This is a genomic window from Desulfonatronospira thiodismutans ASO3-1 (assembly GCF_000174435.1).
Classification (GTDB): Bacteria; Desulfobacterota; Desulfovibrionia; order Desulfovibrionales; family Desulfonatronovibrionaceae; genus Desulfonatronospira; species Desulfonatronospira thiodismutans.
Map to the genome: position 1 here is coordinate 171,584 of NZ_ACJN02000001.1, position 57,671 is coordinate 229,254.

Sequence of the window (57,671 nt, forward strand, 5' to 3'; positions counted from 1 at the left end):
GCCCTGGCCCACGTAATCAAGTGGGAAGAGGCCTGGGGATTCAGCTGGTGGACCCTGCCGGAAACAGCGGCCATAATTATGTCTTTTATCGTCTTGGGAGGACTGGTGTTTTTTGCGGCCCGGCGCATCAAGCTGCCTGAGGCCAGATACGTCACCAGGCCCCAGGATTTTCTGATTCTCGTGGTAGTGGCCCTGCCATATCTTACCGGGATCCTGGCCTATTACCAGATTTTTGATTATCAGACCATGATCATCCTGCATATCCTGTCCGGACATCTAATGCTCATAGCCATCCCCTTTACCTGGCTCAGCCACCTGCTGCTGTTCCCCATGGCCAGGGCTTATGTGGGTTCCGAATTCCAGGGTGTGCGCAACGTCAAGGACTGGTAAAATAAACCTGATACAGGAGTAGAAACCATGAGTGAAGCTGCAACGGCCAAAAGAATTGCAGATCCGGGACTGGACCAGAGCATTGAAAAGCTTACTCCCGATCGCATAGAGGCCACCATATTAAGAGTAATCAACCAGGAAAACAGCGCCCGTCTCAAGACCTTTGTGGACACCTGCGTGCATTGCGCCCTTTGTTCCGAGGCCTGCCACTACTTCATGTCCTACGACCGTAATCCCCGGTATGCACCGGTGGGCAAGGTCAAGAACACCCTGTGGGAGATGATCCGCTGTAAAGGAAAAGTGTCCAAGGAATTTATCAGGGACGCCGCCCAGATCGCCTACACCGAGTGCAACCTGTGCAAGCGCTGTGTGCATTTCTGCCCCTTTGGAATCGACACTGCCTACCTCATGACCATTGTCCGCCGCATCTGCCACTTGCTGGGCGTAACCCCGCAGTACCTGCAGGACACCAGTCACAGTCACTCCGCCACTTTCAACCAGATGTGGGTCAAGGATGACGAGTGGATGGATACCCTGCAGTGGCAGGAGGAAGAAGCCAGGGACGAGTTCCCCGGACTGCGCATCCCTCTGGACAAGGAAGGCGCGGACATAATGTATTCGGTCATTGCCCCGGAGCCCAAGTTCAGGGCCCAGCTGATCTATCAGGCGGCAGCCATATTCCATGAGGCCGGATCAGACTGGACCATGCCCGCCTCTCCTGGATGGGACAACAGCGACATGGCCATGTTCAGTGGTGACGCGGAAATGATGGGCCGGCTCAAAAGAAAGCATTTTGATACAGCCAGGCGTCTGCGGGTGAAAAAGATAGTCATGGGCGAGTGCGGACACGCTTACCGCTCTGTATACGACATGGGCAACCGCTGGCTGGGGTACAAGGAAATGCCCATCCCCATCATCCACGCCATCCAGTTCTACTGTGAGCTGCTGCGGGCCGGTAAGATAAAGGTGGGCTCAAAGATAAAGGAACTCTGCACCTTTCATGATCCCTGCAACACGGTCCGCGGAATGGGCCTGCACGAAATGGGCCGGGAAGTAGCCCGGGCATTCTGCCCCAACATGGTGGAGATGCATCCCAACCGGGAGCACAACTACTGCTGCTGCGCCGGAGGCGGAGTCATCAACTGCGGTCCCCCGCACAAGATGACCAGGGTGCACGGCAACAGCATCAAGGCCGAGCAGCTCAAAGCCACCGGGGCCAAGATAGTCATCGCCCCCTGCCACAACTGTCACGGCGGGCTTGAGGATATTATCCACCATTACAAGCTGGATATGAAGCTCATGTTTCTTGGCGATATTATATTTGAACATATGCAGAAGCCCGGTGCTGTAGAGTAAAGGCAGACAAAGGAGAAAACCATGTCAAAAAAAATAATCTACCTGTTGGGAACCATCGCTGTTGCGGTCTTTTTCCTTGCGCCGGCTTTGTATTCTTACACAGGCATGACCCATATCTACGAGGATGCGTTCCCCACGAAAGAAAGACCGGCTTCAGTATTTCCCCATGACGAACATACTGATGTCTATGCCCAGGAATACGACCTGGACGAGCTCAAGGATTGCTACCATTGCCATCATTTCGACGGCCCCGACCAGGAGCACACTGATGACAGTGTAGGTATTCCCTGCTCTGACTGCCATCCGGTAGAAACCGATGATCCGGATACCACTCCACTTATGCAGGCCTACCACATCCAGTGCAAGTCCTGCCACCAGGATGAAAAGGCAGGACCAGTGGCCTGCGGGGAATGTCACGTAAGATAAAACAAAAAAAGGGCGCTTGAAGCGCCCTTTTTTTGTTCTTCCGGCTCAAACGTTAGCAGTCGGAAAAAAGGCTCAAAACCATACTATCCGTTCGTTTAGGCCAAAGCGTAAGAAATTTTTTGTCTCTCGCCCGCTCGAAGACTCGCTAGAGGCACAGAGCCTGGGAGAAGAGAGAAGTCATTTTTTCATTGCCCTGAGCCGGGGCAATGAAAAAGGTTCTCCGCCCCGGGCGGGGAGCTTGTTATTCATAGCCACCGGCTCGGTGGATATGAATATTGAAACTCTTACTCCTGCCTTGCTCTGCGGCTCTAGGGCCGCTTCGGCCCGGGCGTGAGATATTTCTTTGTTTTATTGGAAAAACTCCATTGCGGCCTTTTTTATTCCGTTTTTGCAAAGGCCCAGGTTTTGCCTTAATTCCTGGGGTGGACCGTGTTCCACGAAAAAATCCCCTATTCCCAGGCGCTTGACCCGGACTCCCTGAAGCAGGTCCTCATCCGCCAGAAATTCCAGAACTGCAGACCCGAATCCCCCGGCCAGTGCGTTTTCCTCCACCACCAGGAGACCTTTATAGTTTGCAGCCGCCTCTCTTAATTCCTGTAGGGGCAAAGGCTTGACAAAGCGGGCATTGACCACTCTCAGGGAAAGCCCGTCTTTCTCCATTTCTAACGCCGCCTCCAGGGCCGGGTACACCCGGCTGCCGATTGCCAGAATCACGCCATGGGTGCCTTCCTTCATCACTTCTGAACTGCCCATGTCCAGGGGGGCTGTTTCTCCGAGGTCCGCTCCTGTACCCACGCCTCTGGGGTACCTGACCGATACCGGCCCTGGATGCACCAGGGCGGTGGCCAGCATTCTCTGCAGTTCGGCCTCGTCTTTGGGGGCCATACAGATCATGTTGGGGATATGCCTGAGATATGAAAAATCAAAATTGCCGTGATGCGTAGGCCCGTCCTCTCCGACAATACCGCCACGGTCCAGGCAGAAAGTTACCGGCAGGTTCTGCAGGCACACGTCGTGCACCACCTGATCATAAGAGCGCTGCAGAAAAGTGGAATAAATGGCCACTACGGGCTTGAGGCCCTGGGTGGCCATGCCGGCCGCAAAAGTGACCGCATGCTGTTCGCAGATGCCCACGTCGAAAAACCTTTCCGGAAACCTCTCCGCAAATGCGCCCAGCCCTGTTCCCTCGGGCATGGCAGCGGTTATGGCCACGATACTGTCATCTTTTTCCCCGAGTTCGCAAAGGGTCCGGCCGAAGACATCAGTGTAGCTGGGCAGGCATTCGCCGTCCGGTTTCTTCCTGGCCAGGCCGGTTTCAGGCTCAAAGCAGCCCACCCCGTGATAGAAGGTGGGGTTCTCCTCTGCCGGTTTGTAGCCCTTTCCCTTCCTGGTCATTACGTGCACCAAGACTGGTCCCTGCAGGGTCTTAGTCTGTTCCAGTATCCGGGAAAGAGAAGTTATGTTGTGCCCGTCCACCGGTCCTATATAGTTGAATTTGAGGGCTTCAAACAAAATGCCTGGAGTGAAAAAGTTTTTCAGGGATTCTTCGCTCTTTCGGGCGTAATTGAGGATGTCGTCCCCGATTCTGGGAATCTGGCGCATGAAACTTTCAAAGTCCTTTTTGAAGCGTACCATCCACCTGGAGGAAAGATTACTGCTCAAGAATGACGACAGGGCTCCGACATTCTTGGCTATGGACATCTCATTGTCGTTTAAAACCACCACCAGGTCCCTGTCCAGGTCCCCGGCCTGGTTCAGACCTTCAAAAGCCAGACCAGCGGTCATGGATCCATCACCGATTATGGATAATACTTTCTGATCCTTATCCAGTATGTCCCCGGCAACGGCCATGCCCAGCCCTGCGGAAATGGAGGTGCTGGAGTGCCCCACGGCAAAATGATCAAAACTGCTTTCCACGGGTCTTGGAAAGCCGCTGATCCCCCCCCGGGCGCGAAGCGTATGAAAGCTGTCCCGCCTGCCGGTGAGTATCTTGTAGGCGTAGGCCTGATGTCCCACATCCCAGATGATTTTATCCTTTGAAGGATCAAAGACCTTGAGCAGGGCCAGGGTCAGCTCCACCGTACCCAGGGAAGGAGCCAGGTGGCCTCCATTGGTGGATACGACGCTTATGATAAGCTCTCTGACTTCCCGGGCCAGCCTGTTGAGCTGTGTCAGGGAAAGCCCCCGGATATCTTCAGGGGATGCCAGTCCCGCCAGTATAGGTTCTTCTTGAGAGGTCATATCTGTACTTGATGCTGGAATGTTTAAAGGCCGGATACGCCCGAAATTCTGAGACGTATCCGGCCCTGTTGTCTGAAGCAGCCTGACCTATATGCCCAGCTTCTGTGATACTTGCGCCATGGCCTGCTCCTGTTCCTCATAAGTGGCGAAGCCCGCCTGGTGCAGGGCGTCGTCAATGGTAACCTGCCAGTCCCAGTTGGCATAAATCACCGGCTTGTGGAAGATATTGCGGAATTTGTAGAGTTCCTGGCGGTAAAAATCCTCCTTTCTGGAGCCCAGGTGAGAGTAAAGCTGCTCGTGCAGCCTGGCAGCTTCTCCCTCGTACCATTCCATGAGATCCTTGCTGGAGGAGTATTTTTTGAGGATATGCTCGTAGTTGTTCTCTTTAAGCAGTTCGTAGAGCCTTTCCAGGTGCTGTTTCTGCAGCCAGGCCCCCATGTCCTTGAGCTTGATGTTTTCCTTTTCCGTCTTGGCGAATTCTTCCTTGGTCTGGGCATAAGTATCCGGAACCACCGAAGCAGAGATAATTCCCGAGATGCAGACCAGGCCGCGGATGATCTTGCTGTTGGAAACGCCCTGTCCGCAGAAGCCGACTTTCTTGCCGAACTTCTGCCCGGTGAAGATGGTCACCAGGATGGACCAGACCACTGCCGGGTCCTCTTCGTCGTAGATGTGCCCCAGCCTGGAATTGTCCCGGTCCGTACCCAGAACCAGCTGGGTCATGTCGTTGGAACCGATGGAAAAACCGTCGAATTCCTTGATGAACTCCTTGGCGATGATGGCGTTGCTTGGAATCTCGGACATCTGGATGATCTTGAGCCCGTCTTCACCTGAACGCAGCTTGTGTACATCCGAAAGGTAGCGCTTCATGCTCCTGGCCTCTTCAAAGGTGCGCACAAAGGGCAGCATGAGCTGAAGATTGCTGCCTCCAAAGGCACCCCGGGCCAGCTTGAAGGCTTCCAGCTCCCAGTCATGGATATCCCTGGATACTCCGCGGTAGCCAAGCATGGGGTTGTCTTCGTAATGCTCGAAAAGCATGCCCCCCATGAGGTTGCGGTACTCGTTGGTCTTGTAGTCAGTGGTGCGGTAGATGATTTCCCTGCCGTAAAAGGCCATGGCAAAAAGGGCCAGTCCCTGGGACAGGGTCTGGACATAAAGCTCCTTGCCGGTTCTAAAGCCGCGGCTGGTGATGTGGTCATGGATGTTTTGGGGCAGGTCGCGCACTGTATCCATTTCGTTTTTGAGCCCCACCTTCTGGGCCACGTCTGTTCTAAGGTCCTGTATGTTCTTGAGGTGCTCCTGAACCACGGGATCATGCTTCACCCGCTTTTCAATGCGGCTGATATCCTCTTCAAGCTCCTCTTTTTTCTGTACTGTTTCCGGGTCATCTCCCACAAGAAGCATAAGCTGGTCCGCATAACCCATGATTATGGCAATATGTTCCTTCAGGTCCAGGGATGTCTTGAGTACTTCCAGTCTTTTGGTGGCCAGATCAATATGTTCGTCCAGCTTTTTGTCCAGCTCCCTGAGCTGCCTGTGCATGGCCAGGACTTCGTCAGTGCCCTTGGCCCCCTTCTGATCGGTCATCTGGCTCATGCGCTCTTCAAGCCCGGATATTATCCCTACATACCTTCTAAGGTTGAGATCCAGGCTCACCAGCCCTGCGGTGAGCTGGTCCCGGACCACCTTGGTAAGCTCGTTTTCCATCTCCTTGAACTTCTTGTTCACCACCGAGTCCAGATAGCCCTTGTCATAGGCGTCGAGAGCCTGGGGATGGACCCCGATGTTGGCCAGCATGAATTCCGCCCGCAGAAGCCCCACTTCAAAATCAGGCATGCGGCGCAGCCTGGACAAAAACAGGGCCTGACCCACATCGGCAAGAATAAGGCCTACCTTGGTCTTGGTGGCCGGCAACTTGCCCACGTCTATCTCGCCGCCCACCTCTTCCAGGGGTACCAGGCCGCGGTAGACAAGCCCCCTTGAGCCGTCTACGGTCACCTCCTGGCCGTCCAGGGCCCGCAGGGCCTCCAGCCTCTTGATGCCGATAATAGCCGGAATACCCAGCTCCCTGGATGTGATGGCTGCGTGACTTGTGTCTCCTCCGGCATCAGCCAGAATCCCAGATGCAACACGCATGCCGGGGACCATATCCGGATCGGTACGTTCCGCAGCCAGGATATCGCCCTTGTTTATCTTGTTCAGTTCCAGAGCGGAGCGCAGAAACTTGACAGTGCCCTGTCCAGCCCCCCTGGAAGCGCCGTTGCCTTCGAGGATTATCTCTGCATTGGCGATGGCATTTTTATTCGCCTCCATGCGCCGCATGAAGATGGTATTGGGATGCTTTTCCAGTTCTTCGTTCCACCTGGTCTCTGGCCTGGCCTGCACGAACCACAGGCGGTCCCAGGCGTCGATGCAGAACTCGGTGTCCATGATCATGCCTTCGTAGGCCTTGCTGATGGCCCGCACTCCCTTGGCCACGATTTCGGCCTGGGCCAGGGACAGGGACCAGCGGGTGACCAGGTCTTCTGGGACCTTCTGCACCACGGTCCCTACTCCGGTCTCATCATAAACTATCTTTTTGTCCTTGAAGCCCATATGCCGGATAACGACCTCTTCTCCGTCGTCGCGCTGGAACACGTAAAATTTGTCCGGGGTGACCATGCCGCTTACCACCGCTTCCCCCAGCCCGTAACTGGCATCAATGGATACCAGGTCCTTGCGGTCTGTTCCCTGACAGCCGGTGGCGGTGTCTGCGCTGAAGGCTGTACCGGATATGACGGGATTGATCATGCGCATGATGCAAACGGACAGGGAAGTGTTTTCTATGGACCACTCTTCCTTGGCCTTGGAGGCTATGGAATCATCGCCGGTGGATTCAGCCTTGGCCACTGCATCCAGGATGGCTTCCCTGCGGTAGGTCATGCTGCGCAGATTGTAGGCCGAGGCGCAGTCCCAGTGATATGCTTCCACGGCACTGCTTTCACTGACAATATTTAAATAGGTGTCCTGCAGACCGGCAAAGGCCTTTTTGCGGCTGTCTTCCCCTGCAGCAGAAGACCTTACAGCCACCGGCACGTTATCCTGTCCCACTTCCTTGCAGATCCCTGTGTATGCCTGCCGGACAGCCTCTTCAACCTCTTTGGGCAGATCCACGCTCAAGATGGCTGTCTGTACCAGGACAGACCTCTTGCGCAGCTGGTCAATACCTTCGGGAGAGACGGCAAAACCCTCCACGACATTATTTATAAAGGTACGCAGCCTGATAAAAGTGCTGTCTTTCTTCTGCGGGGTTCTTTTCACCTGGACGGCAAGCTTTCGAACCAGCTTTTTCAAAAAGTCCGGATCATCGTTGATGGCCTGGTCCTTCCAGTCGATGACATCGTACTCCTTGTCCACCGAGGCCCTGATTGCCGCTGCGTTAACCTTGGTTTCATCAAGAAGTTTGTGAAAGGCTGTGGCCGATATGGCCCTGAACTGAGGAGCCCGTATGTTTTCGATGGTGTTGATGATGGCGGTATTAAAGTTCTTTCCGCCCACAAGAAGTTCGGCCTCAACACCCATCTCCATGATTTCGCTGGCCTTCAGGACCAGTTTGGATTTGAGGGAATCAAACCTGCTCTTCTGCTTGGAAGCTTTGGCTTCCTGTTTGCTTTCCTGGGCCTCTTCGCCGGGCTTTTGCTCTTTACCGGTTTTTGCCATTCCTTGATCTCCTTTGAAATAATGCTTTCTTGCGGGATCAACCAGCTGGAAAAACGGACAATTGATCAAACATCCGCTTTACCGGCCCATGGTCTTTTCGCCGCAATTTTATAAAAAAAGAACCTGCCAGGTCCGACTTGGACAAAAATACAGAAAAACAGGAACTTGAAGGCTGAATTATATTACAAAAAACAGCAGCTCTTGACCATGAGTAACTATGCACCATGGTCAGCGGACTTTGCAGCTTGACGCTTGGATTGTTCAGCTTCTGCAGATAGTGAACAGTTAAGGCCATGAAACTGATTTGACCTGCACTTGAGCATTGAACTCATACTGCTTGCTATCTTGTTCCAAGCCTCCAAGTCAACCAGCAAGTTTACACCCGGAAAGACGGGCTTTCCAGGTGGATGCCAGCTACAGCCTCTGGCCGCATTCAGGGCAGAACTTGCAATCATCCAGCATAATATGATCACCGCACCCGGGGCAGGTGGAGGGTACAGGCCCCAGTTCCACCAGCAGCTCGCCTTCCTTTACCGGAACCATCTTCTTGTCCCCCTGAAAATCAGCGAACTTGAGCACTCTCTTGACCACCCCGTCCACAGGCGAGAGAACAGCCTTTTCCTGCTTCATGATGGAGATATTGAACAGTTCTTCACCTTTTTTGACCTTGTCTCCGGGCTTGACGTGCATCACCCACAAATCGCCGGTACTGGGAGACCCCACCTGGTTTGGATCCCTTGAATCAGCCATTTCCAGAGCATCCAGGGCTGCTCCCATGCCTTCCTTGACCTTTACCTGGTGGGAGAAAAACTCCGAATCCAGTGAATAACGCACCACGCTCATACCGTTGATGTCCGGCGCGGAAATGTCCAGAACAGCCAGAAAATGCGGCATGCCGTTGGTATCTTCGAAGAAGATCTCATTCCCCGGAAGCAGGCCTTCAAACCAGACATCCAGGGGCAGCTGGTTGGGGTCGCCGTATTCGCATTTGAGCTGGATGTTCTTCAGGGCATCTCCAGGGTGGTTCAGGTAAAGTACAAGCTCTTCCCGGGTTGGTATACGCCCGATATTGGTGTACAGGTTGTTTTCCTCCTTAGAAACGTCAATGTCTTCCAGGTTTGCCAGAGGGGAGTCCTCGGTCCTGGAGGCGATGGCATCGCGGTAGTTTTCCCCGAAAGCGCTCTCATACACCCAGTCCGGTGGAAATCCCTGGGGCAGTCGCCCGAATTTGCCCAGGAGCAGGTTTCTAAAGGCATCGTTGGAATGTTTGTATATCTCCAGCCTGTCTTCTTTTGTCTGTTCATCGAGCTCCTTCTCCGGGGTGCTGACCACCTTGTCCAGGACCTCAAGCAGATGCCTGACCCCTTTGTCCCCTTTCTCCTTGTATACATTGGAAATACTCAAAAAAGCCGTATTCCAGGTAATCTGCGATCCCGGGGTAACGTCGTGATAGCGCACTATCTTGCGGATCCCGGCCAGGAAACGAAGCATATAGGGCAGAAGGTGAATATAGCCCTGCTTCATGGCCCCTTCCTGGGACGAGGACGTGGCTCCTCCGGGCATGCCGTGCTCGACAACATCGTAGTCTATTCCCTGGAAATAAGGGGCTGTATATTTGTCGTAATAGGGCATGATCTGCTTTAAGACAAAGCCGCACTGACGGATCATATCCTTGTTCAGGTTGGTTTTCATGCCCAGCTCTTCGATATAGGCTGCAGTGGACAGAACTTCGCCCTGGCCGTACCAGCGAACCGATGCCCCTATACCTGTATCCACTATATGCGCCCCAGCCCTGGCTGCTTCGGCCACAGCAGGCACAAACAGTCCGTCCGTGTAATGGCGGTGGTAGTGTACAATAAGCTCGGGATATTTGGTGCGTATCTTGCTTACCAGTTCCCTGATGAACCAGGGGGGACAGACACCGGCCATGTCTTTTAGTCCCAGGATGAATTTCTTGAGGACCTTGTCATGGGCCATGGCCGTAGCCCTGCTCATGAGGTTTACTATCTCGTCCACCACTCCCATGTAGTGCTTGATGTCGAATCCCTGGGCATAGGAAAGGGAGATGGCCGGTTCAAATATATTTTTCTTATGACTCATGGCCACCTGGGCAAAGGGCAGCATATTGTCGATGTGGTTCAGAAAATCAAAGCAGCGGATAACGTCGTAGTCTTCGCAGATCATCTCTCCTGTGAGGCGCATGATATTCTTGGGCTGGGGCTTGTATCCCAGGACGTTGGTGGAACGGATAAGTATCTGCTTCAGGGTGTTGGGGGCGAAATGGTTCCACTCCCTGGCCTCGCTGAAAGGATAGGTCATGTTGGCCATCATGGCCACGTGAAAGTGCGCTCCTCCCCCGTTTTCCAGGGAAAAGAACCCGCACCTGTCCAGGTAGGGACCGATGAGCCTGTCCTCGGCCAGGCGGAACCTGTTGCCTGAATTGGACTGGGTTATATCCCTGGTGGTGGTATCAGTGAAATGAATATGATCGCTGTCCCGGATATAGTCCAGAACCGCATCCCTGTCTCCCCTGGGGTATGGATACTGGTAGTCGTCGTGTTTTAGAGACGGCAGCACCGGTTGTATACGCCCCAGTCTCTTGTCATGTACTCCCCGGTACTCCCCCAGTTCCACGTGGGGATTGTATCCCCTGGCGGATATCTCCGCCACCAGCTTGGACAGGCGCAGGGCCTCCGGCTCCCGGTCCCGGTAAACCATAAGTTCCGGGGTCTGGCCCACAAAGTTGGTATCATACTCGCCGCTTCGAAACTGGGCATTGGCCATAACCCGGCGATGAAAAGGAATGGTGGTTTTAAGTCCCCCTACTATGTATTCATTGAGAGCTCTTTCCATGGTGCCCACGATTTTGTTCCAGGTCCTGCCGTAGACAATGAGCAGTGCTGCTGCTGAATCATACTGAGAAGGGAAGTGATACCCGGCACTTATGCATGAATCCACGCGCACGCCCTGTCCGCCGGGGGACTGGTATCTGGTAATGAGCCCGGCATTGGGAGCAAAATCCTGCTGGGGATCCTCGCAGTTGATGCGCACCTGCATGGAGTGGTTGTTGGGCAGGGTGTCCTTGTCGTTGAAGCGAAGCTCCGAGCCGAAGGCCATGGCTATCTGCTCTTCCACCAGATCCACGCCGTAACGGCATTCGGTGATGCCGTGCTCCACCTGCAGCCGGGTATTGACCTCGATGAGATAGGGATTACCCTCGCGGTCCACCAGAAATTCCACTGTACACAGGGAATGATATCCAACTTCGCTAACCAGCCTGCGGGAATACTCCTTGAGCTTTGCCCTCAGATCCTCATTCATCACCGGCCAGGGCGAAGGGGTGATCTCCACCAGCTTCTGATGGTTGCGCTGCAGGGTGCAATCACGTTCGTCAAAGGCAAACACATTGCCGTGCCTGTCTGCAGCCACCTGGATCTCGATATGGCGCACAGAGGTCAAAAGCTTTTCCACGTACAGCCGGGGATTGCCGAATGAAGCCTGGGCCAGGGCCGAGGCCTTGGCATAGGCCCTTTCCAGCTCTTCTTCCCTGAAGACCTCGTAAATTCCGCGGCCCCCGCCGCCGCCTTCGGCCTTGAGCATCACCGGAAAACCGATCTCATAAGCCATATCCAGGGCCTGTTCCACGGTGACGGCACCTTCTGAGCCGGGCACCACGGGCACGTCCACCCTTTTGGCCAGATCCCGCACCGCCACCTTGTTGCCCAGGATTTCCATGGGTCTGTCTTCGGGTCCGATGAATACCAGCCCGGACTTGCGGCACTGAGAAGGAAAGGAGAAATCCTCGGAAATAAATCCCCAGCCTGGATGTATGGCTATTACCCCCATGGCCTTGGCCTTGGAGATAATCTTTTTCATATCCAGGTAGGCCCTGGAATCTTCTCCCAGCAGAAGCAGTTCCTGCGCTCCCGAGGTAAACGGTGCAGTCTTGTCCACGTCAGTTGCGGTCATCACAGGAACGGCGTTGAAAACCTCCCGTATGGACCTGGCAATGCGCCTGGCCGGAATACCCCGGTTGGCCACCAGGATTTTCTGGCCTTCCAGCTCCTTGACTACTTGCTCAAAACTCTTAATTTCCATAACTCTGTTTTCCTTTATTTGCTTGGATATATATCCGTTAACAGATGACAGTCACGAAAGGAGAGTGCCTGTCTGGATATGCTTATGATGCCCTGCACAGTCCAGGATGATGCCTCCGCTTTCATCTATCCCCTTCAGGCGGCCTTCCAGGACGATCTGGTCCTGTTCCACCCTGACCATTTGATTCACAAGCCACAAATATGGCTTAACTTCACTAATAAAGTCAATTAATGAATAATTGCACAATATATTATCATACCAGAATTGTCCCAGATACACAAGCTCGGCCCAGGCCGTGCGGGGATCTGCTTCCGGCCAGGCCCCGGACAGGTGCACAGGATCCATAAGCCTGCCTGTCCTCAGCTCTCTGGAGTCCGGCAGTGACTTCAGATTCAGGCCTATCCCGGCCAGTATGCCGCCGCGTTTTTCCTCAATGAGTATCCCCCCGGCCTTGCCTGAATTTACCACCAGGTCGTTGGGCCACTTGAGAAAGACCTCAATGCCCCGGGCCATGAGCGCCCGCTGAAACGAATAGCCGGTAATAATACTGAGCATCCTGTTCATTTCCGTAGAATCAGGGACGGGCAGCTTAAGGGCGGCATAAATGTTGCCCCTTGGGGAAGACCAGCGTCTGCGCATCCGCCCCCTGCCGCCGGTCTGCTCCAGGCAAAGGACACTGTCCCCGGCAAGCATTCCGCCTTGGTCCATGAGCTCCCAGGCCGTGTCTAAGCTGGAGGCACATGTCTCAAGATCAAAGACCCTGAATTCCCTCCAGCTGCGCTGAAAACAGGCACTGAAGTCCGGCATTCCGGCAAAGGAACCAGCGACTTTGGAAGGCAAAATATCTTTTAGTTTAAAAACCTGCATAAACCTGGAATGAGAATTGTGGATTATGGATTAAGGCTTATTTGATTCCCTGCCCTCAAACCTCTGCCCTCTGACTTCTGACGCCTGATCTCTGACTTCTGACCTCTGGCTACTGACCTCTGACTTCTGACCTCTGACTTCTGCAAGATTGACTAGTCTGAATCTTTCCATTAAACAGGCAAAATATAATCGGCCAATGGTTGAAATGAGAACTTTTTGGGGGAATACATGCGTACATTAGTAGTTGAAGACGATATCACCAGCAGGATGATCCTGGTCAAAATTCTGTCCCATTACAGCCAGTGCGATACTGCTGAAAACGGCCACGAGGCCCTGGACCTGTTCGCAGGGGCTATTAAACAGGGACAGCCTTACGACATGGTTTTTATGGATATAATGATGCCTGTTATGGATGGACAAAGTGCCCTGAAAAAAATCCGTGAGATTGAATCCGAACAGCAGGTTCCCATCGGCCAGGAAGTAAAGGCGGTCATGACCACTGCCCTTTCAGACACCAAAAATGTAACCACTGCATTTTTCCAGGGCCAGGCTGATGCCTACCTTTCAAAACCCATTTCCAGAGAAAAAGTTGAAAAAGCCCTTCAGGAAATAGGCGTACTTGAAAAATAAATCCCGGAAGTTAACCATTCAGGGGATGCCGGAATCACGCCTCTGGCGTGACCGGGGAACAGTCCCCGCGACACCTTTTACGCACAATTACAAAAATTACAGACGCGAAGTTTTGTGTACCAGCACAGCCGGTACTTAGCGAGGGACAGTCCCCAGGCCTTGTGCCAGTAATCACCACCGAGGACCCCCTGAATGGTTACTCCCGGAAGGTTCAGGCCAGGGCGGGACTTTACGCCGGGTTCTCGTCTTCCAGAGAATCTACTATGCCCAGGGGACGGATAACTCTGTCCATCACCTGGTTTCCGGCCCGTTCCTGGTCCTCCTGCCTGCAGTGCTCATAAACATCCATCAGGTTCAGGGCCAGCTCCCGGCCGCGCTTGTAGCCGGCTGTTCGCACCTCTTCAATTTTTTCCCACCTGGGATTTTGCATAAAATCCTGCACAGCCGGGACAATCTCGGGATAAAGAATCCTGGAAAGCGGCCTGGTCAAAGCAGCATAAAATCCCAGGGAAGAACTCCTGCGCTCTTTAATGACATGATCCAGCAGACCTCCCCGGCAGGTATCAGCCAATATATCCCGCACTGTACGGGCGAAAAACTCTACCAGAGTCCCGGCCTGCTCCGAGACGATACGCTGCCATAAATCCCCGGGAAAAACATCCACTAAGGATTCGCCTATTTCGTGATAGACCCAGGTTTGCAGTTCTGCATCGCAGACCCTTAAAAAACCGTCCTGATAACTCCCCGGCTGCCTGCGCAGCCTGTGCAGGTTGATCCCGTGGCAGTCAAAGGCAAAGGCCAGCGCCCTGGCCGAAGAAGCCCGAAGCTCCAGAATTTCGTCCCAGAGAAGAGTGGCCATGGACCGTCTTCTGCCGATTATCAGGTTTCCCTGGCGCATGAGGGGCACGCTGAAAATATCCCTGGCCAGCTCCTGGTCCACAATACATACGGTCATGCCTTCCTGTTCGTGCTTTCTGGCCACACGTCCCAGGAAATAGCTCGGCTTCATCCCGGTCACCAGACCCGCGCCGTAGTGCAGGTCAGAACCTGCAAGCAGGGCATTGACCTGTGAGGGTTCCAGGCTGTCCAGGTTCTCTCCCTCTACCATCAAAGGTTCAGGGGATCTGCCTTCCAGGTCCAGCCACATGTTTTCGCGGTCTTCCACCCATTGCAGAAGATCTCCCTGATGCGGCTCCTGCCAGGGAGGCATATCCACTTCCCATTTATACAGGTTACGCAGGCGCAAAAGGAGCATGCACAGGGAAAAAGTACCGCTGTAATTGGCATCCGATATATGACAGTTGAGTTGTACCTGATTTTTAAGAGATGTAATATCTAATGGCATGCTGTTCATGTTATCTGCACGAATATATAAAGTAAAGATGCGGGCAAGAATCCTTAGGAATCAGTCTTCTGCAGCACCATAACCGCCGCCGCCCGGAGTGCTGATAATCAACTCATCACCTGTGCTTAATACTTCTCTGAACTTGCCCGGCCGGGAATGCCACTGGCCATCCAGCCGGACCCGGTTTTCCCCGGGCATTCCCTGCCGGCCATCCTTGAGTCCGTAAGGACCAGTCCTTCTTCTGTCCGAAAGCACCGTGACCTCGCAGGGGACAAGCACCTGCATATGCCTGTAAATGCCCTGACCTCCGCAGAATCTGCCCCTTCCGCCAGAGCCCGTGCGCAGACCATATGCAAGCACCCGGAACGGATAAGTATGTTCCAGGGCCTCTACCGGGGTGTTCAGGGTGTTGGTCATGTGCGAATGCACCCCGCTTTCCCCGTGATGCCTGCAGGAGGCCCCCATTCCGCCGGCCAGGGTCTCGTAATAGGTAAAGGCCCTGCCCGAGCGGGGGTCCACTCCGCCTATGGTCACGTTGTTCATGGTGCCCTGGGAAGCAGCAGGAATCCTTTCCGGGATTGCCCTGGACAAGGCTCCCAGGATAACGTCCACGATGCGCTGGGAAGTCTCCACATTGCCCCCGGCCACCGCCCCCGGGTGCAGCGCATCTAAGACTGATCCCGGCCTGGTATGCACCTTAACCGGCCTCAAGCACCCGCTGTTGGCCAAGATATCCTCGTTGACCAGGCAACGAAGCACGTACAGGGCACAGGACATGGTGATGGCCCGGACCGCATTCACCGAGCCTGTGACCTGGTCCGCACTGGCGGTAAAATCCAGGCCGGCGGTGCTGCCTTGAACACTTAGTTCCAGTCTTAAAGGAATCCCGGCAGCGCCCTGCCCGTCATCGTCCAGACAATCCTCAAACCGGTAAGTACCGTCAGGAATGGAGGAAATGGTCTCCTGCATCATTCTTTCCGAGTAATCAATAAGGGCCTGGCCATAGTTGTGCACCAGTTCCGGCCCGTACCTGTCAATGATCTCTTCCAGCCTGGCGATGCCGGTAAAATTGGCCATGACCTGGGCGGAAAGGTCTCCCTCCCGCTCCCCTGGAGTGCGCACGTTTTTCAAAAGCAGCCTGAAGATTTGTTTTTCCATCCTGCCCCGGCGCATGATCTTCACCGGAGGGATAATCACGCCTTCCTGGTACAGAGAGGTTGAAAGGGGCATGGAGCCCGGGGACATGCCGCCTATATCACTGTGATGCGCCCTGTTGGCCACGAAGAAAAGAGGCCTGTCCCCCCCGGCGAACACCGGAGCCACCAGGGTTATATCCGGCAGGTGGGTTCCACCCTGGAAGGGGTCGTTCAGCATGACCATATCGCCTTGTTGAATCTCGTCCAGCTCTGTGTCCTGAACTGCCGCCTGCACGGACAGGGGCATGGACCCCAGATGCACAGGTATATGCGCGGCCTGGGCTATCATCTCCGCCTGCGGGGAAAACACCGCACAGGACAGGTCCCTGCGTTCCTTGATGTTGGAGGAAAAGGCCGTCCGGGTCAAAACCATGCCCATCTCCTCGCAGATGGAGGAGAAGCGGTTCTTGAAGACCTCCAGAAGTATGGGGTTTATGGTCATGGTAATAATCTGAATTTTTTCATGGGGTTAATCTGCATCCAGGATATCAAGAACTATGTTGCCCCAGTTATCCACCCTTGCCCGGGCAAAGGGCGGGACAAACACTGTAGAAGTGTACTCGGTGATCACTGCCGGGCCTGCAAATCCATTGCCCGGCAAAAGTTCATTCCGGTCCAGGACAGGGGCGGAAATAAATCCACCTTCAAAATAGAGCTGGGTCTGTCCATAAAAAGCCTTGTCCGAAACCTGCTCATCCCCTGGGGTAGAGGGCTGCAGGGCGGGCTTTGCAGGAGTTCCGGCGGCCCTTAGTCTCAAACTTACAACCTCCATATCCCTTCCCTGATGGATATAGCCATACTTCTGCCGGTGCAGCTCTTCAAATCCATCCCCGGGGTCCTGCCCCATACGCCAGGGCACCATTATTTCAAAAGACTGTCCCTGGTAGCGCATATCCAGGGACCTGTGCAGACTTAAGCTGTCTTCATTAAAACCCTCCTGCAGCATTTCCTCCCGGGCCTGCTCTTCCAGGGGGCCGAAGAGTTTCTGCAGGCGGCCGTGGGTAGCCTTCCCGTGTCCCAGCATCACTGTCCGGGAATAATCCCTGATGACGTCAGCCAGGACCATGCCCATGGCCGAGAGCACCCCGGGGTTGGCCGGTACAAGCACCCTGGGCATGGACAGCATGCGGGCCAGCTCTGCGCAGTGCAGCCCCCCTGCTCCGCCAAAGGATACCAGGGTGAATTCCCTGGGATCAAATCCCTTTTCCACGGAAATGACCCTTATGGCCCGTTCCATACTGGTGTCCGCCACTGACAGAACCCCCTGAGCCAGATCCATGGGCTCCAGCCCGGCCCGGCCGGAAAGTTCTTCAAAGGCCGCGTCCAGGCTTTTTCTGTCCAGGGTCATCCCCCCACCCAGAAATCTGTCCGCCTGAAGACGCCCCAGAAACAGGTGCGCATCCGTCACCGTGATCTCACTTCCACGGCCGTAACATATGGGGCCTGGGTCCGACCCGGCGCTTTCAGGCCCCACCTTCAGGGCCCCGCCGGCATCCAGCCTGGCTATGGAACCGCCCCCTGCCCCCACGGTATGAATATCCAGCATGGGCACCTTCAGGGGAAAACCTGAAAGGCAGGTTTCCGTGGAAAGGGGCAGGGCCTTGTCCATGAGGCATACATCCGTGGAAGTACCGCCCATGTCCAGGGTGATGATTTTCTCCAAGCCGGCCCTTTTTGCTGTCTCCACTGCTCCCACCACTCCCCCGGCCGGTCCCGAAAGGATGGTCCGCACGGGCTCCTGCATGGCCTGAGCCGCAGAAATACTGCCTCCGTTGGACTGCATGATACGCAGAGGAGCCGGGTGCAGCCTGTCCTGTATGCGCTGCAGATACCCGGACATCTTCGGTGCCACGTAGGCATTGACAACTGTTGTGGACAGGCGCTCAAATTCTCTGAATTCCGGGAGTATGCAGTGAGACAGGGAAACAGGTATGTTCAGGTCAGCCAGTTCCCGGTAAACCATCTGCTCATGCTCCGGGTTGAGATAGGAAAAAAGCAAACAGACAGCCACGGACTGTACCTGCAATTCTTTGAGGCGTTTCTTGATGCTGGACAAAACCTCCAGGTCCATGGGCTGGATTTCTTTTCCTGATGCATCCATGCGGGCGGGGAGGCCGAACCTGAGGCCTGGGGGAACCACGGTCTGTGGTCTGCGGTAAAAGAGATTGTAGAGCTGGTCCCTGTTCTGGCGACCGATTTCTATTACGTCTTCAAAGCCGGCATTGGTGATTATGGCGGTCCTGACCCCTTTTCGCTCCAGGACAGCATTGGTGGCCACGGTGGAGCCGTGCACTACCTTTACCCGGCCCAATGCCGCCCCAGGCGGCCCCACAGAGTGGGATTCAACCGGGCGGGTCCTGCCCTCAGGGGCAATGTGCTCCAGTCCCTCAAGTACAGCCCTTGAAGGATCATCCGGGGTGGACAGGGTCTTGTGCACTACCCAGGCACCGCCTAAATGATATATAAAATCCGTAAAAGTCCCCCCGGTATCAACTCCGATAATTACTGGATCACAAGACTGCATTGCGATAGAAATGTTTCCTTTGGGTATCAATTGCTGGATAAATTTTGTCTTTTTTGCAGGTGTATCCGGCAGGGCTGAAAACAGCTTGAGCTCAAGACGGCTGATCTTCCCGGCGGTACTGTGCGGAAACATCGATGGCTATGCCGCCCCTGGCCTTGAAGCGGCCCACAACTTTCATCTGCCTGGGGCTGCAGGCCTGAACCAGGTCATCCAGGATGCGATTGACCACAGTCTCCATAAAAGTAGGTTCCTGACGGTAGCTGAAAAGATAATATTTGAGGGATTTGGACTCGATGCACTCCTTTCCCGGCACGTATCTGAGTTCAATGGTCCCGTAGTCCGGCTGTCCTGTAACCGGGCAAAGGGAAGTGAACTCATCCGTGACCATAACCACTTCGTAGTCCCTTTCCGCAAATTTATTGGCAAAGGTCTCCAGAACTCCGGGATCAACCCTGGAAGGATATTCGGGCCTCGTTTTACCCAGCAGAGTCAAACCGGAAGTATCATCACGCATTTCTTTTATCCCCCAATTCTTCAATCCCTGAACTTCCCAATTCCCCAATCCCTAAATTCCCATTCAGCATTGATCCTTTCTTCTCTCCATGCTCCATGCTCCATGCTCCATGCCCTATGCTCTATGCTCCATGCCCTATGCTCCATGCCCTATGCCCCATGCCCCATGCCCCATGCCCCATGCTCCATGCTCCCCAATTCCCCAATCCCGAAAATCAACCATATATCTCATCCAGGACATCTTTTATCTCTTTCTTGTACCTGGAATAAATATCTTTGGCCAGGGCATCCACTTTCTGCATGGACTGACGGTCTGTGGAAAGTTCCGGATACTTTGCCAGGCCCAGGTCATCAATGCTCAGCTCCTTGAAGCACAGATCCTGGTCAAAGTTATAAGTCAGGTCACTGCCTGCCAGCTTTCTCTTCTGGCCGCCTTCCACATCCATACTCCTGGCAAAGGCCATGACATCGTCCGGACGATTGCAGGCGTTTATCTCTCTAATGGCTGCATTGATGCTCTCGGCAAAATCCGTGACCGATTTCAGATTGGTGGTAAGCTGTTTTTTGCCCGCTACTTCCTTGTCCTCGACATATCGGCCATGGGTGTAGACGTCTATTCTCTCTGCAAGCTGCATATACAGACTGCGCACTAAGCCGAGAAACCTGCCCCTTCTGGTCCAGGCCCGTGGCAGGGCCACATCATGCTCCCAGTCTGCCGGGACCCCGGCCAGTTCACTGCTGTCCAGGCCGGTCCAGAACTCTTGGGCAGCACTGCCTCGACCAAGGACATGGTTCAGACGGGTAACAATGCCTTCAATGCCCCTGGCCTGTCTCTGCAGCTCCTCTGCCTGCTGCTGCAGAAACTCCAGGTCGTCTTCCAGTTCCCTGCGTTTCCCGAAAAAGGTCTCCGCCGCCTCTTTCAGGGTTTCATCCATGAGATTTTCTGCAAACTTGTCCATATTTTTCATAATGTTACAGCATCCTTATAGTTCTAACTGCAACACAGACGGTTGACCGCATTAAACCTTGGATATATGTATTGCGCTTGCTTCAAGAACCACCTCAACCTAAAGGATAAGTTATGGATTCCAGTTTCAAGGTCAAGTCCATCTGCAGCCACGGTCCTGAAAACTACCGTATAAAGCGCACTTGAACCAGGATTTATCTCTATTGCCGGGTGTGCAATAGTTGTTTCAATTTAAACGAAGCAGCCCAGAACATCGACGACCGTATGGAGGAAGACCTGGGCAACATACGCTGCGACAGGCTCTGATTCAAAACTTTTGTCGCAAAAAGAACAGGCAATAAATGTGCTGGGATAACCACCAGAAAACATCTTGCATCTGCCCAACCTGATTTACATGAGTTGTTGTCCGCCCTGACGCGACTGACGGATTTAAAGAAGCGGCAGGTACTTTTTCAGCTCATACTCAGTCACCTGTATGCGGTAGTTATTCCATTCGATTTTCTTGTTGGCGATGAAATTGTTGAATATGTGCTCGCCCAGGGCCTGCCTGACCACTGCGCTTTTTTCCAGAACCTCCACCGCCTCGAAAAGGCTTCCGGGCAGGCTGGGGATGTTGTGCTTCTTTCTTTCTTCCTCGTTCATCTCAAAGATATCTTCTTCCACCGCCTCGGGCAGGGGATACTTCTTTTCCATACCCTTGAGCCCCGAGGCCAGCATGCAGGCGAAGGCCAGGTAAGGATTGCAGGCCGGGTCCGGAGATCTGAGCTCCACCCGGGTGGCCTTTTCCTTGCCCGGCTTGTACATGGGTACCCGCACCAGGGATGAGCGGTTACGCCTGGCCCAGGCCACGTAAACAGGAGCCTCATATCCCGGCACCAGCCTCTTGTAGGAATTGACCCACTGATTGCACACAGCTGTTATCTCGTTGGCATGCTCCAGAAGACCGCTGATGTAATTTCTGCATTCCTTGCTCAGATTGTCCGGGGCATCAGGATCGTAAAACACGTTTCTGCCATTCTTGAAAAGGGACTGGTGCACATGCATGCCGCTGCCGTTTTCCCCGAAAAGGGGCTTGGGCATAAAGGTGGCGTAGCAGCCGTGACGTCTGGCCACTTCCTTGGCGATGACCCGGTAGGTGACCGCGGTATCAGCCATCTTCAGAGCTTCCTGGTAGCGCAGATCGATCTCGTGCTGGCTGGGGGCCACCTCGTGGTGACTGTACTCTACAACAATGCCCATGTTTATCAGGGCATTTATGATATCCCTGCGGATGTCATTGGCCAGGTCCAGAGGCGGTGCATCAAAGTAGCCACCGAAGTCCAGGGTCTTGGGCTCCCTGGAGCTCTCAAAAAGAAAGAATTCCAGTTCCGGGCCTACGTAAAAGCTGTACCCGTCTTCAGCAGCTTTACCCAGGATCCTCTTGAGGACGTACCTGCTGTCGCCTTCATAGGGGCTGCCGTCGGGGTTCTTTATGTCGCAGAACATGCGGGCCACAGGTCGTTCCATGGGACGCCAGGAAACAATCTGAAAAGTTGTCGGATCTGGATAAGCCAGCATGTCGCTTTCATGGATCCTGGAGAACCCCTCGATGGAAGAGCCGTCAAAACCCATACCTTCTTCAAAGGCCTCATCCAGCTCGCTGGGGGTAACCTGAAAACTTTTGAGATTGCCCAGAACATCCACGAACCAGAACTGCACAAAACTGATGTCGTGTTCTTTAACCGCCCTGGTAACATCATCTGCATTTCGACAATCAAACACCACCGGCTTTTGCATGCATAACCTCCAGAACTTGAGAGTTAAAAGTTGTCAGTTAATTGTTGATATTTGAAAAACCCGCCTACTCCCCGGTGACATCCCTTACCCAGCTCATGGCAGAAGCCACAGTGGGAAAACCCGTGGTGGAAGTCAGCACTATCAGGGTCTGGCGAAGCTCCTCCGGGGTGGCCCCGGCCTTAAGAGCCCTGCGGGCATGACTGTGTACCGCGCCTTCAAGCTTCAGGGCTGCTGCAGCAGACAACTGAATAAGTTCAACACTTTTTTCATCCAAAGGTCCCTCCTGGCGTACGGCATTACCCAGCTCTGCCACGGCCTTGATAAATCCGGGATGCTGTTCCTGCATCATCTGATAATTTTTAGGCAACTGATCTTTACTCATGACTTTTCTCCGTTTTTAAGTTGTATGATGTAACTTACTGCAACTATGCAGCATACTTTGTCTTTGCTCTTACTCTCTGACTAAACGCCCCAAGCACCTACCATCCAGCCATAAACTCCCGGGGGCTTTTGCCCTCATCCAGATGATTGATCAGGGCGCTGCCGAAAACCACGGCATCCACGTGTTCCTCAATGGATTCCAACTGATCCTTGGAACTGATGCCGAAGCCCAGGGCCACAGGACATTCAAAAGTGTCCTGCACCTGACGCAGCTTATCACCCAGAACCTGCATTGAACCGGACTTTGTCCCGGTAATACCCATAACAGACACCACGTAGACAAAAGCCGGACACAGTCTGGCGTATTCCTGAAGCCTCTCTATTGATGTATTCAGCCCCACCAGGGGTATGTAGGCCAGGTTGTTTTCTTCCAGAACTTCCTTGTAAGGCCTTGCTTCCTCCAGAATCAGATCCGGTATAATCAGCCCGCTCACCCCGGCTTCTTTGCAGGCACCAGACAGCCTTTCGACTCCGTACTGCAGAAAAGGATTAAAGTATCCCATGAAAACCAGCCCGGCCTGAATGTCTTTTCTATGCCTGGCCAGACCTTCGAAAATCCAGTCCAGGTTCACCCCCTGCTCCAGGCAACGGATGGAGGCCTTTTCAACCACCGGACCGTCTGCCACAGGATCTGAAAAAGGCACTCCTATTTCTATGACATCCGCGCCCTGATCGTCCAGTTCCAGAATCACATCCCAGAACCTTTCCCTGCTGGGAAAACCGGCCGGCACAAACGGTATCAGGGCCTTTCGACCACTGTCCACAGCCCCCTGTATCTTTCTGGTCAATATATTGTCATGATGCATTGTACTACTTCCTCGTAATTAGGTTCCTACACCTGAAAAACTGTCCTGCAGCGTTCTTCCGCCTTCAGCACTTCTTCAATTCCTGAATTCCTAAATTCCTCAATCCCTCAATCCCCAAATCCCTTATATCCCTGAATCCCTGACAATATCCAGATCCTTGTCCCCTCTTCCCGAAAGGTTGATCAGGACCTTGCTGCCCTGCTTGATGGACTCTTTGTTTTCCACTGCCCAGGCCACGGCGTGGGCGCTTTCCAGGGCCGGGATGATGCCTTCCTTGCGGGACAGAAGATTAAAAGCCTTCAGGGCCTCGCGGTCATGAATAACTTCGTACCTGGCCCTGCTGCTGTCCTTTAAAAAGGAGTGCTCCGGTCCTACCCCGGGATAATCCAGCCCGGGAGCCACGGAGTGCGAGGGCAGGATCTGGCCCTCTGTGCTTTGCAGCAGAAAAGTATGCGTGCCGTGCAGCACCCCGGGGGTACCCCTGGAAATCGTTGCGGAGTGATAATCCTCAGGACCACCCCTGCCCCCGGCTTCCACGCCCACCAGCTCTACCTGCCGGTCTTCCACAAAAGGGTGAAACATGCCGATGGCGTTGGACCCGCCGCCCACACAGGCCACAACAGTATCCGGCAGGTTTCCGGTCTGCTCCAGCATCTGCTGCCTAGATTCCCGGCCGATTACTGACTGCAGCTTACGCACCAGCAGCGGAAAAGGATGCGGACCCACAGCAGAGCCCAGGCAGTAGTGTGTATCCGACTGATGCGCTATCCAGTACCGAAGGGCCGCGTTGATGGCGTCCTTGAGGGTCCTGGTGCCGCTTTCCACGGGCTCCACTTTGGCCCCCATGAGCTCCATGCGGTGCACGTTGATGCTCTGGCGCTGTACATCCAAGGCACCCATGAAGACTATGCAGTCCAGACCCAGCATGGCCGCTGCCGTAGCTGTGGCCACCCCGTGCTGTCCGGCCCCGGTCTCCGCCAGCAGGCACCTCTTGCCCATATGCCTGGCCAGCAGGGCCTGTCCCACGGTGTTGTTGATCTTGTGCGCCCCGGTATGGGCCAGATCCTCTCTTTTCAGATACACATCAAAGCCCAGCTCCCCTGAGAGGTTGCGGCAGGGATAAAGAGGCGTGGGGCGTCCCACGAATTCCCGGCCCACCCGGTCCATATCCTTTACAAAGGCCTCACTGGGCAGAATATTGTCCACAGCCTCCTCCAGTTCCGCCAGGGGCGGCACCAGCAGTTCCGGAACAAATCTGCCGCCGAAAGCACCGAAATAACCCTTTCTCATTTTATTCCTCGCAATTTATTGACTGCTTTTTTTATCTTTTCATGATCTTTCTCACCCGGGGCTTTTTCTACACCGGAATTGAGATCAACGCCTGCGGCCTGTGTCTTGAGCACCGGGTCCAGATTGTCCGGCCCAAGCCCCCCGGCCATAAGAAACGGCACAGGACTATTTACTCCCTCAAGCCAGCTGCAGGCTATACTCCGGCCATGCCCCCCCATGCTCCGACCTGCGTCCAGCAGGAAATACCTGCAGGCCTTGGTGAATTTCTGAAGTTCTTCCTCAAAAGCACTGCTGCTCTGGAAGCGTTCCGGCCAGAAAGTCCTGATGACCATGTCCGCTCCAAGCTCACGGCAAAAACCAGGATCCTGTCCGCCATGCAGCTGCACCATATCCAGCCCGGCCCTGCTGGTTGCATCCAGCACTTCCCGGACTGTTGCATCTACAAATACTCCCACCCGGAGCTCATTTTCTTTGCTCCACTCCCCGACTTTTTCAGGGGATACGTACCTGGGACTGCCGGGATGAAAGATAAAGCCGGTAAAATCTATCCTTAGTTCCTGACAGAGCCTGAGATCCTCTGGATCAGTCAGCCCGCAGATTTTGATTTTGAACTCCCGGTTCATGGGAAAAGCTCCTTTAGTTTCTCCCCGGGCTGGTCACAGGACATGATGCTGGTGCCTATGAGAAAGGCATCAAAGCCAAGCCCGTAAAGTTCGTCCACCTGAGCTGAATTGTCAATACCGCTGGCACAGATCCAGACCTCTTGAGGCTTTTTCTGCGGCACAAGGTTTCTGGACATGTCCAGGTCCACTGTGAGCCTGTCTAAGTCCCTGTTGTTGACCATGATGATATCTGCGCCGGCCTGTCTGACCATGTCCAGTTCTCTGGGGGCGAATATCTCCACCACAGGCTCCAGGTTGTGGATACGGCTCACGCGGATCAAATCCGACAACAGCCCCAGGTCCTTTACCACCCTGGCAATTAGCAGCAGGGCCGAGGCCGGTGTGGCAGCGGTCTGCTCCACCTGCAGATAATCGAATATAAAGTCCTTTCTGAGGACCGGGACACCGTGTCCGGCAAATTCCTCCAGATACTCTATCCTGCCCCCGAAATATTCTTCCTCCGTCAGCACGGAAAAAGCCGCGGCACCCCCGGACATAAACTCCTGCACAGCTTTTTGGGGAGACAGCTCCTCGTTTATAACCCCTCTGGAAGGCGAGGACCTCTTGTATTCAGCAATAATGGCCGGGCCGGGACCGGCAACAGCCTCGCGAAAGCCCGGTCTTGGGCCTTGATACTCTTCCAGAGTTCCACCTCCGGCCTTAAGCTCTCTTAAAGCCTTCAACTCCCCGGCCTTGGCCTGCATAAACTTATCCAGCATGACTCTACCCTGAAAAGTTAAGGGTTTTAAGACCGCCCCTGACAATAGATGCCGCCTCGTGCATACATTCCTCAAGACCCACATCCGGGTTTAGCAGGTGCAGGCCCAGGCCCAGGTTCAGGGCCACCATGTCCTGCATTGGTCCCGGCCCTTCACCGGCCAGTATCTCGCGCTGCCTGGCCAGGGCACTTTCCTTGTCCGCACAGGCCAGATCCTCGGGACTGCAGGCCTCAAATCCCAGGGGCTCGGGGTCCAGAAGCATATCCTCCTGCCTGCCCTCGCGGACCATAATCACCTGGTTCACCCCGCAGGGGGTCAGCTCGTCAAACCCCATGGCCCCGTGCACCACTGCCGCGGACTGCACACCGCTTTCAGCCAGCACCCCGGACATAAGGGGCATAAATCCGGCGTGGGGCACACCCAGTATCTGGTGTGTGGGCCTAGCCGGATTCAAAAGCGGTCCCATGAGATTGAACAGGCTTCTTATGCCCAGCTCCTGGCGCAGAGGGGCGATGCTTGCAAAACTTGGATGAAAATGCGGGGCAAAAAGAAAAGCAAAGTTCCTGGCCGCCAGTTCACCTGCCACAAGATCAGGGTTGTCCAGGAGCTGCAGCCCCAGGGCCTCCACTACGTCAGCGCTGCCGCAGGAACTGGACACGGCCCGGTTGCCGTGCTTCACCACCTGGATGCCCTGGTCGGCCAGAAAAAAGGCCACCGCAGTGGAGCAGTTGAAGCTCTGGCGCGAGTCCCCGCCTGTACCGCAGGTATCTATAGTTTTCCCGGTCAATCCATGCACTAACCTGGCCCGCTGCAGGGCCACACTCACGGCAGCAGCCAGTTCAGAGGCACTTTCGCCCTTGGTGCGAAGGCCCATGAGCAGCGCCCCGCTCTGGGCCGGGGATATCTCCCCTTCAAACAGGGCCTGAAAAACATCCCGGCCCTCACTGTAATCCAGGTCCTGCCCGGAGCATATTTTATTCAGTACTTGTTTTATCTGCATTTTTTTCTCCTGTCTCTACTACCCAAATCCTCAATCCCTGAATTTTTAAATTCCTAAGGCGGGCTATGCCCGCAACCCAAGATAAAGACGTGCTTTTACCTCAATTGGGACAGTCCCCGCGACAACATCTTTTTGGTTACTAAAATCTCTCATTGGCAAAATGGTCTGCCTTTAACCTGATGGGTTCATAACGGGGACAGTCCCAGTGCCAAGCGCTCAAGCCTCGTTTTTTTACTCAAACTGTTCTTGTTTATTCTGACAGGGTTTCAGGAGTAAGTCACTGAATCCCCCAATCCCCCAATCCCTGAATCCCTGAATCCCTTCCTGAATCCCAAAATTCCCTAATTTACACCGCATAGTTCAAGAAAATTCTGCATAACTTTAGGCCCCCAGGGTGTGAGAATGGATTCCGGGTGAAATTGCACCCCCATCCAGGGCCGATCTGTATATTCCAGCCCCATGACCTCGTCATCCTTGGTCCTGGCGGTGATGCGGAAGGCATTGTCGGTGACAGCCCGCACCAGCAGGGAGTGGTAGCGGCAGACTTCAAAGGGATTGGGGATATCCTTGAAAAGTCCTGTCTCCCGGTGATAAACTTTGGAGGTTTTGCCGTGCATAATCCGGTCCGCCACCTCCACCCTGGCCCCGGCGAAATGCCCCAGAACCTGATGTCCCAGGCACACCCCCAGCACAGGCACCTCTGGACTGAGCTTTTTTAGAAAATCTAAGCAAAGACCGGTGTTTTCAGGGCGGCTGGGTCCTGGGGAGATGATTACAGCCTGCAGATCCTGCTTTAGGGTGTCGAATATCTCTTCCTGGTTGTTTCTAAGCACAACCGGGTCCACATCCAACTTTTGCAGCACCTGAACCAGGTTGAAAGTAAAGGAATCAAAGTTGTCTATGAGCAAAATCATCCGGTCCTCCGGTAAATGTTAGAGCTTTGCGTATGGCCATGGCCTTGTTCTGACATTCCTCCCATTCCTTTTCCGGCACGGAATCAAAAACCACACCGGCCCCTGCCTGCCAGTGTATTTTTCCATCCCTGATCCACAGGCTCCTGATGGTTATGCCCGTATCCAGATTCACGCTGTCCTTGTCTAAGCCTATCCAGCCTATGGCCCCGGCATAGGGTCCCCTGGGAGCGGGCTCGTGCTCACCTATTATTTCCATGGCCCTTATCTTGGGCGCACCGGACACGGTTCCGGCGGGAAATGAAGCCCGGATGACCTCTAAGGCGTCCAGCCCCTCCTTGAGCCTGGCGGATAGATAAGAGGTCATGTGCATGACATGGGAAAATCTCTCCACCCGCATGAATTTGTCCACTTCCACACTTCCGCCCACAGCCATGCGGCCCAGGTCATTGCGGCCCAGATCCACCAGCATGACGTGTTCGGCCCTTTCCTTTTCATCGGACAAAAGATCCTCGGCCAGGCGCTCGTCCTCTTTTTCGCTCTCAGCCCGGTGCCTGGTTCCGGCAATGGGCCTTAGCTGCAGCACGTCCTGGCCGCACTTGACCATCAATTCAGGTGAAGACCCCATCAGGGTAATATCTTCCATATTCAGATAAAAAGTATATGGCGAGGGATTTATACGCCGCAAATGGCGGTAAACCAGAAACGGATCTCCCCGGAAGTCAGCACTGAACCGGGTGGAAAGAACCACCTGGATGGCTTCGCCCTGTCTTATAAGCTCCTTGATATCACTTACCCTGGCCTGGTACTCTTCCTGGGAGGGAGTGGTGCTGACACTGCCCACCTTGAATTCGCTTCTGGCCTTGCAGGGTTTGGGTTTGGGCAGGGCTATCTCCTTGTCTAAGCAGATGTAATAGCAGTTGTGATGCAGGTGATCGAAAAGCAGTATCCGCCCCGGCAGTACCAGCTGGGCTTCGGCTTCTTCAGGGGGCAGCACTTCTGCCAGTCTGGGCTCCAGAAGCCCTCCAAGACCGAATCCCAGATATCCGTAAACCGCCCTGGTCACAGGGGGCAACTGGAAAGCGGGATCCGGCTGAACTTTTAGTTCAGCCAGCACAGAGCGCACACCCTGGATAAAGTCCATGCCCTGCATCTCTTTGAGCCCGTCCAAGCGATCATCTAAGGTCTTGACCCTTAGTTTACCCTCGCTGCAACTAAGCTGCAGCCTGAAATCCCAGGCCAGCAGGCTGTACCTTCCCAGACGCCCGTCCACCTCGGAACTCTCCAGCATTATTCCCTTTTCTTTGCCGATGAGGCTCAGATAAAGGGACACCGGCGTCTGCGTATCCGCGGGCAGACAGGTGGCCTTCTGCTGCAGGTTGATCATATGTTTCTCCTTTTGCTTAAATTAGCGTAACTATACACCATCTGCTTCAGCTGGATAAACTTAGCTTCTATGCAGATTCATGGTCCGGGGGCTTTGCAAACTGGGCGTAAACTGTCTGAACGACGTAGGAAGCGTTGATCAAAACCGTAAAACACCGAACCTGATTCAAAGCATGTTATAGAATATATCCTGACTTTCAAACCAGTGTGTAGGTTTTGATTTACGCTTCCTTGGAGTGAGTTTTTACGTCCTTTTTGCAAAGTCCCCGGACCATGGTGAAGAGCTACAAGTTAGCAATCGTTGCTTCTCCCAAATATAAACAAAAAGGCCACGTTCTCCCGGCAGGGAGGACGCGGCCTTTTATAATGGATCACAATCAAAAAACACGGCTATCCCCCCTGCCTGTCACTGAAATTGCGCCACCACCACAGAGCCTTGTCGGTCAACAGTTCGAATTCGCCTGCAGCGCTCAGGTTCAGAAAAGATTTGAAACGACGGATCATCTGGCCGGTGTAGGGATTGTCCTCTGCCAGGGAAGAAAAAAGCACGGCATCCTCATTGAGCATCTTGCGGGCTGCTGTGGCCCTGCGCCTGAAGGAAGGGGTGGCAAAGGTGTCCAGGTCTATATCCTGGGGCAGACTGGCGAAATAGGAGATGGTGGTGACGAAATTAAGGCCCTGAATACAGGCCATGGCCTGGTCGTGCTCCCGACAGGAACTAATAAAGGTAAGCATTCCCCCCCGGTCAAAGACTTCACTGACAGCCTGGACATGGTGATCCTGAAGGTTGTGACCGGGGCAGAGGGCCACTTTGAGCTCATCATCCTCAGAAGGACTGGGACCGAAAAGCGGATGAGTGCCCATAACCGGTCCCTGGTGAAAGTGCTGCATCTTGTTCACCGGCAGGGTCTTGACGGAACTGATATCCGCCACAATCAGGGCAGATGAAAAATAAGGGCTCATAAGCTCCAGAACTTCATCCATTCCAGCCACCGGCACTGCCAGCAGGAGCATATCCGCCCTGCCCAGGATATCCGGCAGTTCTTCTTCAGGAAAGGGCCTGTCCAAGGGCAGAACATTTACTCCACCGGCTGAGAGCTTATTCTTGATCAAAGTCCCCATTTGCCCCTTGGAGCCCACCAGGACCAGCTCATTGACCATATGCATCAATCAGTCCCCTTTGCCTGCGTAAGCCCGGCGGATATTTTCCCACTCTTCCCAGAAGCCGGGAAAGGACTTGTTGACGCAGGCAGGATTGTCCAGGGCCGTCTGGATTCCGGCCAGTTCATAAAGGGAAAGGCTCATGGCCATGCGGTGATCCCCGTAGGTCTTGAACTGAACCTGGCTTCCCCGGAGCAGTTCTGCCGGCTCGATTTCCAGTCCGTCCTCCTTGAGCCCGCATCTGCAGCCGGCCCGGCTTACTTCCTGCTGCACCCCGGCCAGCCTGTCGCTTTCCTTGATCCTCAAGTGGGCCACATTGCTTATCCTGGTGGTGCCTGTGGCCATGGAGGCCACAACAGCCACAGTAGGCACCAGGTCCGGACAGGTGCCCATGTCCAGGTCCACACCGTGCAGCCTGGCCGGGGAAACCATCACACCGTTTTTCGTTTCTGAAATCTTTGCCCCCATGAGTTCCAGAATCTCCAGGATGCGGCGGTCTCCCTGCCTGGACTCAAGATCCAGCCCGGAAACCTCCACCGGGAATTCTCCCACTGCACCTGCTGCCAGCAGATAGGAGGCATTGCTGTAATCCCCCTCCACCCTGTATCTGACAGGGTTCAGTACACCCGGATGCACCACGAAACGAATTTTGCCCGGCTCCACGCGCTGGACCTGGTCCGGATCTGCATGCCTCCAATGACCTTCCTGGAGGGTCTGCAGCCGGGCAGGATTGCCGAAACGCTGCATGGTCTGCAGGGTCAGGTGAACGTAGGGCCAGGATACAACCTTTTTGCCTCCGATGTTTATTACCAGAGAAGTGGTGGCCATGGTGGAGGCCAGAAGGATACCGGACAGGTACTGGCTGCTCTCATCCAGGCCCACGGTGACCACACCTCCAGGCAGACCGGAACTCTCTATGCGTACCGGAGGGCATCCGTCAAGACCCAGGTACTTAAACCGTACTCCCTGGCCCTCCAGGCTCTGCCCCAGGCTTTTGATGGGGCGTTCGTGCATACGCCCGGCCCCGGAAATCTCGAAACTGCCCTGCCCTGCCGAGACAATGGCCGCCAGCAGCCTGCAGGTGGTGCCGGACTCGCCCACGTCCAGCTTCACCGGATCCAGCGACGGGGCTTTGATCCGTCCTCCAAGCCCCTGAACCACGGGGGTTGAATCATCTCCTGAAAACTTGGCCCCCAGGGCCGCCAGGCAGTCCCGGGTACGCAGTATATCCTCGCTCACCAGGACGTTTTCCAGTACCGAGGTTCCCCCGGCCAGCCCCGCCGCCAGCAGCGCCCGGTGGGATACAGATTTGGACGGGGGTGCCTTTAGTGTGATTGTTTTATGCATAAGGTATATCTTCTGGTTGATATTTATGTGATCCAGCCCTGTTAAGCCAGAATCTGCGGACCGTGGGGATAACTGCCCAGCACCCGCATGTAGTAGCAGTTGTCCTCCAGGTCTTTGAGTACGCTGGCATAATCACCTGCTGTCAGATCGCATTCCACGTCGGCGAAAAACACGTATCTCCACTTCTCGGCCCGCAGAGGCCTGGATTCCAGCTTGCGCATATTGATGCCCTTGCGCGAGAGCACCTCCAGGGCGCTCACTAGAGAACCCGGCCTGTCCAGCACGGAAAAAAGCAGGGACGTCTTCTCACGGTTGCCGGCCTCCGGGGGGTGAGCGCTTATCACCAGAAACCTGGTCCAGTTGTCCGGAATATCCTCAATGGAATTGCCCAGGACATTGAGCTCGTAAAACTTGGTCAGCTTCTGATGTCCCACTGCGGCTGTACCTGGCTCCGTGGACGCCCTGGAAGCGGCCCGGGCCGTACTCTCATCCGGAATCACTTCCACTCCGGGCAGATTGGCCCGAAGCCAGGTGGAGCACTGCTGCAGTGCCAGGGGATGGGAATATATCTTTTTAATTGCCCCCATCTCCGTTTCCCGGCTGAGCAGAAAATGACTGATGCGGAAAAACACCTCGGCGTGAATAAAGACCTCGAACTTTAAAAACATGTCTAAGCTCTGGCCTACGCTGCCCTGCATGGAGTTTTCCAGTGGGATTATCCCCAGCTCCGCTTCCCGGGTGTCCACCGCCCGGAACACATCCTCCAGGCTGTTTTTGGGAGTAAACTTAGCACTGTGTCCCAGATACTCCACCCCGGCAAAGTAGGAGAAAGTCCCTTCCGGTCCCAGGTAGACCACTTTCTGGGGCTGCTGAAGGCTGCGCGACGATGAAAGAATCTCCCGGTAGATGCTCCTTAAATGCTCATCCGGCAAAGGACCGGGGTTTTTCTGCGCCAGACCGTTTAAGACCTCTTTTTCCCGAAAGGGCTTGAAAACATTGTCCTTAGACTGGGACTTGATGCTGCCCACTTCTAAGCTGAGCCCCGCCCGGCGGTTTAGAATCTGCAGAAGTTCCTGGTCCAGCCGGCTTATTTCACTTCTTATTCTTTTGAGATTTGTTTCCTGGTCCATGGCTATTTTTCCCTGATATCTTCCTGGATGCGCATTCCAAAATGCCGTCCTGCCTCGTCGGCCCGGCACATGACCTGATCCCCCACCTTGAGATTGACCACGCTTACCGGCCTGTTGTCCGCACCCACCAGGCGGATGGTCTCGGCATTCTGCAGGATCACGCTGCCCTGATGACCCTCGAACTCGGCACTGATGAGCAGCATGGGCCGGACCTCGGTCTTGATGCGGCCCACTACGGCAGATCTGGCCTCGCCCTGGCCGGAAACAATGAGCACCTGACTGCCTGGAGCCAGTTCTTCTAAGTAAGTGGTTTTGTCTCCTGGAAGACAGGTGTAGGAATGCACTGCTCCGGCATTGATCCTGAAGGGTCTGGGGGCCACGTACGGGTTGGACTCGGTTTCAGCATTCACCAGGAAGGTAAATGCGCTGGAGTTGCCCACCAGCATGCCCTCCGCTGTATTTAAAAGGGAAATAGTGTCCACACACACCCTGTGCCCCAGACCCACAGGGGATATATGAGTTATCCTGCCTGGTATGAGCTCCAGCCTGCCCTGGTCCTGCTTGACCCTGGCGGCGATTTTTTTGAGTTCCCCGGCGGACTCTGCATCCACCACCACGTAGTCCACGCCTTTTTCCAGGATGCCCAGGGCGGTATCCACCTCCTGCAGAGTGGCTGCTTCCATACCCACCTGAGGTGTCTGGGCCACAATGTTTTCCACGGGAATTATCTCCACCCCCCTGGCCAGGACTACGTTCTCACCTGCCTTGAGGCGCTGGACAGCGTTTTCCTCGTCTTCCTTGCTGTCTATGCTCATGATGTTGAAATCCTGCACATCCAGGGCCTGAGTCCGGCCCAGTGCCTGGATCTTTTCCAGATCGTTCTTCTCGGCCAGGATTCCGTCCACACCTGATTCCAGGGCCAGAGTGACCAGACTTTTATCAAAAGGAACCGCTTTGAAGTATATTTTTTTGGTCATGGTGTTCCTGCAGTCGGTTATCGGTTATCAATCATTCGCCGCCGTTGGACAGAACATCCATGGCCTCGTCCACATCCATATCGTCATGAACCACATGGTGCAGGGTCTTGACTAAGGATGTCACATCACTGTGCTGAAAAACGTTTCGGCCCACGGAAAGCCCGGCAGCTCCGGCAGCAACAGAATCGTGCACCATTTTCACCAGGTCCCGGTCATTATCCAGCTTGGGACCACCGGCAATGACCACCGGTATGCAGCAGGCCTCCACCACCTTGGCGAAGCTGTCCGCCTCACCTGTGTAGGCCACCTTTACCACATCCGCGCCCAGTTCTTCCCCTACCCGGGCGCAGTGCCGGACCATGTTCATATCGAACTCGTCCTTGACCTTGGGGCCGCGGGCGTAAACCATGGCCAGCAGAGGCATACCCCATTCATTAGCCTTGGAAGCCACCTGGCCCATATCCCGGAGCATTTCCCGCTCGGATTCGTCCCCCAGGTTTACATGGACGGAAATGCCGTCAGCCCCCAGTTTGATGGCGTCCTCTACACTGGCCACCAGAGTCTTGGCATTGGGATAGGGAGAAATTGAAGTGCTTGCTGAAAGATGAACGATAAGGCCGACGTCGTGTCCCTTGCCCCGGTGTCCGCACCGGGCCAGGCCCTTGTGCATGAGCACGGCATTGGCTCCGCCCTCGGCCACCTTGTCTACGGTGACCCTCATGTCGATGATCCCGTCAATGGGACCCACGGTCACCCCGTGATCCACAGGAACAATAATGGCCCGGCCTGTGTTGCGGTTGAAAATCCTCTCCATTCTGATGCTCTTTCCCAGGTGCATGACAATACCTCCTGATGGTTTGGGGCGGCAGGTTCAGGCGGACCTTCTTCAGAAACAAAAAAAGGGCCGCCGGCTTTTGCCTGCGGCCCTTGGGTTTATGAATCTTCTACTCTTCTGTTAGGCTAAACTCCTCCCTTCGGACCACAGGCCTGTATAAAATAAAAATACCAAAAATAAAAAGAAGTATGGCTGGGTCTAAGGGATTCGCTTAACATGGGAAGCCTTATAAACATGGTTTTTAAACTTTGTCAACAAAAAAATCTATGGTAATTAAATTTAGCTGGATCCTTAAATTTCAGGTTGTTACATGGTCAGGCAACGCTATACTTAAACAAGTAATTGTAATAATTATAAACCATCTCTTCAACCAATGATTAAAATTCAACACGCCGTTAACTTTCAAACTACGCTTACCCGGAGATCTTTTCATGCCCAAAAAGAATATTTTTATTGTCGGCCTGGATGAATTCAACAAAAAGCTTCTGCAGCAGCTCCCCCAGGCGGCGGAATGCGAGTTTCACGCCGCCCTGGATATATCAGACATCAGAAATGTCCAGTCATATGATATGCAGCACCTCATAGACAAAGCCGTGGGCAGAATGGAATCTTTCAAGGGTTCCATTGACGGAGTGGCTACATACTACGATTTTCCAGGCACGGTTCTGGTTCCGATTCTGGCCAGGCGCTTCGGCCTCCCCGGTCCCGACCTGGAGAGCGTTCTCAGATGCGAACACAAATACTGGAGCCGCGTGGAGCAAAAAGAGGTCATCCCTGAGCATATCCCTATGTTTCAGCCTTTTGATCCCTTTGACGCACAGGGCTTTGAAAAGCTCCGCCTCCTGCCTCCTTTCTGGATCAAGCCCATTAAGTCATTCAAGTCCTTTCTGTCCTTCAGGATAAATGACGAACTGGAGTACTGGGAGGCTACGAACAAGATCAGAAAAAGCATAGCCCTTATTGATGAGCCCTTCAGGTATCTTTTGCAGAACTATGCCCAGGTGCCTTATGAAATAGCCCATATGCATGAGAGCTGCCTGGCTGAATCCCCCATTGGAGGCCTGCAGTGCACCCTGGAAGGCTACAGCTTTAAAGGAGAAATAGTGGGCTACGGCATCGTGGACTCAGTGCAGGAAAAAATCAGTTCTTCCTTTGCAAGATACCAGTACCCTTCCATACTCCCCCTGGAAATCCAGCACAGGATAATGGACACGGCCAGAAAAGCCATAGCCCGTATCGGAATGGACAACTCGGCCTTCAATATCGAGTTCTTCTATGACCAGACCGCCCAACAGGTATACCTCCTGGAAATAAATCCCAGGATCTCCCAAGCGCATACGGACCTTTTCGCCAAGGTGCACGGTCATTCCCATCTGTCCGTAATGGTGGATCTCTGTCTGGGCAGAAAGCCCCGGATACTGGAAAGAAACGGACCCTTCAGCGTTGCCGGACACTTCATGCTCAGAACCTTTGAAGATGGACGGGTGGTTCAGGTGCCCGCCCAGGAACAGCTTGAAAAGGTCCGGGAAAAATTCCCCGGGACACAGATGAAGATTCTGGTCAGACAGGGCGACAGACTCTCGGAGCTTCTGGCCCTGCAGGACAGCTACAGTTACGAACTGGCCAATATCATCATCGGAGGCATGGACGGATCGAACCTGTTGGAAAAATACAACCATGTACTTGATCTTTTGAGTTTTAAAATCGATAAGGAAGAATATATAGCAGAAATATAGCACCGCATAACAACCAGCAGGGACAAACTTGTTTCGAGTACAGTCGTACTTTTGTCAACTTGCCCCGAAGGATGTTTAAATCTCATGGACAAGCATGATTCCATAGATCTTTTCGTATTGGGACTGGACGATTTCAACCGGTCCAAACTGGAGACCATTGACCAGGACCTGGCTGTAAATATTTATCCCCTGCTGGACATGGACGCTGTGACCTCCAGTGAGGATTATGATGTTCATGCTGTGCTCAACACTGCAGAAAACCAGCTGCGCGCCCATCCCCGCCCCATAGGGGGAATAATCGGCTACTGGGACTTTCCCGTGAGCCTGATGGTCCCTATCCTGGCCAGAAGACTGGGATTGACCGCACCTTCGGTGCAGGGGGTGGTGGGCTGTGAACACAAATACTGGAGCCGGCTGCTGCAGAAGAAAGTAGCCCCGGCACATGTTCCTTCCTTTCAAAGCGTGGATCCCTTTGATGATCAGGATTTAAATGAGATTATGGTAAACTATCCCTTCTGGATCAAACCGGTCAAATCACACTCCTCCCACCTGGGTTTCAAAGTGCGCAATCATAAGGATCTGGCCCGGGCAGTGCGGAAAATACGTTCCGGCATTGCAGGCATGGGCAATGCCTTCAATGAGTTCCTGGAATATGCCCATCTACCTGAAGAAATTGCCCGCATCGGGGGCAATCATTGCGTGGTGGAGGGACTCATCCGGGGCAGGCAGTGCACCCTGGAAGGCTTTGTGCATAAAGGGGAGATCCAGGTGTATGGAGTGGTGGATTCCTTTCGCTACCCCAATGGGTCAAGCTTTTCCCGCTATCAGTATCCATCGACCCTGCCCGGCCGGGTCATCCAGAAAATGACCCAAATAGCCGGAAAAGTCCTGGCTGAAACCGGCCTGGATCACTCCGCTTTCAACATGGAATTCTTCTGGGACAGCAAAAGAGACCATATCTGGATCCTGGAGATCAATCCACGCATTTCCCAGTCCCACGGAGACATTTTCGAAAAGGTTGACGGTACACCACATCACCGCATCCTGGTAGAACTGGCATTAAACCGCAGGCCCGCCTGGAGCCCTGGAAAGGGACCATTCGCCTGTGCGGCCAAGGTCTTTATGCGCCGTTTTCAGGACGCCCTGGTGACCAGGAGCCCGCATGCACAGGAAATCCGGGCTGTAGAAGAACAGTTCCCGGGCACCATGATCAGCATACTGGCAAGCCAGGGACAACGGCTGTCCGGGATGGACCCCGCAGAGCAGGACAGCTACAGCTTTGCCTGCGCCATCATATTTACCGGAGCAAAAAATCCTGGACGACTCAGGCAGAACATCAAGAAAATAAAAAATGCCCTGCCCTTTGAATTCAAGTAGGAAGAACCTACTCTAAACAGTTGACTCCAGACGCTTCTTCCGGATATACATGAGCGCCTGAAAGGGGATGGAGTTCCCCCTGGTAACCGCCGTGATGCTGATGACTCCTGTTGTTTTGTATAAAAGGCGGTTTTTTTATTGTATCAGCCACGCCTTGCGCGTGGCTTTTTTGTTGGAAAAAGTCATGAACAAGATACTACTGCTGGCTCTGGCCGGGGCCTTTGGAACCCTTCTCAGATACTGGCTGTCAGTAGCCATGCACAGCCTGCTTGGACCCGGATTTCCCTGGGGCACCTGGACGGTGAACATTCTGGGCTGCTTTCTGTTCGGCCTTATCTGGATAATGATCCAGGAACGGGGAATTTTGCCCGCTCATTTGCGCATCATTGTTCTGGTGGGGTTCATGGGCGCCTTTACCACCTTTTCCACGTATATCTTTGAGTGCTCGGCCCTGGTTCAGGACACCCAGTGGCTCAAGCTGGGCCTGAACCTCCTGGGACAGAACATCCTGGGCTTTTTTGCCCTTTACCTTGGCTTTATCCTGGGGAGACTGTTCTAGCCTGAATCCGTGCAGTCGTTTTTTTCTGCCTGAAGCCTTTTCGCTGTGAAATCACTGGCGGCTGCGTTATGCATTGGTTTTAAGACGGCTGTCCTTCCTGTTGCCAGGAATCCAGGTTTCTGCTCAGGTTGACGATAAAGTCCTGCACGTTGGTCACCACGGCAGTGGCCTGGACGGATCCGCGATTGGCCAGCTTGTCCACGCTGAACTCGGATATGTCCACAATGTAGAAATACACCGGACGCACCAGACCGTTTTCCATGACCCGGTAGCTGGGAGTCATGTTCCCAAATGCGATTGAGTGCAGCTGAGTGGCCATGGCCACCACTGTGGTGGCCTTTTTGGCATGAGGGCGCATGGCGTCCTGGGACTTATATACGTCTGCCACGACCTCGGGCAGTGGTCCGTCGTCACGGATGGAACCGGCCAGGATATACGGCACCCGGTATTTTTCACAGGTGTACATGATCCCGTCACTGATCTTCATTTCCCGGATTGTCTCTTTGATGGTCCCATATTGTCGGACAGTGTTCAAAACATCCAGGTGGTGATAGTGTCCATGCCGGACAGGTTCCTGGGTATAAATATCCTGGCCCAGCCCGGTCTGAAACATGGCTGCTTCCAGATCGTGCGTGGCCAGGGCGTTGCCTGCCAGCAGCACATGGCAGAATCCGTTCCGGATAAGTCCCTGCATGGCCCTGCGGCTGTCCTGATCAAAGGCAACCGCCGGACCCAGCACCCAGACTATATAGCCATGTTCCCGGTCATGGCGCAGCAGATCGTACAGGGCATCATAGCTTTTGGAAAAGGGCGTTTCCCGGGTTCCCCTGATGCGAAAGGAAAACTTGTCCGGGGCTGAGCTCCTGCCTGTGTCAAAACCTTCTGTATGGACAAATATTCCGTCTTCACCGTTCTCGGTCCTGCCCAGTACAACCCTGTCTCCCTGCTTCAGCCTTCGCGGCTCAAGCACTTCCAGACTGTCCCCGCGACGGACAATGACGCAGTCCATACGGCTTTCCCTGACCAGGATCCATTTTCCCGGTTCCATGCAGACGTATTCCGGATGGTTAGAAGTGGCGTGAAACCCGGATGGAGCTGTGCCATTGCCGGGAGCCTCTGCGGTAAGTGCTGCAGGAGCTGAAGAAAAGCGTTCCCTGGTCAAATCAGGGGGGCAGTATCCGGGGAGCTTGAAGGTCATGGTTTTTTCCTTTTGTACAGGGTTTACATGCGCAGTTCAGGAGAAATATTGGGAATATCCTCTCTGGCAATGATAAGATCCAGCTCTTTTTCCCTTAACGCCTTGATCTTGGCGGTCATGGCTTCGATCCTGCCGGTAAAGATGCATATTATGGCCTCTGGTAAGGCCTCCTGCAGTGCATGGTCCACTGCATGATCTTCATCCAGAATGCTCAGCACCCGGGCTTTTTTGGAGCTGCTGGCGGCCCCCTCCTGAATGAGTTGCATCACTTTCATGCTGTCCCGGCCACGTGCGTAATCCTGGTCCTCCCAGACAATGATCCTGTCAAAGTACTCTGCAGCAACCCGTCCGTAATCCTGCAGATCCTTGTCCCGCCTGTCACCTGTTCCAGCCAGGATAGCGGTACTGACTCCCATGCCCAGAGAAGACACGAATCTGCCCATGGCCTCCATGCTTGAAGGATTATGGGCATAATCAATGAGCACCTTGAATTTCTCAAATTCAAAAATATTCATACGCCCGGGCAACTGGGCAGAGGAAGGTGCAAACGTCTGCAGACCCAAGCGAATCTCTTCCACCTTTACCTCCTGGACAAAGGCTGCCAGACAGGCGGCCAGCACGTTTTGCACCTGGAACGCGGCCTTGCCGAAATAGGTCAAGGGAATATTGATCACCCTGTCAACCAGCATGGACCAGTCGCCTTTACGCAGAATTATATCGCCTTCATCGTATACCGCTGCCGTCCCTCCGGATGAACAGTGTTTTTTTATTCTGGGATTGCCGGCATTCATACTGAAAAAAGCTGTGTTGCAGGAGACATTTTCCTGCATGGAATAAACGTAATCATCATCCGCATTAAGCACTGCATAACCTGAAGGCTGAACATTTTCAGCCACCAGGCACTTGAGCCTGGTAAGCTGCTCCAGGGTATGGATACCATAAAGCCCTAAGTGATCCGAGGCCACATTGGTCACAACTCCCACATCGCTCAGATCGTACCCCAGTCCGGCCCGCATCATCCCGCCCCTGGCAGTCTCAAAAACTGCATAATCCACTGTGGGATCGCGCAGTACAAAACGGGCACTGTCAGGGCCTGAACAATCCCCCTTATACAGAAGGCGGTTCTGGATATATATTCCGTCAGTGGTGGTATAGCCGACCTTTTTGCCGCTCATGTGCATTATGTGGGCGATGAGCCTGGTGGTTGTAGTCTTGCCGTTGGTGCCGGTCACGGAGATTATGGGTATCCGGCCCGGATGATCCAGGGGAAAGAGCATGTCCAGCACGGGCTCTGCCACATTTCTGGGCTGACCCGCGACAGGAGACAGATGCATGCGGAATCCCGGCGCCCCGTTTACTTCAATGATAGCTCCTCCGGTTTCGCTTAACGGTTCGGCCAGGCTTGGAGCTATGACATCTATGCCGCAGACATCCAGATCAATGATCCTGGCCACCCGTTCAGCCAGGAAAACGTTGTAGGAATGAACCGTATCTGTGACATCCTCGGACACCCCGCCGGTGCTCAGATTGGCCGTGGTCTTGAGATACAGTGTTCTGCCCGGGGAAAGAACCGAGTCCAGGCTCAGACCTTCCAGCTCCAGAAGACGCTTAGTCATGTCGTCCACCGTGATCTCGGTAAGCATCTTTTCATGTCCGTATCCCCTGCGGGGATCCCGGTTCACTTCCTTGATCAGTTCCTGAATACTGGAGCGGCCGTTGCCGGTAACATGAGCCGGAACCCTCTTTGCTGCCGCTGCAAGTTTATAATTGATCACCAGCAGCCGGAAATCGCTGCCTTTGATGCATTTCTCCACAATGACCCGGCTGGAATATTCCCTGGCCGCCTCAAAGGCTGCCAGGGCATTCTCTGGATTTTGAACATTTATTGTTGCGCCCTGGCCATGATGTCCATCCACAGGCTTGACCACCACCGGAAAGCCCACCCGGCAAACAGCTGCCTCAACTTCACCGGCAGAACAGACAACAAGGCCGTAAGGAACGGGGCAGCCGTTGTTGTGGAGCATGTTCTTGGTCTCTTCCTTGTCAAAGGCGATTTCCAGGCCGATGCTGCTGGTTCTGCCCGTGACCGTGGCCTGAATTCTCTGCTGATGTATCCCCCATCCAAGCTGGACCAGGGAATAGCTGTTGAGCCGAAGTACAGGAATATGTCTCTTTTTGGCCTCATGAACAATGGAGGCGGTACTGGGGCCGAACCTCTCCTGCTCCCGTATTTCTCTTAAGGCCTGAATATCCTTTTGCAGGTCATAAGATTCACCCTTAATCATGGCCCGGACAATTTCAAAGGCAGCCTCAGCCGCATAAAAACCAGCCCTTTCCTCCTCATAAGAAAAGACAACACTGTAGATGCCTTCTTCTCCATCCCAGGTACACCGTCCGAATCCACACTGCATGCCTGCAAGTATCTGCAGTTCCAATGCAACATGTTCCATTACATGACCCATCCATGTCCCCTCTCTGAGCCTTTCCAGAAAACCACCTTCATACCCTCTGGAACATCTGTGCTCATAAAGAGAAGGTATAAGTTTTTCCATATTTTCCGGAAATCCGGAAATGGTATTGGAAGGATATTTTTCCATTTCTTCCAGATCCACCCGAATGACAATGAGATTGTGTCTCCGGCTGGACCAGTAATTAGGCCCCCTTAGAGCTCTGGATTCCAGGATTTTCATGTTTTACAGATTTCCTTTTAAATTTCATGTATTATCAGCCAAAAATTGTATAGCCGAGACAACATGCTGCTCAGCCTGATTCATAATCTATAACTTATTTTCTTGCACTATTTATGCAGAGAGAATAAAGGAATTATATGGAAAAAACAAAGGGAATTTTGATAATTATCGGTGGGGACATGTCCATGCCGCCAGGAATGGACAACGGAGAAAACAGCAGTGATGCGGAGGTAGCCGAGACAGAGGGAGAGATCCTGACCAGATTCTGCGGATTGTTATCCGGTATAAAATCACGCATCGAGATCATCCCCACCGCCTCAAGCATTCCTGAAAAAGCAGGCACCAGATACACAGAGGCCTTCAGCAGCCTGGGATTTAAAAATTGTGCAGTTATGGAAATAAGAACCCGGGAGCAAGCTCAAAGCCAGGACATGGTCCAGCGGGTACGCGAGGCTGAAGGTTTTCTTTTCACCGGCGGAGATCAGTTGCGGCTGACCACCATCCTGGGAGGCACTGATCTTCTGAATATCCTTGCCGAGCGTTATGTACGGGAGGCCGTGGTCATCGCAGGAACCAGCGCCGGAGCCATGGCCATGTCCGACACCATGATCTATCAGGGAAGCAGCCAGGAGGCACTAAAAAAAGGCGAGGTCAAGTTCAGCAGCGGATTCGGGCTGTTGTCGAAAGTTATTATTGACACCCACTTCGTCAAACGCGGACGCATCGGTCGACTGTTTCAGGCTGTGGCCAGCAACCCCGGATGCCTGGGTATCGGCCTCGGGGAAGACACCGGCCTGCTGATCACTAAAGGGGAAACCCTGGAAGCCATAGGTTCGGGTCTGATCATCGTTGTGGACGGATCCACTATCAAGTATACCAATATGGCCATGATCAACGAAGGTGAACTCATCTCCATTGAAAATCTGAGCGTTCATGTAATGGTTCCCGGAGACAAGCTGCTTTTGTCCCGGAGAAAATTCACTCCGGCCCTGGCTCAATAAGCTTTCATTCAACCAATACAACTATCTAAGCACAGAACATGAAAAAAAATATCTTTGTCATAGGTCTGGACGATTTCAATCTGGGCATGATCAGCTCGGTGAAAAATGCAGAAGGCTATAACTTCATCGGTCTCTTGGACATTCATGCCCTTATTGACAGCGGACTTTACCGGTTAAGCGACATGCTTGAGCTGGCCGAACAACAGCTCAGGGAATTCAAGGGGACCATTGATGCCATTGTGGGGTATACTGATTTTCCGGTCAGCACCATGGTGCCCATTCTCTGTGAGAAGTTCAATGTGCCCGGCCCCTCCCTGGAAAGCGTCCTGAAATGCGAGCACAAGTACTGGAGCCGTCTGGAACAGAAAAAGGCCATCCCGGAGCACATACCGGCCTTTACCGAATTCGATCCCTTTGATGACCAGGCCCTGGACCGGATTTCCCTTGAATATCCCTTCTGGATCAAGCCCATAAAATCCACTGCTTCGCAGCTGGGCTTCCGCATCAACAGCCGCAAGGACTTTAAGCGGGCCGTGGCAGTCATCAGGGAAAAAATCGGGCTGTTCAAGCCCTTTGACTACCTCCTGGATATGGTCAAGCTCCCACCTGAGGTGGTCAGGGTCAAGAGCTCCCACTGTGTTGCCGAACAGATCATTTCCGGGCACCAGTGCACCCTGGAAGGATACGTGCACAATAAAGAAGTGCTCACCTACGGCATTATCGACTCCATCCGCGAGCCCAACAGGACTACCTTTGCCCGTTACCAGTATCCCTCCCGTCTGCCCAGAAAAGTACAGGAGGAGATGTCCAGGATCAGCGAAAGGGTCATAAAACAGGTGGACCTGGATCACTCCGCCTTCAACCTGGAATTCTTCTGGAATGAAAAAAAGGACAAAATCTGGTTCCTGGAGATCAATACCCGCATCCCCCAGTCCCACAGCGATCTCTTTGTCAAGGTGGACGGTGTGTCCAATCACCAGATCATGCTGGATGTAGCCCTGAACCGGGATCCTGCGTTTCCCAGACGCCAGGGCAGATTCCGGGTGGCGGGCAAATTTTTCCTGAGGGAGTATCAGGACAAACTGATTACCGGCATCCCCACCAGAGAAGATCTTGAAGATCTAAGCAACAGGATCCCCGGAACCTTGGTGGACGTACAGGGAAAAGTGGGCATGAAGCTCTCGGACATTCCGGAACAGGACAGCTACAGCTATGCCTCTGCCTTTATCTATCTTGGTGCCGACAGTCAGAAGGATCTTCTGGAAAAATTCAGAAAGTGCCGGGAAATGATCAGATTTCAGTATCAGGACCTGACCATTCCGACAGTCTCCCCCAAAAAGATCCAGGAGCAGGCCCCGGAAACCGAGCCCAGGGTGGCCATTCAGGTACTGACTTCTCCCATGGAGCTGCCGGTGCAGGAAGATACGCCCATGGCGGGCGGGGTGCAGGATATGACCAGGCCGTGACAGTTGCGCACCTGTACCGGAAAATTTTCGGCAGGATACCAAAGCAACCCCCTCTTGCACACAGGCTGCCGTAGCGGCTGATTGCCCCTGACCCAGACAATGGACTTTCACAAGCGATAAAAGACATGGCATCTATTGCCAGGCACCAGGAGGGCCGAACATGGCCGCTCGTCCCATCCCCCCTTCACGGACCAGGCCCCGGAACATACCCTGAGTGGTAAAGGAAATGGAAAAACGGCCTGCTGTATCCAGAGCGATTATCCCGCCTTTTCCTCCAAGATTTCTGATATTTTCCAGAACTGCCGAAACGGCCGCTTCCAGAGAAAAACCGCCGATCTCCACCAGGCAGGCGATGCGCTTGGCCGCTGCCCGGCGCAGAAAAAACTCTCCTTCTCCTGTGCAGCTGACGGCGCAGGCGGCGTTGTCCGCATAGACCCCTGCCCCGATAACAGGCGAATCTCCCACGCGGCCGTACTGCTTTAAGGGGATGCCCCCGGTGGACGAGGCTGATGCCAGATTACCCGCCCTGTCTAAACAGACGGCACCAACCGTTCCAAACTTTTCCCCGGCCTGCTTTTTGGCTGCAAGGTACTCTTCCCTGCGCCTGGAGGTTTGAAAATATGCAGGGGCCGCACTTTCCAGGCCATGGATATGGGCAAAGCGCTCCGCGCCCGTGCCCATGAGCAGGACATGAGAAGATTTCTTCAGCACCAGGGCTGCAGCCTGCACCGGGTTTTTGATGCCGGTTACACCGGCCACAGCCCCGGCGGAAAGATCTTTGCCCCTCATGACGGATGCATCCATTTCTATCGTCCCATCGTGAGCAAATACTGATCCGCGCCCGGCATTGAACAGGGGGCAGTCTTCCAGAACTTCCACTGCAGCACAGACCGCATCCAGCCCATTACCGCCGCCTTCAAGAACCACCCGCCCTGCTGCGAGGCTCTTGTGCAGATAATCCAGGTATTCATGCTCAGCTTCAGGACCGTAGCGCTCCGGAATAATGTCTTCACAGCCGGCATGGATCACAAGGGTATATTTTACAGCCATTAAACGGTTCTGCCTTTTCCTTAATAAAGATTCAGATTATCTCTGTCACGCCCTGGCAAAAAAGTGAGTTCTTACGTTTAAGCCTGCCGAACTCTCGGGCCTATGATTTAGTTGTGCCTGCTGTAATAAAGCATAACGGTAACGTTACACATGATCCCTGGGTATCTCGCACAGCCAGTTGCGCGAGAACACCCTTTCATCCCCGTGATAGGCATCCATCTCCGCATGTACCCGGAAATGGGTTTCAGAGCAGGTGAGAACAGTTCTGGTCACTGTCTCGACAGACCATTCTCCGCGCTGGAAGCGCCTGAACCAGAGGGTCTCGCCGCGCACGGAAACAAAGTCATCGTCTTGGAAAGTATACCATTCATTGGCCCGGTTGGTAACTGTCCAGTCCATATCCTCAAAACGAACAGCGCCTTCATCAATGACAACTTCCAGGGTGGACTCATCATGGGCCAGATCCCTGATGACCCGCCACCTGTGCCGCCTGGGTTCCAGCTGACTGGTCCTTATGGCCGGTGCTCCTTCCGGCTCCAGAAACGGGCGCAGCTTGTCATCCTCATGGATTGCCTCCCGCACAGGCAGTTCCAGACGGCTCAGGCCGGCAAAAATTGTAAGGCGCACCGGTCTGGGAGAAGGCCAGGCCAGGGGCCAGTAAGAAGTGGATATGGATACTCGCAGCCGGTTCCCGGCCGGAAAACGCTGGGCTATGTTGTTCAACTGGACGCGCACCCTGTATGAGTGCCCGGGCTCAAGCAACCCAGGCGTCTCATGGCTCTCGCGGTGACAAAGGTTCAGCAGGCCGTAAGTGACCCGGGTGGCCTTGTCATCAGGAGCAACATCCGAAAGACGCACCGCTATCATGGCCACGGCTTCGCTTGCGGAAAGCTCCAATTCCAGCACAGGAGCTCCCAGAATCTCCAGGGGAGTCTCCAGAGGAGCAGTCTCAAAAATCAGGGCTCCACCGTCATCTTCACGCTGGTCATGGGGCAGGTCCGGAGGCGCAGCGTAGGAACACCATTTGCCTGCAAAAAGGCCTACACTCAGTGGGGATTGAATGGTCATGTACACCTTTGTTTCGGGCTTCTCCTCCAAAAGCAGATGTCCAGGATGCAGGTGGTATGTTAGAATATTTATATTCTCCGAGGGCCACTCTGGCTCAGCCACCCAGCGACCGGGACGCTTTTTGTACAGGGGGCTGGGAGGAACGCTGTCCTGCATCCAGACCCGCAGCATGGGCTCCTGCATGAGCCCGGTTTCTTTTCCCTTGAGCCAGGTATCCCACCAGCGCAGCGCTTCCTGCAGAAATCCAATGGCCGGACCCGGTACGCCGAAATGCGGATACTTATGGCTCCAGGGACCGATAAGCCCTTTGCGCGGAACGCTGAGCCCGCTTAGAAGCCTGAACACGGCATTGGTGTATCCGTCGGCCCAGCCGCTGACAGCCATGACCGGGCACTTGATACGGGAAAAATCCTCGCAGACAGAGCCGTGTTTCCAGAAATCATCCCTGCGCTGATGACTGAGCCAGTTTTTAAGCCACAACCCGCTGCCGTCCAGTCGCTCAAGCCACATCTCTTTCCATTTGTCCCCAACCAGGTCCGGGTCCGGCGGACAGGAATTATATGCAAACATGGTCGAGGCCCAGGAAAGGTTGTCTCCCAGAAGGCAGCCACCCATATAATGCACATCGTCGGCGTAACGGTCATCTGTTGAGCACACAGTGATTATGGCCTTGAGCTGAGGCGGCTGCAGAGCGGCGATCTGCAGGGAGTTGAACCCGCCCCAGGAAATGCCCATCATGCCGATGGACCCGTTGCACCAGGGCTGAGCAGCAATCCAGGCCAGAACTTCCACTCCATCGTCAAGCTCCTGCTGCAGGTATTCATCCCTTAGTACGCCCTGGGATTCCCCTGCTCCGCGCAGGTCCACCCGCAGACAGGCATAGCCGTAACCGGCCAGATAGCCCTGGGTTATGGAATCACTTACTGCTTCAAAGTCCCGCTTGCGGTATGGAATATATTCCAGGATGGCCGGGACCGGCTCTTTGTCAGCGCAGAGGGGGATCCAGATTTTGGCAGCCAGACGGGTTCCGTCGGACAGAAAAATGTACTCGTTTTCCAGCACCCTGACTTTTTCAGGGAAGGAGGTAATGGTTTTCATGGGCTCACCTGCAGTAAAAAAATTTCAAATTATATGACGCACTGGAAATACATGAGCATGACCAGGTGGGCTGGTCAGGTACTTCCCCCTGGTTTTCTTTACTGCCGGGCATAGAATAAAGCAAGTGGATTTGTATTTTTGTAACTATTCACCATCTGATAAAATTGGTCAATCTATGCGCACCGCTGATATCCAGGGTCCGGGGGCTTTGCAAACTGGGCGTAAACTGTCTGAACGACGTAGGAAGCGTTAATCAAAACCGTAAAACACCGAACTTTATTTAAAGCATGTTATCAAGGTTATTCTGGCTTAAAAACCCGTGTATAGGTTTTGATTTACGCTTCCTTGGAGTGAGTTTTTACGTCCTGTTTGCAAAGTCCACGGACCCTGGTAAATAGTTACGTTTTTTTGCCTTATGAAAGCCCAAGCCTGCTCCTGGTTGCCGGTGTCGGGACACCCGTATCCAGGTCCCATCCTCTGAGGCTGTAGTATTGCGTAAGCAGGGCCTCGTATTTATCCCTGTCCAGACGTTCTCCCCTGGAAGGCCCGTTCTTCACAGGCTCCTGCATAAGCCGCTTCGGCGGATAATCATCTTTTCTGCCCAGTCCTTCCCTGCAGTTAAACATCCGCTCCAGGTTCCAGATCCTCTCCCCGGCCCGCCTTAGATCCTGGACATCTCCCGACCATCCTGTGGCTGTGGACAGCAACCTGTGAAAATGGGCGGGCAGGACGGGTTTTAATGCGATTCCCTCCAGCTTGCACAGCCCCAGGGAGTCCACTACGCAGTGCCAGTCCTCCTGCCAGGCCATGAGCCCGGCTTTGGTTTCATACTTAAGCCAGTATTTATCTCCAGGCTCAATGCCCAGCTCACTCTTGAGAATATGTGCATATACATCCGGTGCCACCTCTAAAAGACAGAGCCCTTTTAAGTGATCTCCGCCTCTGGGGGAAACGGCAAAGGCCATGGCCATGCCCTTTGTTCCGCGCACATCCACAGCCGGGTAATCCAGGCCTTTGCTGTGCACCACAAGATCCTGTCCTCCGAGTATGCGCGCAGCCCTCCAGGCCCCTTGGGCCAGAATATCACCCCCGTCCTGTCTGGCGGCTATTCTATGGATGGCCTGTATCATGGCCTGATGGTTGCCGAAGCCAAGACCGTCCAGACCCAGATCTCTGGCGGAAAAAACCCCTTTATCCACGCACTCCATGGCCCAGGCCAGGACGTTGCCGGTGCTTATGGTGTCCAGGCCAAGCCTGTTGCAGAGCATGTTGGCATGCAGCACTGCTTCCAGGTCGGAATTGCCGCACTTGGAGCCGAACGCCGAGATGGATTCATATTCCGGGCCTTCGCCCTTAGTTCCGGCATAAGGTCCCTCTTGTACACTGCAGTAGCGGCTGCAGCTTACCGGGCAGTTGAAACAGCCTTTGTTTCTTTGGACGTAATTATCCTTGAGGTTTTCTCCGGAAAAGTTGGAGGAGGCTTCAAAGACGGATTCCTGAAAATTTCTTGTGGGTAAAAAGCCCATACCTTGGGCCAGGGGAGTAATGGCTCAGGTGCCGTAGGAACTGGCCTGTTCATAAAGAGGATCTCCCAGGATACTTGCCTGCACTTCCTGTACAGCCTCTGTAAAGGCTGCGGGCTCAAAAATATCCACTCCCCTGTCCCCGCGCACAGCCACTGCCTTGAGATTCTTGGAACCCATGACAGCTCCGGGTCCGCAGCGTGCAGCGGCCCGGCCCAGATTGCATATCACCGCGGACATGAGCACCATGTTTTCTCCGGCCGGTCCGATACAGGCCACCTGGGCCGTTCTCTCGCCCAGCTCCTGTCTAATGCCTGCGTCTGCTTCCCAGGTATCCAGGCCCCACAGGTGCCGGGCATCCTTTATCCGCACCTGGTCGTTGTCTATCCACAGGTAGACGGGATGAGCCGCCTTGCCGGTGATTACCAGGTGATCAAATCCGGCCATTTTAAACTCAGGCCCGAAATGCCCGCCGCAGTTGGAGTCGGCGAAAATTCCGGTAAGAGGCGACTTGAAGGTCAGGCTGAAACGCCCGGAGCAAGGTGCGGGCGTACCTCCCAGAGGGCCGACCCCGAATATGAGCGGGGCTTGGTGAGACAAAGGGTCCATTCCGGGATAAGTCATGTCCATGAGCAGCCTGGCCCCGCTGCCGGACTGACCCAGATAGTCCCGGACCAGGTCCCTGGGCAGCTCTTGTGTTTTGACCTGCATGCTGTTCAGGTCCACGTAGAGAATCCTGCCGCACCACCCGTACCATTTATCCCGCATCCCGGACCTCCTCTTTTTCCACTTGCAAAGCTTCGAACAGACAGGCAGTAACACATGCCGGCTCCAGCAGGGATCCGGCCCCCGGGGCCTGCTTGCCGCAAAATTTTTCCTGGCATTCCATGTTCAAAAGCGGGTATTCACTGCCTGCTTCCTCGTCCTTAATGATATGAATACCCGCCCGCCTGGGGTTAAAAGGCGGCTTATCCCACCAGGCGCAGGCCGTCTCGCAGGCCCTGCAGCCCCGGCATTTCTCAGGGACTATATTTATCTTTACCACCAGATCCATTTCACCTCCATTGTATTAAAAATCCAACGATCAATCAGTTGCACACAAAAAAATCCCCGGGCTGGCATACAACTATGCCCTCCCGGGGATTTACCATCTCCCTTCAGGTGAAAACAAACCGCGGCAGGTCTTCTGGCTCGTGGATCAGCTTACTCTCCGCGCCTTCCCCTGAAATTTGCCATTCCCCGAAGATACCGGGAAATATGTCTCAAAGTGGCTGAATGCGGATTTCATCCCCACTGACAGCGGCGGGACCGCGCCGGACTTGCACCGGCTTCCCTTTTAAGGCCTTACGGCCACCACAGATTGTAAAATGCGCAAGATTTGACAGCAGGGTGCACCAAGCTGTCTGAAAAAAACAGATACCCAATCGTCTGCAATGGGTCAACTCCCTGCAAACAGCTAAGTTGAGCTTGTCTTCTTTCCGCTATTAAGTTATTTTTACCACTCATCCTTACAATCGCCTTTATTTTATCATTATGGGTATCTTACTGCCGTGGCTATTCAGCAGGCTTACCGGCACGTCTTCTATCCCAGCCGGAATCATGTGTAAGGAGCAGATGTAGACTTGGGACATACAGTTATAGAGGTCCAGACTGCCTCGGAAACTCCAGGCAATGGACAAAAACAGGACCGGAGCCTGCTTTGTACTGGCTAATGCGGAGGCATCCTCATGAATGCACTTCCCAACATTGTCGACAGCGAAACTGGCCAGGGTCTTCCCCGCTATGACCTGCGGGTTGAAAACCACGGGCCAAGTGATTTGGAGTTTGAGATTTGGCAGATACCCTACAACGGAACACCGGATGTCAAAAAGCCGCTGCGCATTTCCGGCCTGCGCGGCCGTAATCTGGCCCTGATTGAACACCGGGTGCTGCGTCTTCTGGCTAAGGCAGGAATTCACCTGGGCGGACTGAATATACAGGACCAGGCTCGCTATGCCTTAAACGAAGATCAGGCCCTGAATCTGGGTCTTCTTTTCCGTACCCTGGCTCCCATGCGCAATCGGGAGAACATGCCAATGGTGGCCGACGGAATTGAGGCCATGGGCAAGGAAGAGGCCGCCTATTGGCTGGGTATGGCCATGCACCGCAAATATCCCAGACGGGTGCTCATGGCTCTGCGCTTTTTGCTCATTGATCCCAAGGCCAGGATGAAGGACTGAGCAGCATGCCTACCCCGGTGTATTATCATGAAGGCAAATTTCCACCTCCTGAATTGGACTGGGCCCGCCTCATACCATTTATTGGTCCTGCCAACGCAGCAGTAGCCAGGTATGATGGTATCTTGTCCGCTGTACCCAATGCCAATGTCCTCCTGACGCCGCTTATGACTCAGGAAGCAGTGCTGTCCTCCCGAATTGAGGGGACCCAGGCCACCTTTGGCGAAGTTTTGGAATACGAGGCAGAGCATGATAGATCCAGATTCAGCCCAGAGCGCAAAGAGGATATCGGTGAGATTTTGAATTACCGGCGGGCTATGCATGCTGCGCTGGATATGCTCAAAGAACTGCCCCTTTGCCAAAGAGTGATCAAAAGAGCGCATGAAGTCCTCTTGCAAGGAATGCGAGGGACGGGCAGATCACCGGGAGAATACAGAAAAGGTCCGAACTGGATCGGCTCTCCAGGATGCAGCATTGAAGAGGCCACATTTGTACCTGTTTCAGCTGAAAAGCTCCCGGATGCCATGCGGATCTGGGAAGAATACATCCATGCCCAGGCTCCTCAGGATAAGCTCGTTCAGTTAGCTTTGCTTCATGCAGAATTTGAAGCCCTGCATCCTTTCTTGGATGGGAATGGCCGATTGGGACGGATTTTTGTGCCTCTGTTCATGGCTCAGGTCGGGCTCATTTCCAGCCCTATGTTTTATATCAGCGCTTATTTTGAAGCCAGACGCGATGAATATTACGAGCGGCTCTTGGCTGTCTCCCGGGATAATGACTGGACTGGGTGGAGCATGTTCTTTCTTCAGGCTGTCCAGGCCCAGGCTGAGGATAATCTGCGCAAGGCTCAGGCCATCTTAAGCCTGTATGATTCACTCAAGCATCGTTTTACTCAATTGACCCATTCCCAGTACGCTATCCACGCCTTGGACTGGATTTTTCAGCGGCCGATTTTTCAGAGCTCTGATTTTGCGTACAAATCATCAATACCTCCGGCCACAGCAAAAAGAATGCTGACGAAACTCAAGCAGAACGATATGCTTGTTGAAATTCAGCGTGGAGGAGGACAACGTTCTGCTGTCTTGGCCTTGCCGTCCTTGCTTCGTGTAGCAGAATAGAATTTTGTGGCTCACGTATTATCCACAAACTGATTTGTGGCTCATAAATCAAATTTGGTGAGCCACAAGGTTATTTTTTCGGGGGCTGGCAGACGTCAGCTTGGTCCTCGTAGTCGGGATCGGTATTGGAAGCTATCGATCCAGATTTCGATCCCCATACCGATGAAGATCGAGTTGCCATGAACATTTAACTGTGCTTTCGGAAATAGAAGATGTATCCGGTCCGTGTGACCACAGATGCAGACTACTTTGACCAAAATCCGGAGAGTACAGAACCGTGGTCGCCTGGGATTCCTTTATTCCCAGTAAGTGAAGAGATCTCAGAAGGTGAGATTGTAGACAGAGACAGGTTTTTGAAGGTGATCAAAGACGCATAAGTAAATAAATGAAAACGGGGTCTGTTCTGAAAAAACAGATACCCAATCGTCTGCAATTGGTCAACTCCCTGCAAACAGCTAAGTTGAGCTTGTCTTCTTTCCGCTATTAAGTTATTTTTAACACTCATCCTTACAATCGCCTTTATTTTATCATTATGGGTATCTTACTTAGGAGGAAATCTTAAACCTCCAGCCTAAAGGAGCGAAAGCAAAACCTTATCAAGTACGACAAGCAAGGTATATTATTTTGAGGTATAACCTTCAAGCTGGAGAACAATAATGGATTACAAATACGAAATGATCATCTACTGGAGCCAGGAGGACGAAGCCTTTTTGGTTGAGGTTCCGGAGCTTCCAGGGTGCATGGCTGATGGGCAGTCCTATGAAGAAGCTGTGGCCAATGCCCAGGTGGTCATTGAAGAATGGATAGAAACAGCCCGGGAGATTGGCCGACATATCCCTGAGCCCAGGGGACGGCTCATGTATGCGTGATGTTTGTTGCTAATGGAGGTCTGGCTCGACTCTGCTTTCTGACCAGGACTGGAAGGTCAAGTATCCTGAATTGACTTTTTGCAGTCACATCATGTTATACTTTCTGTTTGTAATTCATGGGACTGCATCAAGCCTTGGACTCAGCTTTAACAGGCAGACTGAAGAAGAAAGTTGTCCCCTGGTCCACCTTGCTCTCCACCCAGATCTTGCCCATATGCCCCAGAATAATCTTGTGCACTATGGCCAGGCCAAGTCCTGTGCTTTTCTCTCCCTCAGGGGTCTTGACGCTGGTTTTGGTAAAGGGCTGATAAAGTTTCTGGATGTCTTCTTCCGGAATGCCTGGCCCTTTATCCGTAACGGCAACTGTTACATGCTCTCCGCTCAAAAACACGTGCACCTTGATCAGGTTGCCTTCCGGAGAAAATTTGATGGCGTTGGACAGCAGGTTGTGCATCACCTGTTCAATCTTCATGGAGTCCAGTTCCACATAGGGTATGGTCTCAAAATGCTCCAGCCGGATCTGGATCTTTTTCTTTTCAGCCAGGATCTTATTTATATCCACAACGGATTTGATGAGAGAGATTAGATCAGTGGACTGAAAGTCAAGTTCCAGTTTGCCGGCTTCTATCCGGGCGATATCCAGCAGCTGGTCAAGCAGGGAAAGCATGAAATTGCTGGAAGTGTGGATGAGCTCCAGAAACTGGATGTATTCGTCACTTAAACTGTCTCTGGCCTCTTCCAGCAAAAACTCGCTCAGGTTGCGGATGGCCCCCAGGGGATTGCGCAGATCGTGGGCAGCCATGCCCAGGAAGTGATTCTTTAGTTCGTTCAGCTTGGTCAGCTCAATGTTTTTCTTCTGAAGTTCCCGGTTCAAGTTGCTGAACTCGTTATTCAACTGGACCAGGTTCCTGCGCAGTTCCTCTGTCTCCAGGTGATTTAATTCGCCTACAGCCAGAATTTTTCCGTTCTGTTCCATAAAACGGAAGTAAAAAGTCTGGGGAAGACCGGAATGGGAATTGACATTGAAAAGGTGCTGCTCGTCCTCCTGCTGCAAAGCATTTTGCAGGTCAAAGGAACCGGTGAAATCCACAATCACCTCGCTTAGCAGTCTGCCTGTGACATCCTTGCCTACAAGATTATGCGTAAACCTGTTGGCCTGCTGGATTCGACCGTCTACATCAAGGGTCATAAGAATAATCGCCGCGTGTTCAGCGAGATAATTATTCAGGGCCTCACCGGAAAAATCAGGAATCATGTTTTTACTCATATTGTTGCAGCATTTTTTCCAGTTCTTTAATTGAAGAAATATATTGCACCCTGGAATACTTATCCTGTATATCGGATCCTCCCCAACGAAAGGCCTGTCCTCCTACAATAACCTGCTGACCCGGAAGCTCGCTTTCAAGCCTTTGTAAAACATTGTGCAGATAGTCCATATTAAAATAGACGCTCATGGAAAGTGCTACTATCTCCGGCTGCTTGTCCCGGACAATATCCAGCAGATCCTCTACAGGCGTGTTTGCACCCAGGAAATAGCCATCCCAGCCATTAAGCTCAAAAATATCGGCCACCATTTTGCCTCCGATCTGGTGGTACTCGTTTACCAGACAGGAAACCACGGCCTTTCTGCCCACATGCTGGGCGGCAAAAATTCTGGGATAGGCCAAGCTTAGCACACTTTCAGTAATTGTGGTGGCCATATGTTCTGTGGCCACTGATATACGGTTGGTCTCCCACAGATAACCTACTTCGTAAAGGGAAGTCTGAAACAGATCCAGGTAGAGATCATAAATGGACACATCCCTGTCCAGAAGGTCCTTGACTATCTTTGTGCATTCCTGTCGATTGCCTTTGAGCAGGTTCTGAAGATAGTTATTGTAAATTTCACTGGTTATCATGGTAGTTACCGGCCTTATTTTGAAGAGGTAGTAACCCTGAACAAGATCCGTGTCAAACTCCATGGTCCTTACTATTTCCACATAAATTCAACCCCTTCGCTCAAGACCATGACTCCAAGCTGATGCCCCATCTTGAAACTCACCCCGATGATCATGATATCCTCTAATACCCACCGGCAATACTTCTTGCATGCAGGTTGTTGCTGATAAAAAATCAGCCAAACCGGTCAAAAAATTATTGAAATTATTTTTTGCCTCGTATAAAAAAAACTTCTGCGCAATACTTGTGCGGTGCTTAAAAAATGGCATTTGCCGCGGACTGACAAGGAACAATACGCTTTTGCCCTGCTTTACGGCCCATTCAGGACTACCTGCTTCCGGACTGCAAACGGGCTCAAAGCGGGTTAAAAGTATGGCTTTCGGACATTTGGTCAGAAACACGTTTCTATGGAGGGCAGACCGCATGAAGGTACTGATCGCGGAAGACGAGTTTTACAACAGATGGGTGCTGAGCAAAATGATGGCCAGTTACGGCAACTGTATCGAAACAGACAACGGCGAAGAAGCAGTACAGACTTTTTGCTGGGCCTGCAGAAAAAAGGAGCCTTACGACCTGGTTCTTCTGGACATAATGATGCCCGCACTCAACGGATTTGAAGTTCTGGAGCGTATCCGGGCGTTTGAAAAGGAAAGCGGCATTGAAAATCTTCAGAAAACCAAAATTGTCATGTTGACCTCACTGGAAGAACCAGAATATATTGATCAGGCTTTAAACGAATACGGTGCTGATTCCTACCTGACCAAGCCTGTTCAACTGGAAACACTGCGCCAGGTCTTGACTGACCTGGGCTTTTTTCCTCAAGAGCTGGACATGCAGCAGGAAGCAGTATAACAAACAAAAATCCTGGGAAGAGTTTTTTATGTCCGGCAGGCCTTATTGTGTTTAAAAGTTAATCAGCGGAAACGGTCCCACTGGATGAATAAACAGGATTGACCGGACCGGCACCTCCCAGTCAAATAACAACACAATAAGCCGGTACCAAAATACCCGGGCCAGGTCCCAGTCCATATGGACATTATCAACTTCACTCTAAATAACGCCGGCCTGGTTCTGGAATACACCTTCAATCACCTGTCCCTGGTTCTTATAGTTCTGCTTATTTCCCTGGCCCTGTGGATATCAACCGGCCTGATTATAAGCTGGCACGACAGGCTGGCCGGGACAGTCATCAGCCTCAGCAATATACTCTTTTGCATCCCCAGTATTTCCCTTTTCGGCCTGTTCATGACCATGCCCGGATTCGGCCTGGGCAGAAATACCGCTGTTGTTGTCCTGGTGATTTACGCCATGATGCCCCTGGTACGAAGCGTTTATCTCGGAGTCAAATCAGTGGATGCCTCTGTCGTGGACGCCGGTAAAGGCATGGGCATGACCCCGTTGCAGATTTTACTGCAGATACGGATCCCCATGGCCTGGCCCATGATTTTTGCCGGCATGCGCGTGTCCATTGTCATTGTCACTGGAATTGCCACCATGGCCACCTTTATCGGCGAAAAAAACCTGGGCAGACTCATTCACCAGGGGATCACCAGAGGCGACTCGGACATGATAATTACCGGGGCGATTATAGTGGCCTGCATGGCTCTGCTTCTTGATTTTATAATGGCCCGCATACAACGAAGGGTGATCTCTCCAGGCCTGAGGTTTGATACTTAAAGCTGACACATGATTGAACTTATAAACGTTACCAAAATATTTCCGGGGGCACCATCGCCTTCAGTGGACAATGTATCCTTCAGGGTGAACCAGGGAAATATCTGTGTGCTGCTTGGCCCCTCAGGATGCGGCAAGACCACCATCCTGCGGATGATGAACCGTCTGGAAGAACCAAGCAGTGGCAAAATCCTTATAAATTCGGAGAATACCCTCAAGTCAGACCCTTCGGCACTGCGCCGCTCCATTGGATATGTAATCCAGCAGACAGGGCTGCTGCCGCACAGAACCGTGGCCAGGAACATTGCCCTTGTGCCAGGTCTGCTGGGTTGGCCTCAGGAAAAGATAAACAACAGGGTGGATGAACTGCTGAAACTCATGGGCCTTGATTCAGGGG

At 53.4% G+C, this 57,671-nt stretch carries 49 protein-coding genes and 2 riboswitches (2 of these 51 running past the window's edge); of the genes, 16 read left to right on the forward strand and 33 right to left on the reverse strand.

The features are described 5' to 3' along the window. The 3 genes in view from tmcC to tmcA are tightly spaced (at most 27 nt apart) and all read left to right on the forward strand, a layout consistent with a single transcriptional unit that may run on beyond the window. Positions 1-390, forward strand: the 3' portion of a protein-coding gene (tmcC, locus tag DTHIO_RS00820; RefSeq protein ID WP_008868465.1) for a TmcC family electron transfer complex membrane anchor subunit. The gene continues 270 nt to the left of window position 1, outside the view; 390 of the gene's 660 nt are visible here — the last part of the coding sequence; its start codon lies off the left edge, out of view; its stop codon occupies positions 388-390. Positions 391-417: 27 nt separating this feature from the next. Further along, positions 418-1,746, forward strand: a complete 1,329-nt coding sequence (gene tmcB, locus DTHIO_RS00825) for an electron transfer complex ferredoxin TmcB (RefSeq protein ID WP_008868466.1) — start codon at positions 418-420, stop codon at positions 1,744-1,746. Positions 1,747-1,767: 21 nt separating this feature from the next. Next, positions 1,768-2,172, forward strand: a complete 405-nt coding sequence (tmcA, locus tag DTHIO_RS00830) for an acidic tetraheme cytochrome c3 TmcA (RefSeq protein WP_008868467.1) — start codon at positions 1,768-1,770, stop codon at positions 2,170-2,172. A 348-nt stretch (positions 2,173-2,520) separates the two neighbouring features. Here the strand turns inward: tmcA and dxs are convergent, their stop codons facing one another. From dxs to DTHIO_RS19365, 4 genes are all read right to left on the reverse strand, one after another. Beyond that, positions 2,521-4,413, reverse strand: coding sequence for a 1-deoxy-D-xylulose-5-phosphate synthase (dxs, locus tag DTHIO_RS00835; protein WP_008868468.1), 1,893 nt, complete (start codon positions 4,411-4,413; stop codon positions 2,521-2,523). Positions 4,414-4,500: 87 nt separating this feature from the next. Then, the gene (locus DTHIO_RS00840; protein ID WP_008868469.1) at positions 4,501-8,112 is read right to left on the reverse strand and encodes a PEP/pyruvate-binding domain-containing protein; all 3,612 of its coding nucleotides are present in this window, start codon (positions 8,110-8,112) and stop codon (positions 4,501-4,503) included. 414 nt (positions 8,113-8,526) lie between these two features. Further along, a complete protein-coding gene (locus tag DTHIO_RS00845) occupies positions 8,527-12,210 on the reverse strand; it encodes a pyruvate carboxylase (RefSeq protein ID WP_008868470.1) in 3,684 nt (1,227 codons plus the stop codon). A 51-nt stretch (positions 12,211-12,261) separates the two neighbouring features. Continuing rightward, the gene (locus tag DTHIO_RS19365; RefSeq protein ID WP_008868471.1) at positions 12,262-13,077 is read right to left on the reverse strand and encodes a biotin--[acetyl-CoA-carboxylase] ligase; all 816 of its coding nucleotides are present in this window, start codon (positions 13,075-13,077) and stop codon (positions 12,262-12,264) included. 228 nt (positions 13,078-13,305) lie between these two features. Between DTHIO_RS19365 and DTHIO_RS00855 the strand changes: the two genes are divergently transcribed. Further along, entirely contained in the window at positions 13,306-13,707 is a 402-nt protein-coding gene (locus tag DTHIO_RS00855; RefSeq protein WP_008868472.1) for a response regulator, read from the forward strand. A gap of 229 nt (positions 13,708-13,936) precedes the next feature. Here DTHIO_RS00855 and DTHIO_RS00860 read toward each other — a convergent pair whose 3' ends face one another. From DTHIO_RS00860 to DTHIO_RS20795, 5 genes are all read right to left on the reverse strand, one after another. Further along, entirely contained in the window at positions 13,937-15,052 is a 1,116-nt protein-coding gene (locus DTHIO_RS00860; RefSeq protein WP_161598608.1) for an Sfum_1244 family protein, read from the reverse strand. 60 nt (positions 15,053-15,112) lie between these two features. After that, entirely contained in the window at positions 15,113-16,690 is a 1,578-nt protein-coding gene (locus DTHIO_RS00865; RefSeq protein WP_008868474.1) for a hydantoinase B/oxoprolinase family protein, read from the reverse strand. Between the two features lie 27 nt (positions 16,691-16,717). Next, positions 16,718-18,772, reverse strand: coding sequence for a hydantoinase/oxoprolinase family protein (locus DTHIO_RS00870; protein ID WP_040417701.1), 2,055 nt, complete (start codon positions 18,770-18,772; stop codon positions 16,718-16,720). Positions 18,773-18,863: 91 nt separating this feature from the next. Next, the gene (gene queF, locus DTHIO_RS00875; RefSeq protein ID WP_008868476.1) at positions 18,864-19,286 is read right to left on the reverse strand and encodes a preQ(1) synthase; all 423 of its coding nucleotides are present in this window, start codon (positions 19,284-19,286) and stop codon (positions 18,864-18,866) included. Positions 19,287-19,500: 214 nt separating this feature from the next. Beyond that, on the reverse strand, positions 19,501-20,253 hold the full coding sequence (locus DTHIO_RS20795) for a hypothetical protein (RefSeq protein WP_008868477.1): 753 nt from the start codon (positions 20,251-20,253) through the stop codon (positions 19,501-19,503). 191 nt (positions 20,254-20,444) lie between these two features. On the opposite strand from DTHIO_RS20795, the gene DTHIO_RS22835 reads away from it, so the two are divergent. Beyond that, positions 20,445-20,558: a dual CXXC motif small (seleno)protein gene (locus DTHIO_RS22835; protein WP_353740051.1), complete on the forward strand. Its 114-nt coding sequence runs from the start codon at positions 20,445-20,447 to the stop codon at positions 20,556-20,558. Between the two features lie 123 nt (positions 20,559-20,681). Here the strand turns inward: DTHIO_RS22835 and DTHIO_RS00885 are convergent, their stop codons facing one another. The 14 genes from DTHIO_RS00885 to DTHIO_RS00950 form a co-directional block, all read right to left on the reverse strand. Further along, positions 20,682-22,028 (reverse strand): glutamine synthetase family protein, encoded by a 1,347-nt coding sequence (locus DTHIO_RS00885; protein ID WP_008868478.1) that lies wholly within the window; start codon positions 22,026-22,028, stop codon positions 20,682-20,684. Positions 22,029-22,092: 64 nt separating this feature from the next. After that, entirely contained in the window at positions 22,093-22,410 is a 318-nt protein-coding gene (locus DTHIO_RS00890; RefSeq protein WP_008868479.1) for a carboxymuconolactone decarboxylase family protein, read from the reverse strand. 97 nt (positions 22,411-22,507) lie between these two features. Further along, a complete protein-coding gene (trpA, locus tag DTHIO_RS00895; RefSeq protein ID WP_008868480.1) occupies positions 22,508-23,275 on the reverse strand; it encodes a tryptophan synthase subunit alpha in 768 nt (255 codons plus the stop codon). A 123-nt stretch (positions 23,276-23,398) separates the two neighbouring features. Then, positions 23,399-24,565, reverse strand: a complete 1,167-nt coding sequence (gene trpB / locus DTHIO_RS00900) for a tryptophan synthase subunit beta (protein WP_008868481.1) — start codon at positions 24,563-24,565, stop codon at positions 23,399-23,401. Continuing rightward, complete coding sequence (locus DTHIO_RS00905; protein WP_008868482.1) at positions 24,562-25,188, reverse strand: phosphoribosylanthranilate isomerase; 627 nt, start codon at positions 25,186-25,188, stop codon at positions 24,562-24,564. Before DTHIO_RS00905 ends, trpB begins: the two co-directional genes overlap by 4 nt. Continuing rightward, positions 25,185-25,946, reverse strand: coding sequence for an indole-3-glycerol-phosphate synthase (locus tag DTHIO_RS00910; protein WP_008868483.1), 762 nt, complete (start codon positions 25,944-25,946; stop codon positions 25,185-25,187). The genes DTHIO_RS00905 and DTHIO_RS00910 overlap by 4 nt, the downstream gene beginning before the upstream one ends. A gap of 4 nt (positions 25,947-25,950) precedes the next feature. Beyond that, positions 25,951-26,946 (reverse strand): anthranilate phosphoribosyltransferase, encoded by a 996-nt coding sequence (gene trpD / locus DTHIO_RS00915; protein ID WP_008868484.1) that lies wholly within the window; start codon positions 26,944-26,946, stop codon positions 25,951-25,953. 341 nt (positions 26,947-27,287) lie between these two features. After that, positions 27,288-27,860, reverse strand: a complete 573-nt coding sequence (locus DTHIO_RS00920) for an anthranilate synthase component II (protein ID WP_008868485.1) — start codon at positions 27,858-27,860, stop codon at positions 27,288-27,290. Then, on the reverse strand, positions 27,835-29,244 hold the full coding sequence (locus tag DTHIO_RS00925) for an anthranilate synthase component I family protein (protein ID WP_008868486.1): 1,410 nt from the start codon (positions 29,242-29,244) through the stop codon (positions 27,835-27,837). Before DTHIO_RS00925 ends, DTHIO_RS00920 begins: the two co-directional genes overlap by 26 nt. A 389-nt stretch (positions 29,245-29,633) precedes the next feature. Beyond that, positions 29,634-30,410: a prephenate dehydrogenase/arogenate dehydrogenase family protein gene (locus tag DTHIO_RS00930; RefSeq protein ID WP_008868487.1), complete on the reverse strand. Its 777-nt coding sequence runs from the start codon at positions 30,408-30,410 to the stop codon at positions 29,634-29,636. A gap of 3 nt (positions 30,411-30,413) precedes the next feature. Continuing rightward, positions 30,414-31,751 carry a 3-phosphoshikimate 1-carboxyvinyltransferase gene (gene aroA, locus DTHIO_RS00935; RefSeq protein WP_008868488.1) on the reverse strand — a complete coding sequence of 446 codons (1,338 nt, stop codon included), beginning with the start codon at positions 31,749-31,751 and terminating at the stop codon, positions 30,414-30,416. A 41-nt stretch (positions 31,752-31,792) separates the two neighbouring features. Next, the gene (pheA, locus tag DTHIO_RS00940; protein ID WP_008868489.1) at positions 31,793-32,881 is read right to left on the reverse strand and encodes a prephenate dehydratase; all 1,089 of its coding nucleotides are present in this window, start codon (positions 32,879-32,881) and stop codon (positions 31,793-31,795) included. Positions 32,882-32,883: 2 nt separating this feature from the next. Further along, positions 32,884-33,858: a 3-dehydroquinate synthase II gene (locus DTHIO_RS00945; RefSeq protein WP_008868490.1), complete on the reverse strand. Its 975-nt coding sequence runs from the start codon at positions 33,856-33,858 to the stop codon at positions 32,884-32,886. A gap of 31 nt (positions 33,859-33,889) precedes the next feature. After that, positions 33,890-34,696: a 2-amino-3,7-dideoxy-D-threo-hept-6-ulosonate synthase gene (locus DTHIO_RS00950; protein ID WP_008868491.1), complete on the reverse strand. Its 807-nt coding sequence runs from the start codon at positions 34,694-34,696 to the stop codon at positions 33,890-33,892. 428 nt (positions 34,697-35,124) lie between these two features. Between DTHIO_RS00950 and DTHIO_RS00955 the strand changes: the two genes are divergently transcribed. From DTHIO_RS00955 to crcB, 3 genes are all read left to right on the forward strand, one after another. After that, the gene (locus DTHIO_RS00955; protein ID WP_008868492.1) at positions 35,125-36,429 is read left to right on the forward strand and encodes an ATP-grasp domain-containing protein; all 1,305 of its coding nucleotides are present in this window, start codon (positions 35,125-35,127) and stop codon (positions 36,427-36,429) included. Between the two features lie 84 nt (positions 36,430-36,513). Further along, on the forward strand, positions 36,514-37,806 hold the full coding sequence (locus DTHIO_RS00960) for an ATP-grasp domain-containing protein (RefSeq protein ID WP_008868493.1): 1,293 nt from the start codon (positions 36,514-36,516) through the stop codon (positions 37,804-37,806). 54 nt (positions 37,807-37,860) lie between these two features. Next, positions 37,861-37,923: riboswitch (Fluoride riboswitch) on the forward strand. A gap of 67 nt (positions 37,924-37,990) precedes the next feature. Next, positions 37,991-38,365 (forward strand): fluoride efflux transporter CrcB, encoded by a 375-nt coding sequence (crcB, locus tag DTHIO_RS00965; RefSeq protein ID WP_040417705.1) that lies wholly within the window; start codon positions 37,991-37,993, stop codon positions 38,363-38,365. Positions 38,366-38,444: 79 nt separating this feature from the next. Here crcB and DTHIO_RS00970 read toward each other — a convergent pair whose 3' ends face one another. Continuing rightward, complete coding sequence (locus DTHIO_RS00970) at positions 38,445-39,563, reverse strand: putative NPN-dependent ornithine cyclodeaminase (RefSeq protein ID WP_008868495.1); 1,119 nt, start codon at positions 39,561-39,563, stop codon at positions 38,445-38,447. A 23-nt stretch (positions 39,564-39,586) separates the two neighbouring features. After that, complete coding sequence (cphA, locus tag DTHIO_RS00975; RefSeq protein ID WP_008868496.1) at positions 39,587-42,253, reverse strand: cyanophycin synthetase; 2,667 nt, start codon at positions 42,251-42,253, stop codon at positions 39,587-39,589. A gap of 137 nt (positions 42,254-42,390) precedes the next feature. Between cphA and DTHIO_RS00980 the strand changes: the two genes are divergently transcribed. Continuing rightward, positions 42,391-43,254, forward strand: a complete 864-nt coding sequence (locus DTHIO_RS00980) for a cyanophycinase (protein WP_008868497.1) — start codon at positions 42,391-42,393, stop codon at positions 43,252-43,254. A gap of 38 nt (positions 43,255-43,292) precedes the next feature. Continuing rightward, entirely contained in the window at positions 43,293-44,720 is a 1,428-nt protein-coding gene (locus DTHIO_RS00985) for an ATP-grasp domain-containing protein (RefSeq protein WP_008868498.1), read from the forward strand. Between the two features lie 132 nt (positions 44,721-44,852). On the opposite strand, the gene DTHIO_RS00990 is transcribed toward DTHIO_RS00985, so the two are convergent. The 5 genes from DTHIO_RS00990 to DTHIO_RS01005 all read right to left on the reverse strand — a co-directional run bounded on the left by DTHIO_RS00990 (position 44,853) and on the right by DTHIO_RS01005 (position 50,513). Next, the gene (locus DTHIO_RS00990) at positions 44,853-45,770 is read right to left on the reverse strand and encodes an isoaspartyl peptidase/L-asparaginase family protein (RefSeq protein WP_008868499.1); all 918 of its coding nucleotides are present in this window, start codon (positions 45,768-45,770) and stop codon (positions 44,853-44,855) included. Positions 45,771-45,914: 144 nt separating this feature from the next. Then, on the reverse strand, positions 45,915-47,936 hold the full coding sequence (locus DTHIO_RS00995) for a CocE/NonD family hydrolase (RefSeq protein WP_008868500.1): 2,022 nt from the start codon (positions 47,934-47,936) through the stop codon (positions 45,915-45,917). A gap of 413 nt (positions 47,937-48,349) precedes the next feature. Next, a complete protein-coding gene (locus tag DTHIO_RS20225; protein WP_083803894.1) occupies positions 48,350-49,462 on the reverse strand; it encodes an aldehyde ferredoxin oxidoreductase C-terminal domain-containing protein in 1,113 nt (370 codons plus the stop codon). A 24-nt stretch (positions 49,463-49,486) separates the two neighbouring features. Beyond that, on the reverse strand, positions 49,487-50,227 hold the full coding sequence (locus DTHIO_RS20230) for an aldehyde ferredoxin oxidoreductase N-terminal domain-containing protein (protein ID WP_083803895.1): 741 nt from the start codon (positions 50,225-50,227) through the stop codon (positions 49,487-49,489). Continuing rightward, positions 50,217-50,513: a 4Fe-4S dicluster domain-containing protein gene (locus DTHIO_RS01005; protein ID WP_008868502.1), complete on the reverse strand. Its 297-nt coding sequence runs from the start codon at positions 50,511-50,513 to the stop codon at positions 50,217-50,219. Before DTHIO_RS01005 ends, DTHIO_RS20230 begins: the two co-directional genes overlap by 11 nt. A 105-nt stretch (positions 50,514-50,618) precedes the next feature. Further along, positions 50,619-50,832: riboswitch (cobalamin riboswitch) on the reverse strand. Positions 50,833-51,186: 354 nt separating this feature from the next. Here DTHIO_RS01005 and DTHIO_RS01010 point away from each other — a divergent pair. From DTHIO_RS01010 to DTHIO_RS01020, 3 genes are all read left to right on the forward strand, one after another. Further along, a complete protein-coding gene (locus DTHIO_RS01010; RefSeq protein WP_008868503.1) occupies positions 51,187-51,678 on the forward strand; it encodes a DUF7680 family protein in 492 nt (163 codons plus the stop codon). Positions 51,679-51,683: 5 nt separating this feature from the next. Beyond that, positions 51,684-52,793, forward strand: coding sequence for a Fic family protein (locus DTHIO_RS01015; RefSeq protein ID WP_008868504.1), 1,110 nt, complete (start codon positions 51,684-51,686; stop codon positions 52,791-52,793). Between the two features lie 656 nt (positions 52,794-53,449). After that, positions 53,450-53,662: a type II toxin-antitoxin system HicB family antitoxin gene (locus DTHIO_RS01020; protein ID WP_008868505.1), complete on the forward strand. Its 213-nt coding sequence runs from the start codon at positions 53,450-53,452 to the stop codon at positions 53,660-53,662. Between the two features lie 127 nt (positions 53,663-53,789). Here the strand turns inward: DTHIO_RS01020 and DTHIO_RS01025 are convergent, their stop codons facing one another. Genes DTHIO_RS01025 through DTHIO_RS21920 form a run of 3 tightly spaced genes read right to left on the reverse strand, consistent with a single transcriptional unit; the run spans position 53,790 to position 56,001 of the window. After that, positions 53,790-54,929 (reverse strand): sensor histidine kinase, encoded by a 1,140-nt coding sequence (locus DTHIO_RS01025; RefSeq protein WP_050775104.1) that lies wholly within the window; start codon positions 54,927-54,929, stop codon positions 53,790-53,792. Then, entirely contained in the window at positions 54,922-55,641 is a 720-nt protein-coding gene (locus DTHIO_RS01030; RefSeq protein WP_008868507.1) for a cobalamin B12-binding domain-containing protein, read from the reverse strand. Before DTHIO_RS01030 ends, DTHIO_RS01025 begins: the two co-directional genes overlap by 8 nt. Before the next feature lie 6 nt (positions 55,642-55,647). Next, the gene (locus DTHIO_RS21920) at positions 55,648-56,001 is read right to left on the reverse strand and encodes a hypothetical protein (protein WP_208596356.1); all 354 of its coding nucleotides are present in this window, start codon (positions 55,999-56,001) and stop codon (positions 55,648-55,650) included. 22 nt (positions 56,002-56,023) lie between these two features. Between DTHIO_RS21920 and DTHIO_RS21550 the strand changes: the two genes are divergently transcribed. From DTHIO_RS21550 to DTHIO_RS01045, 3 genes are all read left to right on the forward strand, one after another. Then, entirely contained in the window at positions 56,024-56,452 is a 429-nt protein-coding gene (locus tag DTHIO_RS21550) for a response regulator (protein ID WP_008868508.1), read from the forward strand. Between the two features lie 177 nt (positions 56,453-56,629). Beyond that, a complete protein-coding gene (locus DTHIO_RS01040; RefSeq protein WP_008868509.1) occupies positions 56,630-57,277 on the forward strand; it encodes an ABC transporter permease in 648 nt (215 codons plus the stop codon). Positions 57,278-57,286: 9 nt separating this feature from the next. Then, positions 57,287-57,671 carry the 5' portion of an ABC transporter ATP-binding protein gene (locus DTHIO_RS01045; RefSeq protein ID WP_008868510.1) on the forward strand. 593 nt of this gene lie beyond the right edge of the window, so 385 of the gene's 978 nt are visible here — the first part of the coding sequence; the start codon lies at positions 57,287-57,289; its stop codon lies off the right edge, out of view.

What these genes read in the sequence shown, in the direction of transcription:
- tmcB (WP_008868466.1), top strand. Translation starts at nt 418, where the DNA reads ATGAGTGAAGCTGCAACGGCCAAAAGAATTGCAGATCCGGGACTGGAC.
- tmcA (WP_008868467.1), top strand. Translation starts at nt 1,768, where the DNA reads ATGTCAAAAAAAATAATCTACCTGTTGGGAACCATCGCTGTTGCGGTC.
- dxs (WP_008868468.1), bottom strand. Translation starts at nt 4,413, where the DNA reads ATGACCTCTCAAGAAGAACCTATACTGGCGGGACTGGCATCCCCTGAA.
- DTHIO_RS00840 (WP_008868469.1), bottom strand. Translation starts at nt 8,112, where the DNA reads ATGGCAAAAACCGGTAAAGAGCAAAAGCCCGGCGAAGAGGCCCAGGAA.
- DTHIO_RS00845 (WP_008868470.1), bottom strand. Translation starts at nt 12,210, where the DNA reads ATGGAAATTAAGAGTTTTGAGCAAGTAGTCAAGGAGCTGGAAGGCCAG.
- DTHIO_RS19365 (WP_008868471.1), bottom strand. Translation starts at nt 13,077, where the DNA reads ATGCAGGTTTTTAAACTAAAAGATATTTTGCCTTCCAAAGTCGCTGGT.
- DTHIO_RS00855 (WP_008868472.1), top strand. Translation starts at nt 13,306, where the DNA reads ATGCGTACATTAGTAGTTGAAGACGATATCACCAGCAGGATGATCCTG.
- DTHIO_RS00860 (WP_161598608.1), bottom strand. Translation starts at nt 15,052, where the DNA reads ATGCCATTAGATATTACATCTCTTAAAAATCAGGTACAACTCAACTGT.
- DTHIO_RS00865 (WP_008868474.1), bottom strand. Translation starts at nt 16,690, where the DNA reads ATGACCATAAACCCCATACTTCTGGAGGTCTTCAAGAACCGCTTCTCC.
- DTHIO_RS00870 (WP_040417701.1), bottom strand. Translation starts at nt 18,772, where the DNA reads ATGCAGTCTTGTGATCCAGTAATTATCGGAGTTGATACCGGGGGGACT.
- queF (WP_008868476.1), bottom strand. Translation starts at nt 19,286, where the DNA reads ATGCGTGATGATACTTCCGGTTTGACTCTGCTGGGTAAAACGAGGCCC.
- DTHIO_RS20795 (WP_008868477.1), bottom strand. Translation starts at nt 20,253, where the DNA reads ATGAAAAATATGGACAAGTTTGCAGAAAATCTCATGGATGAAACCCTG.
- DTHIO_RS00885 (WP_008868478.1), bottom strand. Translation starts at nt 22,028, where the DNA reads ATGCAAAAGCCGGTGGTGTTTGATTGTCGAAATGCAGATGATGTTACC.
- DTHIO_RS00890 (WP_008868479.1), bottom strand. Translation starts at nt 22,410, where the DNA reads ATGAGTAAAGATCAGTTGCCTAAAAATTATCAGATGATGCAGGAACAG.
- trpA (WP_008868480.1), bottom strand. Translation starts at nt 23,275, where the DNA reads ATGCATCATGACAATATATTGACCAGAAAGATACAGGGGGCTGTGGAC.
- trpB (WP_008868481.1), bottom strand. Translation starts at nt 24,565, where the DNA reads ATGAGAAAGGGTTATTTCGGTGCTTTCGGCGGCAGATTTGTTCCGGAA.
- DTHIO_RS00905 (WP_008868482.1), bottom strand. Translation starts at nt 25,188, where the DNA reads ATGAACCGGGAGTTCAAAATCAAAATCTGCGGGCTGACTGATCCAGAG.
- DTHIO_RS00910 (WP_008868483.1), bottom strand. Translation starts at nt 25,946, where the DNA reads ATGCTGGATAAGTTTATGCAGGCCAAGGCCGGGGAGTTGAAGGCTTTA.
- trpD (WP_008868484.1), bottom strand. Translation starts at nt 26,946, where the DNA reads ATGCAGATAAAACAAGTACTGAATAAAATATGCTCCGGGCAGGACCTG.
- DTHIO_RS00920 (WP_008868485.1), bottom strand. Translation starts at nt 27,860, where the DNA reads ATGATTTTGCTCATAGACAACTTTGATTCCTTTACTTTCAACCTGGTT.
- DTHIO_RS00925 (WP_008868486.1), bottom strand. Translation starts at nt 29,244, where the DNA reads ATGATCAACCTGCAGCAGAAGGCCACCTGTCTGCCCGCGGATACGCAG.
- DTHIO_RS00930 (WP_008868487.1), bottom strand. Translation starts at nt 30,410, where the DNA reads ATGCATATGGTCAATGAGCTGGTCCTGGTGGGCTCCAAGGGGCAAATG.
- aroA (WP_008868488.1), bottom strand. Translation starts at nt 31,751, where the DNA reads ATGCATAAAACAATCACACTAAAGGCACCCCCGTCCAAATCTGTATCC.
- pheA (WP_008868489.1), bottom strand. Translation starts at nt 32,881, where the DNA reads ATGGACCAGGAAACAAATCTCAAAAGAATAAGAAGTGAAATAAGCCGG.
- DTHIO_RS00945 (WP_008868490.1), bottom strand. Translation starts at nt 33,858, where the DNA reads ATGACCAAAAAAATATACTTCAAAGCGGTTCCTTTTGATAAAAGTCTG.
- DTHIO_RS00950 (WP_008868491.1), bottom strand. Translation starts at nt 34,696, where the DNA reads ATGCACCTGGGAAAGAGCATCAGAATGGAGAGGATTTTCAACCGCAAC.
- DTHIO_RS00955 (WP_008868492.1), top strand. Translation starts at nt 35,125, where the DNA reads ATGCCCAAAAAGAATATTTTTATTGTCGGCCTGGATGAATTCAACAAA.
- DTHIO_RS00960 (WP_008868493.1), top strand. Translation starts at nt 36,514, where the DNA reads ATGGACAAGCATGATTCCATAGATCTTTTCGTATTGGGACTGGACGAT.
- crcB (WP_040417705.1), top strand. Translation starts at nt 37,991, where the DNA reads ATGAACAAGATACTACTGCTGGCTCTGGCCGGGGCCTTTGGAACCCTT.
- DTHIO_RS00970 (WP_008868495.1), bottom strand. Translation starts at nt 39,563, where the DNA reads ATGACCTTCAAGCTCCCCGGATACTGCCCCCCTGATTTGACCAGGGAA.
- cphA (WP_008868496.1), bottom strand. Translation starts at nt 42,253, where the DNA reads ATGAAAATCCTGGAATCCAGAGCTCTAAGGGGGCCTAATTACTGGTCC.
- DTHIO_RS00980 (WP_008868497.1), top strand. Translation starts at nt 42,391, where the DNA reads ATGGAAAAAACAAAGGGAATTTTGATAATTATCGGTGGGGACATGTCC.
- DTHIO_RS00985 (WP_008868498.1), top strand. Translation starts at nt 43,293, where the DNA reads ATGAAAAAAAATATCTTTGTCATAGGTCTGGACGATTTCAATCTGGGC.
- DTHIO_RS00990 (WP_008868499.1), bottom strand. Translation starts at nt 45,770, where the DNA reads ATGGCTGTAAAATATACCCTTGTGATCCATGCCGGCTGTGAAGACATT.
- DTHIO_RS00995 (WP_008868500.1), bottom strand. Translation starts at nt 47,936, where the DNA reads ATGAAAACCATTACCTCCTTCCCTGAAAAAGTCAGGGTGCTGGAAAAC.
- DTHIO_RS20225 (WP_083803894.1), bottom strand. Translation starts at nt 49,462, where the DNA reads ATGGGCTTTTTACCCACAAGAAATTTTCAGGAATCCGTCTTTGAAGCC.
- DTHIO_RS20230 (WP_083803895.1), bottom strand. Translation starts at nt 50,227, where the DNA reads ATGCGGGATAAATGGTACGGGTGGTGCGGCAGGATTCTCTACGTGGAC.
- DTHIO_RS01005 (WP_008868502.1), bottom strand. Translation starts at nt 50,513, where the DNA reads ATGGATCTGGTGGTAAAGATAAATATAGTCCCTGAGAAATGCCGGGGC.
- DTHIO_RS01010 (WP_008868503.1), top strand. Translation starts at nt 51,187, where the DNA reads ATGAATGCACTTCCCAACATTGTCGACAGCGAAACTGGCCAGGGTCTT.
- DTHIO_RS01015 (WP_008868504.1), top strand. Translation starts at nt 51,684, where the DNA reads ATGCCTACCCCGGTGTATTATCATGAAGGCAAATTTCCACCTCCTGAA.
- DTHIO_RS01020 (WP_008868505.1), top strand. Translation starts at nt 53,450, where the DNA reads ATGGATTACAAATACGAAATGATCATCTACTGGAGCCAGGAGGACGAA.
- DTHIO_RS01025 (WP_050775104.1), bottom strand. Translation starts at nt 54,929, where the DNA reads ATGAGTAAAAACATGATTCCTGATTTTTCCGGTGAGGCCCTGAATAAT.
- DTHIO_RS21550 (WP_008868508.1), top strand. Translation starts at nt 56,024, where the DNA reads ATGAAGGTACTGATCGCGGAAGACGAGTTTTACAACAGATGGGTGCTG.
- DTHIO_RS01040 (WP_008868509.1), top strand. Translation starts at nt 56,630, where the DNA reads ATGGACATTATCAACTTCACTCTAAATAACGCCGGCCTGGTTCTGGAA.